The organism is Rathayibacter sp. AY1H2 (assembly GCF_002931985.1).
In the GTDB taxonomy this organism is placed as follows: domain Bacteria; phylum Actinomycetota; class Actinomycetes; order Actinomycetales; family Microbacteriaceae; genus Rathayibacter.
The window spans coordinates 1-57,671 of the sequence record NZ_PSUV01000012.1; the positions used below are offsets into that span (position 1 = coordinate 1).

The following is a 57,671-nucleotide window of genomic DNA, read 5'->3' on the forward strand; positions in this document are numbered from 1 at the left end:
GGGGGGCGGGGGGAGGGGGAACGCGTCATCGCAGGACTTTCTCGAGTGGCCGGCGGGGGCCGGAAGAGGGGGTACTCGATGCTCGCACGGCGGACGCACGAGTGGGACCGGAACGGGGGCCCTCCGTCTGGGGGACGCGCGGGAGCTGAGGTCCTCCGCGGGTCAGAGCGCCGGGAGAGGCCGCCTGAGAGCGTCCAGCCGCTTCCGCCAGGCGTCCAGGCGGCCCGGCTCCGCGGCGAGCGCCGGTCCGTCCGCCCAGGCGGTCGCCAGCCGCAGACCGTGCAGGGCGTTGGCCGTCCAGACCTCACGGCCCTCGAGCGACTCCGGCTCGGCCGGGGCCTCGATCACGTCCACGCCGAGCGCGCCGGCGAGCACCGAGACGGTGCGAGCCGTCACGCTGCGCACGCGGGTGCTCGTCGCCGGAGGGACGACCAGCGCGTCGCCCAGCCACCACAGGATCGCGCTGCTCGCTCCGTCGATGACGGCGCCCTCGGCGTCGAGTAGCACGGCCTCGTCCGCTCCCGCGGCGTGCGCGCGCGTCCGCAGGAGGGCGAGACGTGCGATGTCCGGCCCCTTCCAGGACGGTGTCCGGCGCGGATCCACGGGGCTCGTCCACAGCACCACGGAGCGGGTCGTCGGCGGGGCGGATCGCAGCCGGAGCCGCAGGGCGCCTCCCGAGAGCTCGACGCGGGGGAAGGAGCGGCCCTCGCGGGGCAGGGCGGCGATCGCGGCGTGGAGGAACGGCTCGACGTCCGGGTGCCCGCCCGCCGAAGCGACGGAGGCGGCGAACCGCTCGCGGTGCAGGTCGAGCCCGCGGACGCGTCCCTCGTCCACCAGCCAGGAGTCGGCCGCGTCCAGGGAGGTGCCGGGCGGCTCGGGAACGCTCGTCAGGGCCCGCCCGTCCCACTCCCGAACCTGCTCGCCGTCCACGACCGCCTACGCTAGCCCAGTGGTCTCGGAGGATCGGCACGTCCGCTCGATCGAGCTGCCCTGGGTCGATCCGGAGCTCGCGCACCACGCCCTGTTCGCCACGGCCGAGGCGTCGTTCTGGCTCGACTCGGGCCTCGGAGCGACGAGCGGCCGCTCCTACCTCGGCGCGTGCGCCCGCGGGGACGTGCTCCTCGTCGAGGCCGGCGGCGACGTGGCGGCGGCGCTCGCCGCGGTCGACGACGAGGCCCCCGCGGGCGACCGCGCGCTCGGCCGCTACGGCTGGATCTCCTACGAGGCGGGAGCCGCCTCCGTCTCCCTGCCCTCGGCGCCGACCGGCCCCGCGGATCCGCCGGCCCTCGCCCTGCTCCGGGGCGACCCCGTGCTCGAGTTCGACCACGGCACCCGGACCGTCCGCCTGGTCGCCACGGGAGACGTGCAGGAGCTCACCGCGCGCCTGCTCGAGCTCGTCGGCGCGCCCGCACCCGCGGACCCCGCGGATCCCGAGCCCGCCGGCGACCCGGTCCGCCGCCACTCCGCCGCCGAGTACACGGCGCTGATCGGCCGCTGCCAGGAGGCCATCCGCGCGGGGGACGCCTACCAGCTCTGCCTCACCGACGAGATCGTCGTCGAGGGCCGGTTCGATCCGGTCGAGGCGTACCGTCGCCTCCGCCGCTCCAGCCCGAGCCATCACGGCGGGCTGATCCGCCTCGACCCGCTCGCGCTCGTCAGCGCCTCGCCCGAGCGGTTCCTCACCGGCGGGGCCGACGGACGCGTCGCCACGCATCCCATCAAGGGCACGCGCCCCCGGGGCCGGGACGCCGACGAGGACCGCGCGCTCCGGGACGAGCTCGTGTCGAGCGTGAAGGAGCGGGCCGAGAACGTGATGATCGTGGACCTCGTCCGCAACGACCTCGCCCGGATCGCCGCCCCCGGCTCCGTCGTCGTCGACCGCCTGCTCGAGGTGGAGAGCTACCCGCACGTCCACCAGCTGGTCAGCGAGGTCTCGGCCCGCCGGGCGCCCGGCGTCGGGATCGCCGAGCTGATCGCAGCCCTCTTCCCGGCCGGCTCGATGACGGGAGCGCCCAAGCGCCGGGCCGTGGAGCTGCTGCGGGAGTGGGAGGGCGGTCCCCGCGGCGTCTACTCCGGCGCCTTCGGCCGCCTGGGCTCGGACGGCTCGCTGGACCTCGCGATGACCATCCGCACCCTCGTGCTCGACGGCGAGCGCGCCCGCCTGGGGACCGGCGGCGGCATCACCGCCCTCTCGGTGCCGGAGGAGGAGGTCGAGGAGACGCGGCTGAAGGCGCGGGCGCTCCTCGCGGTGCTGGGCGCCGCCGAGGAGTGAGCGGGCGCCGCGTTCGTCTGCCGTGCGCGCAGGGCCAGTAGGGTTGATGGTCGAACGCAGCCGCCCACGCGTGCGCGTTCTCCCCCTCCTTCAGAAGTGAGAAGCACCTGTGGCAGAAGACACCTCCCGGCAGACCGGCGCGAGCGACGAGGAGCGCTACGACTTCCGAGCGCTCCAGGAGAAGTGGCTCCCGATCTGGGAGGAGACGCGCCCGTTCGCGACGGACGACCCCGACGACAAGCGCCCCCGCAAGTACGTGCTCGACATGTTCCCGTACCCCTCGGGCGACCTGCACATGGGCCACGCCGAGGCGTACGCGCTCGGAGACGTGATCGCGCGCTACTGGCGCCAGCAGGGCTTCAACGTCCTCCACCCGATCGGCTGGGACAGCTTCGGCCTGCCCGCCGAGAACGCCGCGATCAAGCGCGGGCTGAACCCGGTCACCTGGACCTACGACAACATCGAGCAGCAGAAGCGCTCGATGAAGCGCTACGCCGCGTCCTTCGACTGGGACCGCGTGCTGCACACCTCCGACCCCGAGTACTACAAGTGGAACCAGTGGCTGTTCCTCAAGATGTACGAGAAGGGCCTCGCCTACCGCAAGGACAGCTGGGTCAACTGGGACCCGGTGGACCAGACGGTCCTGGCGAACGAGCAGGTCCTGGCGGACGGCACCTCCGAGCGCTCCGGCGCGGTCGTGGTCAAGAAGAAGCTCACGCAGTGGTACTTCAAGATCACCGACTACGCCGACCGGCTGCTCGACGACCTGAACCAGCTCGAGGGCTCCTGGCCGTCGAAGGTCATCGCCATGCAGCGCAACTGGATCGGCCGCTCCATCGGCGCCGACGTCGAGTTCGAGATCGAGGGCCGCGACGAGCGCGTCACCGTCTTCACCACGCGCCCCGACACGCTCTACGGGGCGACCTTCATGGTCGTCGCGCCCGACTCCGACCTCGCCTCCGAGCTGGTCGAGGGCTCCGAGCCCGCGATCCGCGACGCGTTCCGCAGCTACCTCGAGACGGTGCAGAAGTCGAGCGAGATCGAGCGCCTGACCGCCGACCGCCCCAAGACCGGCGTGTTCCTCGGCCGCTACGCGGTGAACCCCGTGAACGGCGAGCGGCTGCCGATCTGGGCCGCCGACTACGTCCTCTCGGACTACGGCCACGGAGCCGTCATGGCCGTGCCCGCGCACGACCAGCGCGACCTCGACTTCGCCCGCGCCTTCGACCTGCCCGTGCGCGTGGTCGTCGACACCAACGCGTCCGTCACCGGGGCGATCCCGGTCATCCCGGAGGACCCGGAGGAGCTGGCCGCGCTCGAGAAGGAGTACTCGCTCGACCCCGCCACGACCGGCGAGGCGCTGACCGGCGACGGCCGCCTGATCAACTCCGGGCCGCTCGACGGGCTCTCCAAGCGCACCGCCATCGAGCGCGTCATCAGGATGCTCGAGGAGCGCGGCCGCGGCCGCTCGGCCAAGAACTACCGCCTGCGCGACTGGCTGATCTCGCGTCAGCGCTACTGGGGCACCCCCATCCCGATCATCCACGGAGCCGACGGCGAGCTCGTGCCGGTTCCCGAGGACCAGCTGCCCGTCGTCCTGCCCTCCACCGACGGTCTCGACCTGCAGCCGAAGGGCTCGTCGCCGCTCGGAGCGGCGGAGGACTGGGTGAACGTGCCGCACCCGGTGGACGGCTCGCCCGCCCGCCGCGACCCGGACACGATGGACACCTTCGTCGACTCCTCGTGGTACTTCCTCCGCTTCCTCTCGCCGAAGGACGACACGCAGGCCTTCGATCCGAAGCTTGCCGAGAAGTGGGCGCCCGTCGACCAGTACGTCGGGGGCGTGACGCACGCGATCCTGCACCTGCTGTACGCGCGCTTCATCACCAAGGTGCTGTTCGACCTGGGCTACGTGTCGTTCACGGAACCCTTCACGGCGCTGCTCAACCAGGGCATGGTGCAGATGGACGGCGCGGCGATGTCCAAGTCGAAGGGCAACATCGTCCGCCTCTCGGACCAGCTGGACGAGTTCGGCGTCGACGCCGTGCGCCTGACGATGGCGTTCGCCGGCCCGCCCGAGGACGACATCGACTGGGCCGACGTCTCGCCCGGCGGCAGCGCGAAGTTCCTCGCCCGCGCCTGGCGCCTGGCGAAGGACGTCACCTCGAGGCCCGACGTCGAGTGGAAGTCGGGCGACGCGGCTCTGCGCCGCCAGACCCACCGCTTCCTCGCGGAGTCCCCGTCGCTGATCGAGGCGTTCAAGTTCAACGTCGTGGTCGCGCGGCTGATGGAGCTCGTCAACGCGACCCGCAAGGTCGTCGACTCGGGCGCCGGGGCCGGGGACCCCGCGGTCCGCGAGGCGGTCGAGGTGGTCGCGATGGCTCTCAACCTGTTCGCGCCGTACACGGCCGAGGACATGTGGCACCGCCTGGGCTACGAGGGCACCGTCGCGCACGCGCTCTGGCGCAAGGCCGACCCGTCGCTGCTGGTCGAGGAGAAGGTCACGGCGATCCTGCAGGTCGACGGCAAGGTCCGCGACCGGCTCGAGGTCTCGCCGAAGATCTCCTCCGACGAGCTCGAGGAGAAGGCGCGGGCCACGGCCGGCGTCGCCCGGGCTCTCGTCGGCCGCGAGGTCGTGAAGGCGATCGTGCGGGCGCCGCGCCTGGTGAACCTGGTGACGAAGGCGGTCTAGCCGCCGATCCGTCACGACGGGGCTCCTCCTCTCGCGGGAGGGGCCCCGTCGTGCGTTCTGCGCCGGTGCTGCCCTCTCCTCCACAGGGAGGCGATCCGGCGGGCTCTCCCCGGATCGGCGTCGGCGGCCGCTCCGGGCGGGGACACGGGTCCTACCGTCGGCGGATGCCAGAGACCAGCGGGACGGACGACGAGCAGCTGACGGCGCTGCTGCGGCCTCGGCGCTCCCGCCCGCGCTGGCGCGTGGGAGTGGGAGCGGCGGTCGTGCTCGTCATCGGCGCCGCGGTGGTCGCGGTGCTGCTCGCGGGAGCACGGTCGAGCGGTCATGAGCGGGTCCTGGAGCCCGCCGTATCGACGAGCGCGCCCGCTGCTGCGGTGGTCGAGTCGCTGTACGTGCACGTGGCCGGGGAGGTCGCCTCTCCCGGGCTGTACGTCCTGTCGCCGGAGGCGCGGGTGGCGGACGCGGTCGCCGCCGCCGGAGGGTTCCAGGAGTCGGCGGAGCGCGCGGCGGTCAACCTGGCCCGGAGGCTCGTGGACGGCGAGCAGATCGTCGTGCCGGCCGTGGGAGCGGCGCCGGCCGCGGCGGGAGCGGCTCCGGGCGGGGCCGCTCCAGCAGGGGCCTCCGCCGCCGGATCCGTGCTGAGCCTGAGCACGGCGACGGCGGCCCAGCTGGAGGAGCTGCCCGAGATCGGCCCGGCGACCGCGAAGAAGATCGTCGCCCACCGGGAGGCGAACGGCCCGTTCTCCTCTGTCGACCAGCTGCTCGAGGTCCCCGGGATCGGCGAGAAGACGCTCGCCGCGTTCCGCGACCAGGTCGCGCCGTGAGGAGCGTGCGGGCGGCGGACCTGCGGCTCCTGCCGGCAGCGGTGGCCGCCTGGACCACCGCGTGGGCGGCCGGGATGCTGCCGGTCGCGGCAGTGCTCGACGGGGGCCTCTCGTGGTGCGCCGCGGGCTGGGTGCTGCTCGGGGCGGCGTGCGTCCTGCTCCGGCGCGGCCTCGGCGGGCGGCTGGTCGGAGCGGTGCTCGTCGGGGGCGCGGGTGCCGCCCTCGCCCTCACCTCCGTCGTCGCCGCGGCGCCCGGTGACCACCCGGCGTCGCTGCGGGAGGCACAGGAGGATCGCGCCCTCACCCCGGTCACCGTGCGCGTCGACACGGGTGCCCGACCGCTCGCGACCGGGGGAGTGTGGTTCGACGCGACGGCGCTGCGGGTGGGAGACGCGTCGACCGCGGCCCCCGTCCGCGTGCTGCTCGCCGATCCCGGCGGTCGGCTGCCGGTGGGCGCCGAGCTCGACCTGGAGGCGCGTGCTGCGGCGCAGGAGGCGCCCGTCGGCGAGGCGACGATGCTGAGGGCGGCGTCCGTTCAGGACCGGCGCGGTCCCGGGGGAGCGGCGGCCGTCGCGGAGGTGCTGCGCTCGCGCTTCCTCGAACGCGCGGCGCTGGTCGGCGGCGACGTGGCGGGGCTGCTGCCGGGCCTCGCGACCGGCGACACGTCCGCGCTCGACGCGGGGCTCGAGGAGGCGATGCGCACCGCGTCGCTCACCCACCTGACCGCCGTCTCGGGCGCCAACTGCGCCGTGGTGGTGGTCGCCGGCTGGACGATCGCGGCGCTCCTCGGCGCCGGGCGCCGCCTCCGGACCGTCGCCGCCCTCGCCCTGCTCGCCGGCTTCGTGGTGCTGGTGACCCCCGAGCCGAGCGTGGTGCGGGCCGCCGTGATGGCGACGGTGGTCCTCCTCGCGCGGCTCGGGCGTCGCTCCGGAGCGGCCGTGCCCGCCCTGCTCGCGACCGTCGTCGTGCTCGTGGCCGCCGACCCCTCGATCGCGGGGAGGCTCGGCTTCGTGCTGTCCGTCCTCGCCACCGCCGGACTCCTGCTGCTCGCCGAGCCGATCGCGGGCGCTCTCGGTCGAGTGCTGCCCCGGCCTCTCGCCCTGCTGCTCGCGGTGCCGACCGCGGCGCAGCTCGCCTGCCAGCCCGTGCTGCTGCTCGTGGACCCGTCGGTGCCGGTGTACGGAGTGCTCGCCAACCTGCTCGCCGAGCCCGCGGCACCCGCCGCGACCGGGCTCGGGCTCATCGGCTGCCTGCTCGCCCCCTGGTGGCCCGGAGCCGCCGACGCTGCGATCCGGCTCGCCGCCGTCCCCGCCTGGTGGATCGCCTCGATCGCCCGCGCCGTCGACTCGTGGCCCGCCCCGAGGATCGCCTGGTGGCCCGGAGTAGGAGGAGCGCTCACGCTCACCGTGCTGACCCTGCTCGCCCTCGTGCTGGTCACGCAGTCGCCGCGGCTCGCGCGGGTGCGCCGGATCGCCGCCGTCGGGCTGGCGTGCGCGATCGCCGCCGCCGGCGGCACCACCGTCGCCACGCCGCTCCTCCGCGCCGCCTCGGTTCCCGAGGACTGGCGTGTCGCGATGTGCGACGTCGGGCAGGGCGACGCGGTCCTCCTCCGCGGAGACGCGGGCGTGCTGCTCGTCGACACGGGGCCCGAGCCCGCACCGCTCGAGGCCTGCCTCCGCCTGATGGGAGTGGACCGGATCCCGCTGCTGGTGCTCACTCACTACGACCTCGACCACGTCGGCGGGCTCCACGCCGTCCTCGGACGGACCGATGCCGCGCTCGTCGGGCCCGCCGCGGGCCGCGACGACGAGCGCGACCGGGCGGCGCTCACCGGCGCCGGGGTCGCCGTGCAGGAGGCGGTCCGCGGCGACAGCGGCGCGCTCGGCTCGCTGCGCTGGCGGGTCGAGTGGCCGGAGCGGCGGAGCGCGCTGCGGGGCAACGAGGCGAGCGTGACCCTCCGGGTCGACATCGGCGCGGACGCCCGCGGCGGCCCGCTCTCCGTCGCACTCCTGGGCGACCTCGGCGAGCAGGAGCAGGGGCGCGTCTCCCGACTGCCGGTCGGCCGGGTCGACGTCGTCAAGGTCGCGCATCACGGCTCCGCCGACCAGTCGCCCGCCCTCTACGACGCGCTCGGCGCGAGCGTCGGGCTGATCTCCGTCGGGGCGGAGAACGACTACGGGCATCCGAATCCGTCGCTCCTCGCTCTGCTGGCCGAGCGCGGGGTCGAGGCGCTGAGGTCGGATGTCGAGGGTACGGTCGTGCTCGCGTCCCGCAGCGACGGGATCGCGGTCTGGGTGAGCGGCGCGACGGCTCCCGCGGCGGCCTCGGGGCGCCGTGAGCGGGCCGTAGGGTGGAGGGCGCTCGGACGGGCGCGGCACGGAAGGACACGGCATGGCAGGCAGGGCCCCGGCGCGCGCGAAGGCAGCGCCCTCGAAGGCGGCGATCCCGCAGCTCGCCTGGAACCAGACCCGGCCGGCGCCGATCGTGCTGATCACCGGCCCGGAGCAGTTCCTCGCCGACCGCGCGCTGCGCTTCCTCCGCGAGTTCCTCCGGGCCGAGGACCCGAGCCTCGAGGTCAGCGACATCGACGCCGGCGGCTACGCGCCGGGGGAGCTGCTGACGCTCGCGAGCCCGTCCCTCTTCGACGAGCCCCGCCTCATCCGCGTCTCGAACGTCGAGAAGTGCACGGACGCGTTCCTCCTCGAGACCCTCGACTACCTCTCGGCGCCCGCGGACGGGGCGACCCTGGTGCTCCGCCACGGCGGCGGCAACCGGGGCAAGAAGCTCCTCGACGCCATCCGCTCGGGCACGGGCGGCGGCATCGAGATCGTCTGCGCCGAGCTCAAGCGCGAGAGCGACAAGGTCGACTTCGCGATCGCCGAGTTCCGCACCGCCGGCCGCACGGCGACCACCGGTGCCGTCCGAGCCCTGGTGTCTGCCTTCTCCGACGACCTCGACGAGCTCGCGTCGGCGTGCCAGCAGCTGCTGTCCGACGTCACCGGCGAGATCACCGAGGCGACCGTCGCGAAGTACTACGGCGGCCGCGTCGAGACCACGGCCTTCACCGTCGCCGACTCCGCGATCGCGGGCCGTCACGGCGAGGCGCTGCTCGGGCTCCGCCACGCCCTCGCCTCCGGTGCCGACCCGGTACCGATCGTCGCCGCGTTCGCGAGCAAGCTGCGGACCATGGCGAAGGTCGCCGGCTCGCGCGAGGGCTCGGGCCAGGTCGCCTCGCGTCTGGGCCTCGCTCCGTGGCAGGTGGACCGGGCCCGGCGCGACCTGCAGGGCTGGACCGGCGAGGGCCTCGGCACCGCGATCCTGATGGTCGCCGACGCCGACGCGAACGTGAAGGGCGCCACCCGCGACCCCGTCTACGCCCTCGAGCGCATGGTCTCCGTCGTCTCCGCCCGGGGCCTCTGACCCGCCCGAAAGGCCCTGCGCCCGCGATCCGCACCGACCTCGTCCTCGGCGGTTCTCGGTACGCCGCTCCGCGGCTGCTCGACCAGCAGCGAAGGGTTCACCTCCGCTCGCAGGCTCGCACCGCGGCCGACGAAGAGTCGGACGACGACCTCGCAGGGTCACCGGCGACCCGCGTGTCAGCGGATCGTCGTACCCGGAACGGAACCCGCTCCTCCCACTGCGACCATGCGCGGAAGCCGACTGCGCGACGGGCGACGAGGCACGAGGAGCCCGTCGAGATCGGTGCGGGTCACCGGCGATCCGCGTGCGAGCGGATCGTCGTACCCGGAACGCAGGACTCTCCTCCCACCGCGACCACCCCTGTAAGCCGACCGCGCGACGGCCGACGAGGAACGAGGAGCCCGTCGAAGACGGCACAGCTCACCGGCGATCCGCGTGTCAGCGGATCGTCGTACCCCGAAACGCTCTCCGCGCCTCCCCCCGCGACCCTCCGCGGTAGCCGACCGGGCCGCAGCCGATCGAGAGCCGGACGATGCCTTCGTAGGGTCACCGGCGATCCGCGTGCGAGCGGATCGTCGTACCCGGAACGAAACCCGCTCCTCCCACCGCAACCAAGCGCGGAAGCCGACTGCGCGACGGGCGACGAGGCACGAGGAGCCCGTCGACCGCGAAGCGGAAACGACGAAGGGCCCGGCCAGAGGCCGGACCCTTCGTCGTTGCAGCTTCGCGCAGTACTACAGCGCGGCGACCTGCTTCGCGATGGCCGACTTGCGGTTCGCGGCCTGGTTCTTGTGGATGACGCCCTTGCTGGCGGCCTTGTCGAGCTTCTTGGCGGCGAAGGCGAGGGCGGTGCCGGCCTTCTCGGTGTCGCCGGCGGCGATGGCGGTGTGGACCGAGCGGATGGCGGTCTTCAGCTCGCTCTTGACGGCCTTGTTGCGCTCGTTCGCCTTCTTGTTGGTGAGGTTGCGCTTGATCTGCGACTTGATGTTTGCCACGTGGATTACCTTCTTCTCGGATGTGCGTGTGTGCAGCCGGCTACTCGACGGAGTGCCCCTTCCGCGGGCGTCTGAACGCCCTGCGGTGCGACTGGAGGTCGCCGGCTTCTGATCACTCCACGCCTGCCGGGTGTCCGGAGGGGGAGCGCAAGCCAACAAGGAACTTTAGCGCACCCGTCGTCACCCTTCAACCGCGCCGCGCCCGCGGGTGCGGCGCCGTCCGGGTCGGGGCCGCCGGCGCGACACGCCAGGGGAGGCGGACCGCCGTGGCGTCTCGCGGTCCGGGCCCGCCGGTAACGTGACGCCGGTGCCCCGTCTCGCCGATCACCTCTCCGCGGTGCCGCCCTCGGGCATCCGCCACCTGTTCGAGATCGCGCTGCGGCTCGACGGAGTCACCCTCCTCGCGGTGGGCGAGCCCGACGTGCCGACCGCGCCGCAGATCATCGAGGCGGCCCGGGCGGCGTGGGCGGCCGACGACACCCGCTACGGGCCCAACGGCGGAGTCCCCGAGCTCCGGCGCGCCCTCGTGGAGAAGCTGGCGCGAGACAACGGCATCGAGGCGGACGTCGAGCAGGTGTGGGTGACCGTCGGCGCCACGCAGGCGCTGCACCAGGCGATGACGCTCCTGCTCGGGCCCGGCGACGAGGTGCTCATCCCCGACCCGGGCTACACCGTCTTCACGACCAACGCGCGGACCATCGGCGCCGTCCCCGTGCCGTACACGCTGCGCGCCGAGAACGCCTTCCTCCCCGATCCCGAGGAGGTCGAGCGCCTGATCACCGACCGGACCCGCGTCCTGATCGTCAACAGCCCGTCCAACCCGCTCGGCGTGGTGTTCCCGAGGGAGGTCCTCGAGCGCCTGCTCGACATCGCCCGGCGCCACGACCTGTGGGTGCTCAGCGACGAGGTCTACGAGTACTTCACCTACGGGCGCCCGCACGTGAGCCTCGCGGCGATCGCGCAGGAGCGCGGGGACGACGCCGATCGCGTCCTCAGCGTCTTCTCCTTCTCGAAGACCTACGCGATGACCGGCGTCCGCGTCGGCTACCTCGTGACGCCTCCCGGCTTCACGTCGATCATGGTCACGGTGCAGGAGGCGGCGATCAGCTGCGTCGCCACTCCGGACCAGCGCGCAGCCCTCGCCGCTCTGACCGGGCCGCAGGACGCGGTGGCCGCCGCCTCCGACCACTACCTCGCCAACCTGCGGCTCGCGACGGGCGTGCTCGACGAGCGGGGGATCGCCTACCGCGAGCCCGAGGGCGCGTTCTACCTGTGGATCGACATGGCGCACGCGACCGGCGGGGACGTCGCCTCCTGGGTCGAGTCGTTCCTCCTCGAGACCCTCGTCGCCGTCGCTCCCGGCAGCGCCTTCGGCCGCACCGGCGAGGGCTGGATCCGCGTCTGCCTCGCCGCTGACCCCGCCGCGCTGGAGCACGGGCTGCGCGCCCTCCCGGCCCCGGTGCGCGGATGAGCGCCGCCGAGGTGCTGGTCCGGCGCGTCCGGGCCCAGGAGTACGACGAGGTCTCGCGCCTGCGGCTCGCCGCCTACGCCCACGACTACGAGCTGGGGGAGGAGTACGCCGCCGACGTCGCCGCGGTCGCCCGGCACGACGTCGAGGGCGAGGTCTGGGTCGCCGTCGAGGGCGACGGGCGGATCCTCGCGACGGTCACCACTGCGCGCCCGGGCGCGAACCTGTACGAGCTCGGCCGCCCCGGCGAGCTGGACTGGCGGCTGCTCGCCGTCGCCCCGGAGGCACGCGGGCGGGGTCTCGGGCGGCTGCTCACCGAGTTCGTCGTGATGCTCGCCGCCGAGCGGGGCCTCCAGCGGGTCGTGATGAACAGCGGCACGCTGATGACCACCGCGCACGCCCTCTACGAGAGCATGGGCTTCGTCCGCCTCGGCGAGCGGGAGAACCCGCCCGGCGTCGAGCCCACCCGCACCTACGGACTCGATCTGTAGCCGCCGGTCCCGGCCTCCGCCGCCGGGCATGGGACACTGGTCCCACGATGTCTCCACGTGCACACTCCGGGCTCGAGCCCGCCGCGACCGATCCGGCGTCCATCCGCAACTTCTGCATCATCGCCCACATCGACCACGGCAAGTCCACCCTCGCCGACCGGATGCTCGGCATCACGGGTGTCGTCGAGGACCGGGCGATGCGCGCGCAGTACCTCGACCGCATGGACATCGAGCGCGAGCGCGGCATCACGATCAAGTCGCAGGCCGTGCGGATGCCGTGGGAGCGCGACGGGCGCACGTTCGCCCTGAACATGATCGACACTCCGGGCCACGTCGACTTCTCCTACGAGGTCAGCCGCTCGCTGGCGGCCTGCGAGGGCGCGATCCTCCTGGTCGACGCGGCGCAGGGCATCGAGGCCCAGACGCTCGCGAACCTCTACCTCGCGCTCGAGAACGACCTCACGATCATCCCTGTCCTGAACAAGATCGACCTGCCGGCCGCGGACCCCGAGAAGTACGCGAAGGAGCTCGCGAGCCTCATCGGCGGCGACCCGGACGACGTCCTCCGCGTCTCCGGCAAGACCGGCATGGGCGTCGAGGCGCTGCTCGACCGCGTCACCGAGCTCATCCCGCCGCCCGTCGGCGACCCCTCCGCCCCTGCGCGCGCCATGATCTTCGACTCCGTGTACGACGCCTACCGCGGGGTCGTCACCTACGTCCGGATGATCGACGGCAAGCTCTCGCCGCGCGAGAAGATCCAGATGATGTCGACCCGCGCCACGCACGAGATCCTCGAGATCGGCGTGTCGAGCCCCGAGCCCGTCGCGACGCAGGGTCTCGCGGTCGGCGAGGTGGGATACCTGATCACCGGTGTGAAGGACGTGCGCCAGTCGAAGGTCGGCGACACCGTCACCACGGCGTCCAAGCCCGCGACGCAGGCGCTGCCCGGCTACACCGAGCCGCTCCCGATGGTCTTCTCGGGCCTGTACCCGATCGACGGCAGCGACTACCCGGACCTGCGCGAGGCCCTCGACAAGCTCAAGCTCTCGGACGCGGCGCTCGTCTACGAGCCCGAGACGTCGGTGGCGCTCGGCTTCGGCTTCCGCTGCGGGTTCCTCGGCCTCCTGCACCTCGAGATCATCACCGAGCGCCTGCAGCGCGAGTTCGGTCTCGACCTCATCACCACGGCGCCCTCGGTCATCTACGAGGTCTCGACGGAGGACAAGAAGACCGTCACCGTCACGAACCCGAGCGAGTTCCCCGTCGGCAAGATCGCCGCCGTCACGGAGCCGATCGTCAAGGCCGCGATCCTCGCGCCGAAGGACTACGTCGGCACGATCATGGAGCTCTGCCAGAGCCGCCGCGGGACCCTGATCGGCATGGAGTACCTGGGCGAGGACCGGGTCGAGATCCGCTACCACATGCCCCTCGGCGAGATCGTCTTCGACTTCTTCGACAACCTCAAGTCCAAGACCGCCGGCTACGCCTCGCTCGACTACGAGCCCGCCGGCTCGCAGGAGGCCGACCTCGTGAAGGTCGACATCCTGCTGCAGGGCGAGCAGGTCGACGCGTTCAGCGCGATCGTGCACCGGGAGAAGGCCTACGCCTACGGCGTGCTGATGACGGGGCGCCTGCGCAAGCTGATCCCGCGTCAGCAGTTCGAGGTGCCGATCCAGGCCGCCATCGGCGCCCGGATCATCGCCCGCGAGTCGATCAGCGCGATGCGCAAGGACGTCCTGGCCAAGTGCTACGGCGGCGACATCACCCGCAAGCGCAAGCTCCTCGAGAAGCAGAAGGAGGGCAAGAAGCGGATGAAGATGGTCGGCCGCGTCGAGGTCCCCCAGGAGGCGTTCATCGCCGCGCTCTCGGGCGACGTCGAGACCAAGGACAAGAAGTAGGACTCCTCCAGCGGAGGCGCACCCCCCGAGAGGGGACCTGCGGTGAGGGGCCATTGCGGCGCCGATCACTTCCCAGGTAGCTTTCGAGCGCTGGACGCGGCTGCGGATCGAGGACGATCCGCTCGGGGGCTGGAGCGTCGACGGTCGGCCCTCTCATCACGATCAAGGGGGAAGCCCGTGGACTCTGCACGCACGAGGAAGCACTGGATCAGATCGGGGGCGGCGCTGCTGGGCGTCGCAGCGGTGACGGCGGGATCGCTCGTCGCCGCCGCACCCGCATCAGCCGCGAGCCGTGAGGTGCAGGCGTCGCCCGCGCCCTTCGTCTGGGAGGACATCGACCAGTTCGGCGTCGCGAAGGGCCTGTCCGTCTCCTCCGACGCGGAGACCATCACCGTCGAGCTCCCGGCCGCGAGCGCGTCCGCCGGGTTCACGGAGTGGTCGCACCCGGGGTACGAGACCGTGGACTGGCGCCTCAGCACCAGCGATGCCGACTTCGTGTCGGGCTCCTCGGCTGTAGACGCCGCCGCCAACACCATCGAGATCCCGCTCGAGCGCACGGTGGGCTCGTTCGAGCAGCCCGCGGTGAGGCTCGACCTCACCGCGGAGGCGCCGCAGGCGGACGACGCCTATGTCCCCCCGGCGCTCGAGTCCACGACGGGCTTCGACCTCAGCGTCACCGCCGGCCTGACCGTCGCTCCGGCGAGCGGCGAGGACGCGGCCGTGGTCGACCTGTCCGCGACCACTCCGAGCTCGACCCGCCACGACGGCGTCTTCTGGGCCGGCGGCGGCAGCCTGACCGACGCGGGCGCCGGCGACGTCGTCGTCGTCGAGACGGGCGTGCCCGGCTTCTTCGGCACCTCCGTCCGGGCCACCGTCGGAACGGACGGCACCCCGGCGCTCACCGCCCCCGCTAAGGTCCTCGACGACGGCTCGTCGGTCGCGGTGAAGCCGAACCAGGACTTCTACGACCGGTACCAGAACTTCGGCGACACTTCGCTCACGGGCGCTCCCTCCATCCGCGTCACGGGAGCCGGCCGCGGTGTCGAGCAGCCGGCGGGCTCCGCCTTCGTCGTCCGGGTGCCCCTCAGGGTCGTCGCGTCGACGACTCCGCCGACCACCGGGCCGACCCCTGGCAACGGTCCGACGGTGACCCGCCTCGCGGGCACCGATCGCCAGGGCACCGCCGTCGAGATCTCGAAGGCGACCTTCGACACCCCCGGCGTCCCCGTCGTCTACATCGCCACCGGCGCGAACTTCCCCGACGCGCTCAGCGCCGGTCCCGCCGCCGCGAAGCAGGGCGGCCCGCTCCTCTTGGTCGACCGCGACTCGGTGAGCCAGGTCGTGCGCGACGAGCTCACCCGTCTCAAGCCCCAGCGGATCGTCGTCGTCGGCTCCGACCTCAGCGTCAGCGACGCCCTCGCGACCGACCTCGGCCAGTACGCGAACGGGAGGGTCTTCCGCCTCGGAGGCACCGACCGCTACGACACGTCGCGGAAGATCATCGAGAGCGCCTTCGGCACCTCGCCGAAGGGGGCTTGGCTCGCGACCGGCGAGAAGTTCCCCGACGCGCTCAGCGCCACCGCCGCCGCGGGCAAGAACTCCGCCCCCGTCGTCCTCGTGAACGGCGGCCTCCCGGCGGCCGACCCGACCACTGTCGGGATCCTGACGCGGCTCCGGCCGCCGGTGCTCACCATCGCGGGATCCGAGCTGTCGGTCAGCGCCGGCATCCAGAACTCCCTCACGGTGCCGGCCGGACCGGTCGTCACCCGCATCGGCGGGGTCGACCGCTACGACACCTCGGAGCAGCTCAACCTGGCGGCCTTCCCCCGCGGGTCGAAGACCGTGTTCCTGGCCACCGGAGAGAACTTCCCCGACGCCCTGGCGGGAGCCGCGGCCGCCGGGGGCACGGGGAGCCCCCTCTTCGCCGTGCCCCCGACCTGCGTGCCGGTCAAGGTGCTGCAGGACATCAAGGCCGGCGGAGCGACGAGCGTCGTCCTCCTCGGCGGCACCGGCACCCTGTCCGACGCCGTCGCGAAGCTGACTCCCTGCAGCTGACCCGACCCGCACCACGACGAGGGCCCTCCTCCCGCTCCGGCGGGGGAGGGCCCTCGGTCGTTCCCGGCTCGGGACGCCGACGGTCGGATACGCTGGGTCGGATGGACAGCACCACCCGGCGCGCGGACTCGACGCGCGCCGCGCTCGAGGAGTCCGGGAAGAAGGTCGGGACGTGAGCATCCGCCGCTCCAACTTCGAGGGCCAGCCGCAGGTCACCTACGCGGCCGTCGGCGGCACTCTGGCACCCGACCTGCTCGAGTACCCGCCGGACGGCTTCACGGCCGAGCGCTTCGAGGCCCGTCTCGGCTCGGGCGACGAGCGCTTCGCCATCACCACCGCCTCCCTGATGACCTGGGGCGTGCAGCGCGGCAGCGGCATCGAGGTGACCGACATCACCAGCGGCAGCGGCGTGCAGTACACCGGCGTCAACTTCGACGCCGCGGGCACCCCGATCGACCTCGTCAGCCGGCCGACGGAGGAGCACTTCGCTCCCGACGGCACCCCCTACATCACCGCCGGCGTGACCGCCGTGCTCCGCGTGACCCTGCTCGGCCGCGTCTTCGACGCCCCGGTCCGCGTGGTCTACGTCGTCGACGAGCCCGACCAGGTCGGCTTCGCCTACGGCACCCTCGAGGGCCACCCCGAGAGCGGCGAGGAGTCCTTCGTCGTCGAGAAGCGCGCGGACGACTCGGTCTGGCTCGTCATCCGGGTCTTCTCGCGACCCTCCACCCGCCTCTACCGCCTGGGCGCGCCGGTGCTGCGCGCCGTGCAGAAGCGCCAGGTCGCCAAGTACCTGCGCGCGCTGCTGCCGGCGCGCGTCAGCTGACGTGGGGAGCGCCCTCCCGATCGCCGATCCTGCTCCGCTCGACGGCGGACTGCCCGCGTCCGTCGTCGACGGCGTGGAGCAGCGCGACCTCGGCCTCTACGTGCACGTGCCGTTCTGCCGGGTCCGCTGCGGGTACTGCGACTTCAACACCTACACGGCGACCGAGCTCCGCGGGGCGAAGCAGCAGGACTACGCCGACGAGGCGATCACCGAGATGGCTCTCGGTGCCGAGGTGCTCGAGCGCGCGGGCCTGCCCCGGCGCCCCGCCCGCACGGTCTTCTTCGGCGGCGGGACGCCCACCCTCCTGCCCGCCGGCGACCTGGTGCGGATGCTGGACGGCCTCCGCACCCACTTCGGGGTCGCGCCCGACGCTGAGATCACCACCGAGGCGAACCCGGACTCCGTCGATGCCGCCTACCTCCGCGCGCTGGCCGAGGCGGGCTTCACCCGCGTCAGCTTCGGGATGCAGTCGGCCGTGCCGCACGTCCTCGCCACGCTCGAGCGCACCCACGACCCGGAGCGGGTCCCGCTCGTGGTCGAGTGGGCGCGGGAGGCCGGCCTGCAGGTCAGCCTCGACCTCATCTACGGCACGCCGGGGGAGTCCCTCGCCGACTGGGAGCGGTCGCTCGACTCCGCGCTCGCCAACCGGCCGGACCACCTCTCGGCCTACGCCCTGATCGTGGAGGACGGCACGAAGCTCGCCCGGCAGATCCGCCGCGGCGAAGTCGCGACCCCCGACGACGACCTCACGGCCGACATGTACGAGCTCGCCGACGCGCGCCTGGCCGCTGCCGGGTACTCCTGGTACGAGGTCAGCAACTGGGCCCGCGACGACGCCCACCGCTCCCGGCACAACCTCTCGTACTGGCTCGGCCACGACTGGTGGGGCGTCGGTCCCGGCGCGCACAGCCACGTCGGAGGCGTGCGCTGGTGGAACGTGAAGCACCCGGCGGCCTACGCCGACCGGCTGAGCACCGGTGCCTCGCCCGCTGCCGGGCGGGAGACGCTCGACGCGGGCACGCGGCGTGTGGAGGACGTGCTGCTGCGCTCGCGCCTGGCGGACGGGCTGCCCATCGACGCGATCGACGCCGATCGGCGCAGCGAGGTGGCGGGGCTCATCGCCGACGGCCTCGTCGACGGCCGGGCGGCGCTCGGCGGCCGGATCGTGCTGACCCTGCGCGGCCGTCTGCTGGCCGACGCGGTCGTGCGCCGCCTCACCGACGGCTGAGGCCGGATCCCGGGGCGGGCGACGCACGGCCGCCCCGGTTCCGCGGCTACTTGAAGAACGGGATGCTGAGCGGGTACGTGTAGTACTCGCCCGCGCTGGCGCGCACCGAGGCGATGATCGCGAAGACGATCACCAGGATCGGCACGACCAGGAACACGATGAAGCCGACGAGCACGAAGGACAGGATCGTCCCGGCGACGTAGGCGATCAGCGTCGTCAGGTGGAAGTTGAGGGCCGTCTTGGCGTGCGCCTCGAGGAACGGTCCGCGCCCCTTGAAGACCAGGAAGACGATCAGCGAGGGCAGGAAGCTGAAGAAGATCCCGGTCACGTGCGTGACGATCGCCCAGGTCTTCTCGTCCGCCGGGTTCAGCGGCGGAGCCGGGGTCCCGTAGACGGGGGGCGGGGGAGGGGTGGCCGACATGATGGTCTCCGTTCCGGCGGCGGCGACGGGCGTCCCCCGTGCGCTCGGCGTCCATCGTGGCATGCGGCGACTCCCTGCGCACCGGGCCGCGCGGGACCTCCTCCTCGGGGATGACGGGGCTCCTCCCCGCGGCCCTGCAGGAGTGCACCCCGGCCGATCCCCGCGCAACCCCGCCGGGCGGTCCGCCTCCCGGTTATGATTGGCACTCAGAGTTGCGGAGTGCCAGGCTCCGCGCGGCGTCAGCGCCGCAGACGGTCGTGCCCGCGGGCACTCGGAGTCCGGCGGGAGGTCGGTCGTATGGTCACGGAGCGCGGTCTCCAGGTCCTGCGCGTGATCGTGCAGGACTACGTGGCGAACCGGGAGCCGGTGGGCTCGAAGTCGATCGTCGAGCGCCACGCGTTCGGCGTGTCGGCCGCCACCATCCGCAACGAGATGGCCCAGCTGGAGGAGGAGGAGCTGATCGCGGCTCCGCACACGTCCTCCGGCCGCGTGCCGACCGACAAGGGCTACCGCCTCTTCGTCGACCAGCTCGCCGACCTCCGCCCGCTCACCTCCGCTCAGCGCCAGGCGATCGAGACGTTCCTCGGGCAGAGCCCGGACCTCGACGAGGTGCTGGTCAAGACCGTCCGCCTGCTCTCGCAGCTCACCAACAGCGTCGCGCTCGTGCAGTACCCGTCGTTCGGAGCCGCGCGGCTGCGCCACGTGGAGCTCGTCGCCCTCGCTCCCCGCCGCCTCCTGTCGGTGCTGATCACCGACACCGGCCGGGTCGACCAGCGCGTGCTCGAGACCCCGGAGGACGTGGACGACGCGCTCCTGGGCGAGATCCGCGCGAAGCTCAACACGGCCGTGCTGGGCCTCGGGCTCCAGCAGGCGGCCGAGACGCTCGGCTCCGTCGCGGAGCGCTTCAGCCCCGAGCGGCGCCACGTGCTGACGCCGATCGTGCAGACCCTGCTCGAGCAGGTCGGCGCCAACCGGCAGGACCGCCTGGTCATGGCCGGCGCCGCGAACCTCGTCCGCACCGAGGAGGACTTCTCGGGCAGCATCTACCCCGTGCTCGAGGCGATCGAGGAGCAGGTGGAGCTGCTGCGCCTCTTCGCCGAGATGACCCCGGACCCCCGGGGCATCTCGGTGCGCATCGGCCGCGAGAACGCGCCGTTCGGGCTGCAGGAGACCTCGGTGCTCACGAGCGGCTACAACACCGCGGGCGGCCAGGTCTCGCGCCTGGGCGTGCTCGGCCCGATCCGGATGGACTACTCCGGCAACATCACCGCGGTGCGCGCCGTCGCCCGCTACCTCTCCCGCCTCCTCGGCGAGGAGTAGGCCCGACCTCCCGGCCCCCGCCGGATCCCCCCGGTGCGCCGTGCCCGGCCCACCGACCCACGAACGAAGGACGAAGCCACCTGTGGCCGATCACTACGAAGTGCTGGGCGTCGACCGCGACGCCTCCGCCGACGAGATCAAGAAGGCGTACCGCCGACTCGCCCGCGAGCTGCACCCCGACGTCAACCCGAGCGCGGACGCCTCCGAGCGCTTCAAGCTCGTCACGCACGCCTACGACGTCCTGAGCGACGCCCAGCAGCGGGCGCAGTACGACCGCGGGCCCCAGGAGGGCTTCGGCGGCGGCGGCCAGGGCTTCGGCGGGTTCGGCGACATCTTCGAGACCTTCTTCGGGCAGGGCGCGCAGGGCTCGTCCCGCGGGCCGCGCTCCCGCCGCGAGCGCGGCCAGGACGCCCTGCTGCGCGTGGAGGTCTCGCTCGACGAGGTCATCTTCGGCACCCACCGCGACCTCGAGGTCGACACGGCGGTGCTCTGCGAGACGTGCCAGGGCTCGTGCTGCCAGCCCGGCACCTCGCCGGTGACCTGCGACATCTGCCACGGCTCCGGCCAGATCCAGCGCACGGTCCGCTCGCTCCTGGGCAACGTGATGACGGCGAGCCCCTGCGGCACCTGCCGCGGCTACGGCACCGTCATCGCGACCCCCTGCTCCACCTGCCAGGGCCAGGGACGCGTCCGCGCCCGCCGCACCATCCCCGTCGACGTCCCCGCGGGAGTCGACACGGGCCTGCGCCTGCAGATGCCCGGCAGCGGCGAGGTCGGCCCGGCCGGCGGCCCCAACGGCGACCTGTACCTCGAGATCAAGGTCAAGCACCACGACGTCTTCAGCCGCAACGGCGACGACCTGCTCTGCACCCTCGAGGTGCAGATGACGGACGCGATCCTCGGCTCCACGGCGTCGCTCAAGGCGCTCGACGGCGACATCGAGATCGAGATCAAGCCGGGCACGCAGAGCACCGAGATCGTCACGATCAAGGGACGCGGAGTCACGCGCCTGCGGGGCAGCGGACGCGGCGACCTCCGCATCGGCATCCAGGTCGTCACCCCGACGAAGCTGGGCCACCGCGAGCGGGAGCTGGTCCAGGAGCTCGCGAAGCACTACAAGCCGCAGAAGCCCGCGCTGACCCACTTCCAGCAGGGCCTCTTCTCGAAGCTCCGCGACCGCTTCCTGGGCTGAGCCCGTGGCGCACCACTACATCGACGAGTCGCTGGACTCCGGCGGCTTCGTCGTCGGGGGCCGGCTCGCGCTCACCGGCGCGGAGGCACGGCACGCCGCGACCGTCAGCCGGATCCGCGCGGGCGAGAGCGTCCGGGTCGGTGACGGGCGCGGACTCGTCGCGACCGCGGTCGTCGAGAGCGCGGAGCCGGCGCGAGTGGTGCTCGTCGTGGAGTCGGTGCAGGAGTCCCCGGTTCCGTCCCCGCGCCTTGTCCTCGTCCAGGCCCTCGCGAAGGGCGACCGCGACGAGCTCGCCGTGCAGGCGGCGACCGAGCTCGGGGTGGACGAGGTCGTCCCGTGGCAGGCCGCGCGGTCGATCTCGCGGTGGTCGGGCCCGAAGGAGGAGAAGGGGCGCGAGCGCTGGCGGGCCATCGTGCGCGAGGCGAGCAAGCAGTCGCTGCGCCCCCGGGTGCCCGAGGTCGCGCCGCTCGAGCAGGTGCGCGGTCTCGTCGCGCGCGCCGCGACGTCCCGCGTGCTGGTCCTCGAGCCCTCGGCGCAGGCGCGGCTCTCCCAGGTGGTCCCGGACGGACGCGACCTGGTGCTCGTCGTCGGGCCCGAGGGCGGCATCGCTCCGGAGGAGCTGCGGCTGCTCGCGGAGGCGGGCGCCGAGGCCGTCGCGCTCGGCGACTCCGTCCTGCGCACCTCGACCGCAGGTCCCGCTGCCATCGCCGTCCTCTCGGCCCGCCTGGGCCGCTGGTGACGCTCCTCCACAGCCGCCTCGGGGCGCCGGAGCAGGGTGCCGTGGGCGAACGCGGCGCCCGTCGCGCACGGGCCCCGTTTAAGATGAGTGCATGAGCGAACCCACCGTCTTCACGCGCATCGTCCAGGGCGAGATCCCGGCCGATGTGGTGTTCGAGAACGAGCGCATCCTCGCGATCACCGACATCGAGCCGAAGGCGCCCGTCCACCTCCTCGTCTTCCCGAAGACCCAGGAGCACGCCACGGTCGCCGCCCTCGCCGCCGCCGATCCCGCCCTGCTCGCCGAGATGGTGCAGGTCGCCCAGTCGCTCGCCGACGCCCACAGCAACGGTCAGTTCCGCCTCGTCTTCAACTCCGGCGAAGAGGCGGGCCAGACCGTGTTCCACGTGCACGCCCACGTCCTGGGCGGCCACCAGACGGAAGGCTCCCTTGCCACCGGTTGAGAACACGGGCGCGAGCCCCGACGAGCGTCCCGCCCCCGGCGCGGACGCGTCCGAGACGACGCGGCGCGTCGTCGCCGTCGACGGAGTCGCGATGGTGCGCCTCCTCGGACCCCAGGACCGCCTCATCCGAGCGGTCGAAGGACGATTCCCCGATGTCCGGGTGCACGTGCGCGGCAACGAGGTGACGCTCGACGGCGAGCGCGAGCCCGTCGCCGCGGCGACGCGCCTGGTGGAAGAACTGGTGCGCATGACCGCGAGCGGGCACGATCTCGACCCGGAGGGCGTGCGAGAGTCCGCCCGCATCCTGCAGAACGGCGGGCCGGTGAGCCCGGCCGAGGCGTTCGGCCAGGCCATCCTCACGGCACGCGGACGGAGCGTGAGGCCCAAGACGCTCGGGCAGCGCGAGTACGTCGACGCGGTCGATCAGAACACCATCGTCTTCGGCATCGGCCCGGCCGGAACCGGCAAGACCTACCTGGCGATGGCGAAGGCCGTGCAGTCGCTGCAGCGCAAGGAGGTCGAGCGGATCATCCTGACCCGCCCGGCGGTCGAGGCGGGGGAGCGGCTGGGCTACCTGCCAGGCTCGCTCACCGACAAGATCGACCCGTACCTGCGCCCGCTCTACGACGCGCTGAACGAGATGATGGACCCCGAGATCGTCCCGAAGCTGCTCGCGGCCGGCACGATCGAGGTCGCACCGCTCGCCTACATGCGCGGGCGCACGCTCAACAACTCGTTCGTCGTGCTCGACGAGGCGCAGAACACGACGCCCGAGCAGATGAAGATGTTCCTCACCCGCCTCGGCTTCGGCTCCAAGATGGTCGTCACCGGCGACATCACCCAGGTCGACCTGCCGACCGGCGCGAGCGGACTCCGCCTCGTGACGCGCGTGCTCGACGGCATCGACGACATCCACTTCTCGCGCCTGACCAGCGAGGACGTGGTGCGCCACAGCCTGGTCGGCCGCATCGTGGACGCGTACACCGAGTACGACCAGCAGAAGCAGGCGCAGCACTTCGAGCGCGAGCAGGCCCGGGAGTTCGCGAACCGCGCCGAGCGCCGCGGCCAGGCCGCCCCCGTGAGCATCGAGATCAACAACGAGTCGAGCGTCCCCGTCGACGAGGCCGCCCTGCTGCGCCTCGCCGGCTACGCGCTCGACTCGCTCCACGTGCACCCCGACGCCGAGCTCGCGATCGTGCTGGTCGACGAGGGCGCGATGGAGCAGCTGCACGTGCAGTGGATGGACGAGCCGGGACCGACCGACGTGCTCAGCTTCCCGATGGACGAGCTGCGTCCCGGGACCGAGGACGAGCAGACCCCCGCGGGGCTCCTCGGTGACATCGTGCTCTGCCCGCAGGTCGCGCAGTCCCAGGCCGAGTCGGCCGGCCACTCCGTGCTCGACGAGCTGCAGCTGCTGACCGCCCACGGGCTCCTTCACCTGCTCGGCTTCGATCACGCCGAGCCGGAGGAGGAGCGCGAGATGTTCGGCATCCAGCGCGACATCCTGGTCGGCTTCCACATCAGCGAGCGACGCCGCTAGAGCGCGCCGTGCCCACTCTCCAGCTCCTCATCGCCGCCCTCGCGCTCGTCGCCGTCGGCGGCTGGTTCGCCGCGACCGACGCCGCACTCGGCGTCCTCTCGCGCAGCGACCTGCTCGACATGGCCCAGCACTCCCGCAGCGCCCGCGCTCTCCGCGCGATCGCGGGCGACATGAGCGCCCACGTCAACGTCGTCAACTTCTCGCGGATCGCGGCCGAGACGACGGCCGCGGTGTTCGTCACCACGGTGCTGGTCGTCGAGGTCCCGCAGCTCTGGCTCGCGCTCCTGCTGGCGGTCCTGATCATGGCGGCGGTCTCGTTCGTCCTGGTCGGCTCCAGCCCCCGCAGCGTCGGGCGCGCGAACGCCCGCGCGGTCCTGTCCACCAGCGCCTCGCTCGTGCACGTGCTCCGGCTCGCGCTGGGCCCGGTCGCGCACGGGCTCGTGGCCCTCGGCAACCGGGTGACGCCGGGGACCGGGCGCTCGGCGGGGTTCTCCTCCGAGGAGCAGCTGCTCAGCATGGTCGACGAGGCGACCGAGCAGGACGTGCTCGAGCAGGACGACCGCGAGCTGATCCACTCGATCTTCGAATTCAACGACACCTTCGTCCGCGAGGTGATGGTGCCCCGCACCGACATGGTGACGATCGAGGCGACCTCCTCCGTCGGCGCCGGCATGGGGCTCCTGCTGAGCCGCGGCATCTCCCGGCTCCCCGTCATCGGCGACGGCGTCGACGACGTCCTCGGCGTGCTCTACCTGCGCGACGTGGCCCGGCACACCTACGAGCGGCCGGACGACGACGACACGGTCGCCGATCTCGCGCGCCCCGCGCTGTTCGTGCCCGAGTCGAAGAAGGCCGACGAGCTGCTCCGCCAGATGCAGCTCGAGTCCAACCACCTCGCGATGGTGGTCGACGAGTACGGCGGCATCGCGGGCCTGGTGACGCTCGAGGACCTGATCGAGGAGCTCGTCGGCGACATCTCCGACGAGTACGACCGCGAGGTCGACCTCTTCGAGGAGACGGCGCCAGGGGTCTACCGCGTCTCGGCGCGCCTGCCGGTGGACGAGCTCGGCGAGCTGTTCGAGCTCGACCTCGAGGACGACGACGTCGACTCGGTCGGCGGACTGCTGACCAAGGCCTACGGGCGCCTCCCCGAGCGCGGCGCGACGGCGCGGATCGGAGGAGTGCTGCTCGAGGCCGAGCAGGCGGACCCGCGCCGTGGGACCATCTCCACGGTGATCGTCCGCCGCGATCCCGATCTGGACACCGCCGGCGAGCCCGGCACCGGCCCCGTCGCGATCATCGCGGACGGCGGCACCACCACCCCCAGCCCGAGCACGGCTCCCACCCGCGGAGCCACGGGCGATCAGCACGAGGACGCACGATGACCGACACCACTCCCGCCGCCGCTCCCTACCGGGCGGGCTTCGTGTCCTTCGTCGGCCGCCCGAACGTGGGCAAGTCGACGCTCACGAACGCCCTCGTCGGCGAGAAGATCGCCATCACGAGCTCGAAGCCCCAGACCACGCGGCGCGCTATCCGCGGAGTGGTGCACCGCACCGACGGCCAGCTGATCGTCGTCGACACCCCCGGCATCCACCGGCCGCGCACGCTCCTCGGCGAGCGGCTGAACTCGCTCGTCACCTCGACCCTCGGCGACGTCGACGTCATCGGGATGCTGTTCCCGGCGGACGAGCCGATCGGCCCCGGAGACCGCTTCATCAACGAGCAGCTCGACTCCTTCCCGCGCGCCCGGAAGGTCGCGATCGTCTCGAAGGTGGACCTCTCCTCGAAGAAGTCCGTGGCGAAGCAGCTGCTCGCCGTCTCGGAGCTGCGCGAGTGGGACACGATCGTGCCGATCTCGGCCGTGACCGAGGAGCAGCTGGACGTCCTGGCCGTCGAGCTCCTGCGCCTGATGCCCGTCTCGCCCGCCCTCTACCCGGAGGAAGCGGTGACCGACGAGGACCTGTCCTCGCGGATCGCCGAGTTCATCCGCGAGGCCGCCCTCGAGGGCGTCTCGGACGAGCTGCCGCACTCCCTCGCCGTGACGCTCGACGACATGGTCGAGCGCGAGGACGGCTCGCTGATCGACATCTACGCCAACGTCTTCGTGGAGCGCGACAGCCAGAAGGGCATCATCATCGGCAAGGGCGGCCAGCGCCTGCGCGAGGTGGGAGCCGTCTCCCGCGAGCAGATCGAGCGCCTGCTGGGCCGTCGCGTGTTCCTCTCCATCCGGGTGAAGGTCGCCAAGGAGTGGCAGCGCGACCCGAAGCTGCTCGGGCGCCTGGGCTTCTGACGCCGGAGGGACGACGGCGGTCACCCTCGCGGACGACGCCCCCGGGCGCGCGGACCCGTAGCGTGGTCCTCATGCGCGCCCTCCTCGACCGACCGGCGGCCCTGCCGATCGCCGGGGCGCTGCTCGCCGCCCTCCACCTGCTGCTCGGGCTCACCGGGGTCACTCCGACCGAGCGGATCGCCGGCGGCCTCGTGCTCGCGCTGGCCCTCGCGGTCGCGGGATTCCTGCCCGCGCTCGCCCCCTCGCTCGTCGCGGTCGGCGCGCTCGCCGACGGAGGCGTCCTGCTCGGCGGCGTCCCCGTCGACGGGGTGCTCGTCGGCCTGGTCGTCCTCTGGCAGACGACCCGCCGGGTGGGCCCCTGGACCCGTGCCCTGGCGCTCGCGGGCGGCCTGATCCTCGCCGGGATCGGCGGCGTCACCGTCGCGCTCGGCCTCTCCGGCCCGCTCGATCCGGCCGGGCTCCCGGCGCGCGTGGAGTTCGTGGTCCTCGCCCTGGTCGCCCTCGCGGTCGCCTCCGTGCTCGGTGCGGCGAAGGTCCTCGTGTACCTCAACGCGCTGCGGGCGCCGGTCCTCGCGGGCGATCGGATCGACGCGCTGCTGACCAGGGTCGCCGGTCCGCAGGACCCCTTCGCGGTGGGGGTCGCCGGTGGTCAGGCGCTGGTGCTCCTCCTCGTCGCCGGCCTCCCGTTCGCCGGGGTGGAGGGCGCGATGCAGCTGCTGGTCGCGGGCGTGCTCGCGGTCGCGCTGGTGCTGCACCGGCGGTCCCCGGTCCTCGCCCTCTCGATCGCCTGGGCCGGTGCCGCCCTGCAGATGAGCGCGAGCCTCGCTCCCGGACCCGCGGATCTGGCCATCCTGGCCGTCCTCTTCGGCGCCGGCGCGTCGGAGTCGCGGCGGATGCGGATCGCGGGAGCGGTGTCGGCCGTCCTCGGCGCCGTGGTCGCCGTCGTCTACCTCGTCCTCGTCTTCGACCTCGTCGCTAGCGCCTACGACGGCCTCCTGTCGGCCGGAGCCACCTTCGGCGGGATCCTCGCGACGCTCGGCCTCTCCTGGACCATCGGACTGCTCTCCCGCTCGGTCCGCCGGGCGCGTGAGGGCCAGACCCTGCGCGCGCAGGCCGAGCAGGAGCGCGCCCGGGCGCAGCGCGAGCTCGACACCGTGGAGGAGCGCAACCGGATCGCCCGCGACATGCACGACGTCGTCGCCCACTCCCTCGCCGTCGTGATCGCGCAGGCGGACGGCGCGCGCTACCTCGGCGCCACCAGCCCCGAGCAGACCGACGCCGCGCTGCTGACCATCTCCTCCGTCGCCCGGGACGCCCTCGGCGACGTGCGCGTGCTCCTCGCCCAGCTGCGGCACTCGCAGAGCGACGGCCCGCAGCCCGGCGCCCGCGACCTGCCGGCCCTCCTCGACAGCGTGGGCGGAGCCGGAGCCCCCGTCCGCGCCGAGCTCGCCGTCGACCTGGAGGCGGTGCCGCGCGCCGTCGGTCTGGCCCTGTACCGGATCGCCCAGGAGGCGACCACGAACGCTCTCCGCCACGGCCGCCCGGGCTCGCCGCTCGACATCGCCCTGCGCCAGGACGGCGGCGAGCTCGCCCTGACCGTGCGCAACGCCCGGTGCGCCGACGTCGAGCGCGACTCCCTGCCGGGCGAGGGCCATGGATTGGTCGGCATGCGCGAGCGCGCCGCGCTCGTCGGGGGAGTGCTCGCCGCCGGCCCGGTCGGGGACGACTTCGTCGTCGACGCGCGCCTGCCCTCCTCCCCGTCCCTCGCCCGCACCGCCCCACCCCTCGCCTCCGGAGGCAGCCCCGCATGACCGACACCATCCGCCTCGTCCTCGTCGACGACCAGGCCCTCTTCCGCGCCGGCATCCGCATGCTGCTCGGCTCGCAGCCCGACCTCGAGGTGGTCGGCGAGGCCTCGGACGGGGCGGAGGGCGCGGAGCTGGTCGCGCGGCTGGCCCCCGACGTCGTGCTGATGGACATCCGGATGCCGGGCGTCGATGGGATCGAGTCGACCCGGCGGATCCTCGCGGACGCGCAGGAGCGGCGGGTCGAGCCTCCGCGCATCCTCGTGCTGACCACCTTCGACCTCGACGAGGCGGCCGCGCGCGCCATCCGGGCGGGCGCGAGCGGCTTCCTCCTGAAGGACACGGAGCCCGGCTTCCTCCTCGCCTCCGTCCGCACCGTGCACGCGGGGACCGCCGTGGTCGCCGCCTCCGCGACCCGCGAGCTCTTCGAGCACTTCGGAGCGGCGGGCAGCGGACGCGTGACCCCGCCCGCCTTCGCGACCCTCACCGACCGCGAGCGCGAGATCTTCCACCTGGCCGCGCGGGGGATGAGCAACACCGAGATCGCCCGCGCCGAGTTCCTGAGCGAGGCGACGGTGAAGACGCACATCAGCCGCACCCTCGGCAAGCTCGGCCTGCGCGACCGCGTGCAGCTGGTGGTCTACGCCTACGAGAACGGCCTGGTCTCCTAGAGCGGGACGCCGGGGTGACGCGCCGCGGGGGCGGTGCTACCCTGACCGGGTGCGCTTCGGACAGCTCCTCCTTCTCCGCCGCGACGAGATCTGATCCTCAGGCCATCCTCGTCGCGGAGTCCGTCGTCGGCTGAACCATCCCTCGCCCGCGAGGTCGATCCGCATCCGGATCCCCGCGAGACCGCCCGACCGGCACCGCCCACCAGCGGAGCCGCATGCGAGCGGGATCGGTCACGAGCGAGAACAGACACGTGCGCACCACTGCGCCGGGAGAGCACCTCATGCTGAACAACCAGAAGCCGTCGCCCATGCCGATCGGCAAGTACCGTCCCTTCCACGAGCTGATCGCCGTGGACCTGCCCGACCGCACCTGGCCGTCGAAGCGCATCACGACCGCGCCCCGCTGGTGCGCCGTGGACCTCCGCGACGGCAACCAGGCGCTCATCGACCCGATGAGCCCCGAGCGCAAGCGCATCATGTTCGATCTGCTGGTCCGGATGGGTTACAAGGAGATCGAGGTCGGGTTCCCGAGCGCGAGCCAGACCGACTTCGACTTCGTGCGCAGCCTCATCGAGGAGGGCGCGATCCCCGAGGACGTCACCATCCAGGTGCTGACCCAGGCCCGCGACCACCTGATCGAGCGCACGTACGAGTCGATCCGCGGCGCGCGCCAGGCGATCGTGCACCTCTACAACTCCACGAGCGTGCTGCAGCGCGAGGTCGTGTTCCGCAAGGACCGTCAGGGCATCATCGACATCGCGCTGGCCGGCGCCCGCAAGTGCCGCGAGATGGAGTCGACCGTCCCCGGCACGGCCGTCTACTACGAGTACTCGCCCGAGAGCTACACCGGCACCGAGCTCGACTTCGCCCGCGAGATCTGCGACCGGGTCGTCGAGGTCTTCGAGCCGACTCCCGAGCGCAAGGTCATCCTGAACCTGCCCGCCACCGTCGAGATGGCCACCCCGAACGTCTACGCGGACTCGATCGAGTGGATGAGCCGCAACCTCGCGCAGCGCGAGAACATCGTACTGTCGCTGCACCCCCACAACGACCGCGGCACGGCCGTGGCGGCGGCCGAGCTGGGCTACCTGGCCGGTGCCGACCGGATCGAGGGCTGCCTCTTCGGCAACGGCGAGCGCACCGGCAACGTCGATCTGGTCGCGTTGGGCGTGAACCTGTTCACCCAGGGGATCGACCCGCAGATCGACTTCAGCGACATGGACGGCATCAAGCGCACCGCCGAGTACTGCAACCAGCTGCCCGTGCCCGAGCGCAGCCCCTGGGCGGGAGACCTGGTCTTCACCGCCTTCAGCGGCTCGCACCAGGACGCCATCAAGAAGGGCTTCGAGGCGATGCAGGCCGAGGCCGAGCGGACCGGCCGCAGCGTCGACGAGCTCACCTGGGCCGTGCCCTACCTGCCGGTCGACCCGAAGGACCTGGGCCGCTCCTACGAGGCGGTCATCCGCGTCAACTCGCAGTCCGGCAAGGGCGGAGTCGCGTACCTGCTGAAGACGGACCACGCGCTCGACCTGCCGCGCCGGCTGCAGATCGAGTTCTCGGGCGTCGTGCAGGCCAAGACCGACGCCGAGGGCGGCGAGGTCACGAGCGAGCAGATCTGGACGGTGTTCCAGGACGAGTACCTGCCCGCGCCCGCCGAGCGCGCCGACGAGAAGTGGGGCCGCTTCGAGCTGCTGCGCACGAACACGTCGAGCGATCTGGGCGGCAGCATCGCGCTGGACGCGGTCCTCCGGGTGGGCGACGAGCGCGTGTCGGCCAGCTCGCGGGGCAACGGCCCGATCAACGCCTTCGAGGCCGTGCTGGAGCAGCAGGGCGTCGAGGTCCGGGTCCTCGACTACGTCGAGCACGCGCTCAGCGCCGGCGGCGACGCGCTGGCCGCCTCGTACGTCGAGTGCACGGTGAACGGCCGCACCCTGTGGGGCGTGGGCGTGGACGCCGACATCTCGACCGCCTCCATCAAGGCCATCGTCTCGGCCGTCAACCGCGCCCTGCGCGAGGAGGTCCCGGTCCGCGAGCTGGCCGGCGCCTCCGCCTGATCGGGCCCGATCCCCGACGGGGGAGCCGTGATGCGTCGCGGCTCCCCCGGCGTTCCCGTGCGCGGACCGCGCGGGACTCCGCTCCCTGCGTCCGGGTCGGCCGCCGCTAGGTCCGGCGGCGCCAGCGCAGGCGCGGCACCCCGCTGAGTGCGCGCTGCTCGGGCAGGCTCCAGCCGTAGCGGACCGCGAGCAGGCGGATGACCGTGGTCACGCCCACCGCGAGCGGCGCGGCGAAGTCGATCGTCACTCCGAAGCGCAGCGCGAGGACCAGGACGCCGGTGCCCACCGAGGCGGCGACCGCGTAGAGCGAGCCGACGTGCATCAGCGCGATCGGCCGGTTCAGCAGGATGTCGCGGACGACGGATCCGCCGACGGCCGAGACGGTGCCGACGAACACGGCCGGCACCTCCGGCACGCCGAGCGACAGGGCTTTCGTGGTGCCGATCGCGCCGAAGAGCCCGAGGGTCAGCGCGTCGAGGGCGGTGATCGTCCCGTCGACCCGGTTCAGCAGGTGCTGGAGCAGCATCCCGAGCAGGGAGGCGGTCACCGCGACGATCAGGTACGCGTCGGTGTGCAGGGCCACCAGGGGCGTCTGGAGCAGCAGATCGCGGAGCACGCCGCCGCCGAGGCCGGTGGCCGTGCCGATGATCGTGACGCCGAGCAGGTCGATCCGGCGGTCGCGGAACTCGCCCGCGAACATCGCGCCCTGGAGGCAGCCGATGGCGATCGCGAGCAGGTCGGCCCAGGCCGGGATCTCGAAGAGGGAGGCTGCCACCCGGACATCGTTCCACGGCGCGGGCCCTGCTCCGGCCGGGCTGCCAGCCGGGTGTCGGGGGTCGGGGGGATAATCGGAGGATGCCCACCTATCGCGACGAAGCCGTGGTGCTCCGCACGCACAAGCTGGGCGAGGCCGACCGCATCGTGACGCTGCTCTCGCGCAGCCACGGCAAGATCCGCGCGGTGGCGAAGGGCGTGCGCAAGACCGGCTCCAAGTTCGGCTCGCGGCTCGAGCCGTTCATGGTCGCCGACCTCCAGCTCTACGAGGGCCGGAGCCTCGACATCGTCACGCAGGCCGAGTCGCTCGGCGCCTACGGTGCGCTGATCGCCGCCGATTACGACAGCTACACGGCGGCGAGCGCGATGGTCGAGACGGCCGACCGCCTCACCGACGCGGACGCCTCCCTGCAGCAGTACCTGCTGCTCGTCGGGGCCCTGCGCTCGCTCTCGAAGCACGAGCACGAGCCGGTGCTGACGCTCGACTCCTACCTCCTGCGGGCGCTCTCGATCGCGGGCTGGGCGCCCAGCTTCGAGGACTGCGCGCGATGCGGCGCCCCCGGGCCCCACGGCGCGGTCGTGGTGCAGCTCGGAGGCGTCGTCTGCGCCGACTGCACGCCGCCCGGCGCACCGCGGGTCGCTCCGGAGGTCGTGGTCCTGCTGGGCGCACTGCTTACAGGAGACTGGGCCCATGCCGAGACCACCGAGCCGACCACGCGGTCGCGGGCGAGCGGAGTGGTCGCCGCCTACACGCAGTTCCATCTCGAACGCGGTCTGAGATCCCTGGAGCACGTCACCCGATGAAGCCCTTCACCCACAAGGACGCCGAGCCGTACCGCCCTCTCGACTGGACCGGGATCCACCCGCCCGCGATCCCGCGGAAGGCCGTTCCGGGGCACGTCGCCATCGTGATGGACGGGAACGGCCGCTGGGCGAACTCCCGCGGCCTGACGAGGATCGAGGGGCACAAGCGCGGCGAGACGGCGCTGATGGACGTCGTGGCCGGAGCGATCCAGATCGGCGTGAAGCACCTCAGCGTCTACGCGTTCTCGACCGAGAACTGGAAGCGCTCGCCCGAGGAGGTGCGCTTCCTGATGGGCTTCAACCGCGATGTGCTGCACCGCCGCCGCGATCAGCTCAACGAGTGGGGCGTGCGCATCCGCTGGGCCGGCCGGAAGCCGCGCCTGTGGGCGTCGGTGATCAACGAGCTGCAGTTCGCCGAGCGGATGACCGCGGACAACGACGTGCTGACGCTCACCATGTGCGTCAACTACGGCGGGCGCACCGAGATCGCCGACGCGGTGCAGCGGCTCGCCGCCGAGGTCCAGGCGGGGCGGCTCAAGCCCTCCGGCATCTCCGAGAAGACGATCGCCAAGGCGCTGTACGTGCCGGAGATGCCGGACGTCGACCTCTTCGTGCGCTCCTCCGGCGAGCAGCGCACCAGCAACTTCCTGCTCTGGCAGAGCGCCTACGCCGAGATGGTGTTCCTCGACCGGCTCTGGCCGGACTTCACGCGGACCGACCTCTGGGACGCGATCGAGCACTACTCCGGCCGCTCCCGCCGCTTCGGCGGCGCGGTCGACGTGCCGGGGGCCTCCTCGTGATCCGGGCCGGAATCGTCGGCTTCGGGCTCGCGGGCAGCGTCTTCCACGGTCCGTTCCTCGCGGCGGATCCCGCTTTCGAGGTCGTCGCCGTCTCCACCCGCGACGCCGGTCGGAGGGCCGCGGCCTCCGCCGCGCATCCCGAGGCCCGGATCGTGCCCGACCTCGACGCGGTGCTCGCCGAGCGGCCGGAGCTGGTCGTGCTCGCCTCGCCGCCGTCGGTGCACCGGGAGCAGGCCGTCCGAGTGCTCGAGGCCGGAGTCGCCGTCGTGATCGACAAGCCCTTCGCACCGAGCACGGCCGACGCGGACGCGGTCATCGCCGCCTCCGAGCGGAGCGGTGCGCCCGTCTTCGTCTTCCAGAACCGGCGCTGGGACGCCGATCTGCTCACCCTCCGCCGCCTCCTGGGCGAAGGGGTCCTCGGCGAGGTCCTCCGCTTCGAGTCGACCTTCGAGCGCTGGAGCGCGCCGAAGACGGGCCGGTGGCAGAGCGAGACGGGTCCGGCCGAGGGTGGCGGGATCCTCTTCGATCTCGGCAGCCACCTGGTCGACCAGGCGCTGCTGCTGTTCGGCCCGGCGGTCGTCACGGCGGCCGAGACCCGGACCGTCCACGAGGGCTCCGCGAGCGAGGACGACGCGTTCGTCTCGCTCCTGCATCACAGCGGCGTCCGCTCCCACCTCACCATGAGCCGCGTCGCCCGGGCGACCGGCCCCCGCTTCCGCGTGCTCGGCACCCGCGCCGCCTTCAGCGTCGACGGTCTCGATCCGCAGGAGACCGCGCTCCGCACCGGCGGCGCCCGACCGGACGACGACGGCTTCGGCGAGGTCGCGCCGGAGGGATGGGGCGTCCTCGTCGACGACTCCGGCGCACACCCCGTGCCGAGTGAGCGGGGACGATACGCCGCGTTCCTCGAGCAGGTCGCGCGGTCCCTCCAGGACGGCGCTCCCTCGCCGGTCGACGTCCGCGAGGCCCGCGAGGTCGTCGCCGTGCTCGAGCAGGCGCACGCCCTCGCCGCCCGCTGACCGGGCCCGCCGCCGGCGCGCCCGGTCGCTCCCCGGTCTTGGCGATCCGGCTCCGGAGCGTCATCCTCGAGAGGTGAGCACCGCACTGCCGAACTCCGCCGACCTGCGCGCGCGCTTCGCCGGTGCCCGCGGCTACCACAACGCCTGCACCCTCGGCCTGCCGCCGCGGGAGACCGTCGAGGCGCTGCGGGCGGACCTCGACGGCTGGTCGTCCGGGGAGAGCACGGCCGCCGCCTACGGCGTTGTCGCCGAGCGCGCGCGTGCCTCGTTCGCCGCGATCGCCGGCGTCCCGGTCGACCGTGTCGCGATCGGCTCGCAGACCTCCGCCATGGCCGCCGTGCTCGCCGCCTCGCTGCCCGACGGGGCCCGCGTGCTCTGCGTGGACGGCGACTTCTCCTCCATCGTGTTCCCCTTCCTCGCCCAGGCGCACCGCGGAGTGACCGTGCGCTCCGTCGCGCTCGAGGCGCTGGCCGACTCCGTCGAGGACGGGGACGACCTCGTCGTCTTCTCCGCCGTGCAGTCCAGCAGCGGAGCGCTCGCCGATCTCGACGCCGTCCTCGAGGCGGCCGCGCGCCACGGAGTGCGGACCGCGTGCGACCTGACGCAGGCGGCCGGCGTCCTGCCGGTCGACGCCTCCCGCTTCGACGCGACCCTCACCCACGCCTACAAGTGGCTGTGCTCGCCGCGCGGAGTGGCGTTCCTCACCGTCTCGCCCGCCTACGCGGCCGAGCTCGTCCCCGTGCAGGCGGGCTGGTACTCGGGGGAGGACGTGTGGTCGTCCTGCTACGGACCGGCCATGCACCTGGCCGAGAACGCCCGCCGCTTCGACGTCTCGCCGGCCTGGCAGGCGTTCGCCGGCGCCGAGGCGTCGCTCGCTCTGTTCCGCTCGCTCGACCTCGACGCGGTCTGGGCGCACGCCTCCGGCCTCGGCGACCTGCTGTGCGAGCGGCTTGACCGGGAGCCTCAGCACCGGGCGCTCGTGTCCTGGCCGGACGAGGGGGGAGCGGACCTGGAGCTGCTGCAGGCCGCGGGTCTGCGCGTCTCGGGCCGCGGCGGCCGGCTCCGCATCGCCTTCCACCTCTGGAACGACGAGTCCGACGTGGACGAGCTCGTCCGCGTGCTGCGGGAATAGCGGGGCGCCCCCTCCGTTGTCCTGGGGGTGAGTGCTGAGCCGAGCCCCCTGTACGTCGACGTCTGGTCCGACATCGCCTGCCCCTGGTGCTACATCGGGAAGCGCCGGTTCGAGCGCGGGCTCGAGGCCTTCCGCGCCGCGCACCCCGAGGCTCCGGAGGTCGTCGTGGAGTACCGCAGCTTCGAGCTCTCGCCGGACACGCCGGAGGACTACCGCGGGGGAGAGGCGGCGTTCCTCGCCGAGCACAAGGGCATCCCGGAGGCGCAGGCGCAGCAGATGCTCGACTCCGTCACGGCGGTCGCGGCGGGCGTCGGCCTCGACTACCACTTCGAGTCGGTGCGCCACGTCAAGACGGTCACCGCCCACCAGGCGCTCCACCACGCCAAGGAGAACGGACTGCAGCTCGAGCTCGTCGAGCGTCTCCTGAGCGCGTACTTCGTCGAGGGCCGCGACCTGGCCGATCCGGAGGTGCTCGCCTCGCTCGCCGGCGAGGTCGGGCTCGACCCGGCGGAGACGCGCCGCGCTCTCGAGGACCGGCGCTACCTCGGGCGGGTGCAGTCCGACATCGCCCAGGCCCGCGAGTACGGGATCTCGGGGGTGCCGTTCTTCGTCCTCGACGGGCGCTTCGGCGTCTCCGGCGCCCAGGAGCCGGCGGCGTTCACCGAGGTCCTCGAGCACGTGCTGGAGCAGCGGGCGGCCGTCGCGTGAGCGGGCCGTTCGAAATGCTGGGCGACTCCGGCGTGCCGCTGTGCGAGGACGGCGTCTGCGCCGTGCCGCCGGCCACGGAAGCGGAACCGCAGGCCGAGGTGCCGCCGATCAGCGCGGAGGCTCCTCCACGGTGATGTCGGCCACGGTCGCGCCGTAGGCGGCCACGAGGGCGTCCGCGTCGACGAAGGCGCTGCGCCCGTCGGCGCCGGCTCCCATCGCCACGCGGCGGCCGAGGATCCGCTCGTCGGCGTAGACCGGCCAGGCCGTCGTGGAGCCGATCGGGGTGATGGTGCCGCGCCGGTAGCCGGTCGCCTCGAGGGCGGCCGTCTCGTCCGGGAGGCGGAGCTTGTTCACTCCGACCACCGCGCGCAGCTTCGGCCACGCGATCTGCCGCCCGCCGGGGACCAGGGCGAACAGGTAGCCGCCGTCGTGGCGCTTCACCACGAGCGACTTCACGATGTCGCCGGGCTCGATGCCGAGCAGCGCGGCCGCCTCGTGCAGGCTGCCGGCAGCGGGCCTCTCCACGATCTCGACCGCAAGGCCGCGGGCGGACGCGTCCGCCTCCAGCCGCTGCGAACCGTCCTCCACAGGTGTGCTCCCGTTCATCTCTCCACCTCTCCGCTCGTCACTCCGCCTTCCCCAACACAGGATCTGGGAGAATCGATACCGATGTCCTCCACTCTCACGGCCGCCCCGCCCGCGCGCACCGCGCCGGCGCTCCGGATCGGCCCCCTCGAACTCGACGCGCCGGTGGTGCTCGCCCCCATGGCGGGCATCACCAACACGGCGTTCCGCCGCCTCTGCCGCGAGTTCGGCAACGGCCTCTACGTGAGCGAGATGATCACCTCCCGCGCGCTCGTCGAGCGCACGCCGGAATCGATGCGCCTCATCCGCCACCACCCCAGCGAGTCGGTGCGCTCGATCCAGCTCTACGGAGTGGACCCGGTCACGGTCGCCGAAGCGGTCACCATGCTCGTCGCCGAGGACCGGGCCGACCACATCGACCTCAACTTCGGCTGCCCCGTGCCCAAGGTCACCCGGAAGGGCGGGGGAGCGGCCCTGCCGTGGAAGCTCCCGCTGTTCCGGCAGATCGTCGAGGGCGCCGTGAAGGCCGCCGGCGACGTCCCGCTCACCGTCAAGATGCGCAAGGGCATCGACCCGGACCACCTCACCTACCTCGAGGCCGCCCGTGCCGCCGAGGGCGCCGGAGTCGCGTCGATCGCGCTGCACGCGCGCACCGCCTCCGAGTTCTACAGCGGGCACGCCGACTGGTCGGCGATCGCCACGCTCAAGGAGACGGTCACGAGCGTGCCCGTGCTGGGCAACGGCGACATCTGGTCGGCCGAGGACGCGCTGCGGATGATGGCCGAGACGGGCTGCGACGGAGTCGTCGTGGGTCGCGGCTGCCTCGGGCGCCCCTGGCTCTTCGGCGACCTCGCCGCCGCGTTCGCCGGCTCCGACGAGCGGTTCCGCCCCTCGCTCGGGCAGGTCGCCGAGGCGTTCCGACGCCACGCGGAGCTGCTCGTCGATTTCTTCGAGAGCGAGGAGCGCGGCTGCCGCGACATCCGCAAGCACGTCGCCTGGTACTTCAAGGGCTACGCCGTCGGCGGCGACCTCCGCGCCCGCCTGGCCACGGTCGAGTCGCTCGCGCAGCTCGACGAGCTCCTGGCGACGCTCGACTGGACGCAGCCCTACCCGGGCGAGGCGGCCGAGGGGCAGCGGGGCCGCGCCGGCTCGCCCAAGGTCCCCTCCCTCCCGGACCGCTGGCTCGAGTCCCGCGAGCTCGACGCCGGGCAGCGCGACGCGGTCTCGGCCGCCGAGATCCACAACAGCGGTGGATGACCGCGCGCTCTGGGGGTACTCGCTCGTCGACACCGAGCGATTCCTGCCGGAGGACCACTCGACCCGCCGCTCCGACTTCGCCCGCGACCGCGCCCGGCTCTTCCACTCCAGCGCGCTCCGCCGCCTGGCCGCGAAGACCCAGGTGCTCAGCCCCACGGCGGGCGTCGACTTCGCGCGCAACCGCCTGACACACTCGCTCGAGGTGGCGCAGATCGGCCGGGAGCTCGCCACGAGCCTCGACCTCGACCCCGACGTCGTCGACACGGCCTGCCTCGCGCACGACATCGGGCATCCGCCGTTCGGGCACAACGGCGAGCGCGCGCTCAACACCTGGGCCGAGGGGATCGGCGGCTTCGAGGGCAACGCGCAGACCTTCCGGCTGCTCACGCGGCTCGAGCCGAAGGTGTTCGGCGACGACGCCCGCCCCTACGGGCTGAACCTCACCCGCGCCAGCATCGACGCGAGCTGCAAGTACCCCTGGCCCGACACGCGCTCGGTCGCCGACCCGTCGGGGCGCGCCAAGTTCGGCTTCTACGCCGACGACGCCCCCGCGTTCGCCTGGATGCGCGAGGGCGCCCCCGAGGGGGTGCGCTGCATCGAGGCCGAGGTGATGGACCTCTCGGACGACATCGCGTACTCCGTGCACGACTTCGAGGACGCGGTGGTCTCCGGCTACATCGACGTCGAAGCACTCGGCTCCCGCGCCGACCACGAGGACCTCGTGCAGTCGATGCACTCCTGGGTCGGCGGGGAGGTCGGACACGACGAGCTCGTCGCCGCCTTCGACCGTCTCGACTCGCTCGACGTGTGGGTCTCCTCCTGGGACGGCTCCCGCCGCGACCAGGCCCGGCTCAAGAACCTCACCAGCCAGCTCATCGGCCGCTTCGCCGCCGCCGCCACCGAGGCCACCCGCGAGGCGTACCAGCACCCCGACCTCGTCCGCTTCGGCGGCCACGTCGTCGTCCCCCGCGAGCAGCAGGCCGAGATCGCCGTGCTCAAGGGGATCGTCGCGACGTTCGTGATGTCGCGGAACACCCGCCAGCCCATCTACGCCCAGCAGCGCGAAGTCCTCACCCGCCTCGCCGACACCCTCCTCGACCGCGGCCCGGGAACCCTCGAGCCCGGCTTCGCCGAGGACTGGCACGCCGCCCCCGACGACGACGCCCGCCGCCGCGTCGTCGTCGACCAGGTCGCCAACCTCACCGACCAGAGCGCCCTCGCCTGGTTCGAGAGGCTGTGCTGATGCGCTGAGCCGGGCGGCGCCCGGCTCAGCTGTGCCGCCGGTCCCTGCTCGGCGTCACCGCGGTCGGCTTGTCGAGGTGGTGCGTTCCAGGGAGCGGGGTGCGTCCGCCTGAGGCGATCCGCTGTTACGCGGATCGTCCGTTCGGCGGTGCCGGTGGCACGCCGGTCTCTGCCCGGCTCGGCGCGGTCGGCGGTGCTCGATTCCACGCCGGTCCCTGCCCGGCGTGGCGCGGTCGGCTTCGCGGGGTGGTGCGTTCCAGGGAGCGGGGTGCGTCCGCCTAGGGCGATCCGCTGGCACGCGGATCGGCCGTTCGGCGGTGCCGGGGGCACGCCGGTCACCGCCGGGCGTCACCGCGGTCGGCTTGTCGGGGTGGTGCGTTTCGTAATGCGGGGTGCGTCCGCCTAGGGCGATCCGCTGGCACGCGGATCGGCCGTTCGGCGGTGCCGGGGGCACGCCCGTCACCGCCAGGCGTCACCGCGGTCGGCTTGTCGGGGTGGTGGGTTCCAGGGAGCCGGGTGCGTCGTCTGAGGCGATGTGCTGGTGTGCGGGTCGGCCGGTCGGCTCGGAGGGCGGGGAGGGCACCGCACCGCGAGGCGCGGAGGGGCGCGGGGCGGCGGGTACGGTGAGGGCGTGGGAGCGGAGCGGACACGGCAGCGGATCCTCGAGGCGGCGACGGAGGAGTTCGCGGCGCACGGGCTGGCGGGAGCGCGGGTCGACCGCATCGCGGCACGGTCGGGGATGAGCAAGCCGATGCTGTACTCGCACCGGCCGACGGCGCGCGAGGCCGTCGCCGCCGTCGTCCGCGTCAGCGCGGAGGGGTACTCCGCGCCCGGCACTCCTGCCGGCTGCTTCGTGCTGAGCGAGCCGCGGCTCGAGGCCCGTCGCCGCGAGATGGAGGCGCTCGTCGCCGCACGAGTCGAGCGCGGGATCGAGGAGGGCGACGTGCCGCCGGAGACGGACGCCGGATCCGTCGCCGCCTTCGTCGTCGCCGTGCTCAGCGGGATGTCGACGCAGGCCCGCGACGGAGCACCGGCGGACCGCATCGCGGTCATCGGCGAGCTCGCACTCGGCGCGCTGCCGGCGGCCACAGGCGTGCGAGCCGCAGGGCGCACGCCGGGAGCTCCCGGATGAGGCCGCGTCGGCCCCGTCTCGGCCTCCTCGCCGTGGTCGTCGCGGGGCTGCTGCTGATCCAGCCCGCCGCGGCCTCGGCGGCACCGCTGCTCCCTCCCGCGAACGGCGTCCTCGACTACCAGCTGGGAGGCGCCTACGCTCCGGCGTCGAGCGTCACCATCGTCGACCGCGACCGCACGGACGCGCCCGCCGCCGGCCGCTACAGCATCTGCTACGTGAACGCCTTCCAGACCCAGCCCGGCGAGAGCGCCGCCTTCGCGAAGCGGCACCTCGAGCTCCTGGTGAGGCGAGCGGACGGGAAGCCCCTCGCCGATCCGGGCTGGCCGGACGAGTACCTCTTCGACGTCTCGACCGCCGCGAAGCGGACCGCTCTGCTCGCGATCGTCGGCGCCTGGATCGACGGCTGCGCCGAGGACGGCTTCGACGCCGTCGAGGCCGACAATCTGGACAGCTACACCCGCTCAGGCGGGAGGTTGACGAAGTCGCAGGCGCTGGCGTTCGCCACCCTCCTGACGGCGCGCGCTCACCGCTCCGGCCTGGCGATCGGCCAGAAGAACGGAGCCGACCTCGCCGCTGCCGGGAAGAGGACGGTCGGCTTCGACTTCGCCGTCGTCGAGGAGTGCCAGGTCTACGACGAGTGCGCGGCGTACACGGACGTCTACGGGCGCCAGGTCTACGAGATCGAGTACACCGACAACGGCCGGTCCGCCTACTCCGAGGCCTGCGCCGCGCAGGGCCGGAGCATCTCGGTCACCCTCCGCGACCGCGACGTCGTCCCCCGTGGCGCAGCGGGCTACGTGAACCGGCACTGCTGACCCCGGGCGGCCGCTACCGCAGGGCTCCCAGCACGACGGCCGCGGCGCGGGCGACCAGCGCGTCGTCGTAGTCCGCCTCGGGGTCGTTGCGCGCCGAGAGGATCGACAGCACGACCGCGTCCCGCCCGGGAGGCGTCACCACGGCGACGTCGTTGCGGATCCCCCCGGCGCCCCCGGACTTGTCCGCGACGCTCCAGCCGGCTGGAGCGCCCGACCGGACGAGAGTGTCGCCGGTCGCGTTGCCGCTCATCCAGTCGAGCAGGAGTGCCCGGTCCTCCGCGGACAGCACGTCACCCGTGGCGACAGCGGCGAGGTCGGCCGTGAACGCGGCCGGGGTGGTGGTGTCCTCGGTGCTGCCGGGCTCGATCGTGTTCAGCGCGGGCTCCTCGTTCACCACCTCGGTGGTGGTGTCGCCGAGAGCCTCCAGTCCTCGGTCGAGGGCGGAGGGTCCGCCGAGGCGCCGGAGCACGAGGTTCAGAGCTGTGTTGTCGCTCCGGCGGACGGTCGCCTCGGCGAGCTGCGACAGCGGCAGGCCGGTGGCGGTGCTCTCCTCCGTGACGGGGGAGTAGCCCGCCGCCTCGACGTCGGCGACGGTCCAGGTGACCACCTCGTCCCGCTCGGCGGCGGGGACTGTGCGCAGGAACTCCGCTGCGGCGAGGGCTTTGAGGCTCGAGGCGAAGCCGAAGCGCTCGTCGGCCCGGTGATGGACCCGGCGGCCCGAGCCGGTGTCGACGGCGCTGACGCCGATCCGGGCGTCGAACTCGTTCTCGAGCGCGGCCAGCTCGGCGGAGACGTCGATCGGAGGAGGGGTGGCGGAGGATACCGACGACGGCACCGAGGCGGACGACGGCGGCGCGACCGGGGTGTCCGCCGTGGTGGTGCACCCTGCGAGGGCCAGGAGGAGGGCGGAACCCGCGAGTGCGCGGAGGGTCAGCGACGACCCTCTCGAACGGTTCACAGCGCGGAGTAGACGACGAAGAAGGCGACGGCGGCCGCCGCGGTGACGCCGAGCGCCGCGAGCGAGACGAGTGCGCGCGGCCTCCTCCGCACGACGGCCAGGACGAGGAAGCCCGCGCCCAGGACGATCTGGAGCCACCAGTACACCGGACTCGTGGTGTCGGCGACCGCGCCCAGCGCCCAGACGCCCTCGCCGATCAGCACGCCCGAGAGCGGCGCGACAGCCAGGACGCGCCACGTCCTCGAGCCGTAGAGGGTGAGTGCGGCGGCGGCGCCCAGGATCGGCCCGGCGGGGACGGCGAGCAGCCAGAAGACGTCCGTGAAGGGAGGCGAGTAGCCGAAGCCGCGCGCCGCGATCACCAGGTCGTAGCCCTCGAGCAGCGCCCAGAAGCTCAGCAGGCCGAGAGCGGTCGCCGCCGCCGGTCGGGCGCCGCCGAGGCGTACGAGCGCGAACACGAGCATGGACCAGCCCCCGGAAGAGTTGGCGAACGAGCTCACCGACGGCGGGAGGGAGCCCTGCAGCAGGCTGGTGAGCCCGCCCAGGACGAGACCGCCGAGCAGGGCGACGAGCAGAGCACGCAGGAGAGGCGGGCGGGAGGCGGCAGGGGGCATGGGTCGATTCTCGGAGACGGCGGGCGGGTGCGGATCAGGGATGACCCTGATCTCGGGGTGCGGGTGGATCACAGGTCTCGGGGTGATCCGCGCCGCCCTGGTGCAGTTCTCCCCACCCCGGCTCGGCGGCCCCGGCGGCCGATACGATGGACCCCATGCCTCGGATCCGACAGTCAGATGTCGAGGAGGTCAAGGCGCGGGTGAACATCGGCGACGTGATCGGCGAGTACGTCACGCTGAAGTCGGCCGGCATCGGCTCGCTGAAGGGCCTCTGCCCCTTCCACGACGAGCGCAGCCCCAGCTTCCACGTCCGCCCGCAGGCCGGCTTCTACCACTGCTTCGGCTGCCAGGAGTCGGGCGACGTCTACAGCTTCATCATGAAGATGGACCACAGCTCGTTCAGCGAGACCGTCGAGCGCCTCGCCGGGCGGATCGGCTTCCCGCTGCAGTACGAGGACGGCGACGGCCGCGCGCCCGAGACCGGCGGGCGAGCGCGCCTCCTCGCCGCGAACGACGCCGCGGAGGAGTACTTCCGCGAGCAGCTCGCGACCCCGGGCGCCGACGTCGGTCGGCGCTTCCTCGGCGAGCGGGGCTTCGACCGCGCCGCCGCCGACCGCTTCGGCGTCGGCTTCGCACCCGACGGCTGGGACGGGCTCACGACCGCGCTCAAGCGCCGCGGCTTCTCGGAAGAGGAGTTGACCACGGCCGGCCTGGTCAGCAGCAACAACCGCGGCGGCGTCTACGACCGCTTCCGCGGCCGCCTCGTCTGGCCGATCCGCGACGTGACCGGCCAGACCGTCGGCTTCGGCGCCCGCCGCCTCCTCGAGGAGGACAAGGGCCCCAAGTACCTCAACACCCCCGAGACGCCCGTCTACCACAAGTCCCAGGTGCTCTACGGGCTCGACCTCGCCAAGCGGGACATCTCCCGCGGGCACCGGGTGGTCGTCGTCGAGGGCTACACGGACGTCATGGCCTGCCACCTCGCCGGCGTCACCACCGCGGTCGCCACCTGCGGCACCTCCTTCGGCGTCGACCACATCAAGGTGCTGCGCCGGGTGCTGGGCGACGACAGCGGCGTCGGCGAGGTCGTCTTCACCTTCGACCCCGACGCGGCGGGCCAGAAGGCGGCGATGCGCGCGTTCCAGGAGGAGCACCGCTTCGCCGCGCAGACCTTCGTCGCCGTCGCGCCCGAGGGCCTGGACCCCTGCGACCTCCGCCTGAACCGCGGAGACGACGCCGTCCGCCGCCTCATCGACGACAAGAAGCCGATGTTCGAGTTCGTCATCCGGCAGCTGCTGGACCGCTACGACCTCGAGACGGTCGAGGGCCGGATCGCGGCCCTGCGCGCGGCCGCCCCGGTCGTCGCCGAGATCCGCGACCCGGCGCTGCGGCCCGGCTACTCCCGCGAGCTCGCCCGGATGCTCGGCCTGGACATGGCCGAGGTCAACTCCGCCGTGCGCTCCGCCGGATCCCGGCCCAGCTCCTCCGGACCCGACGGCCGCGACCAGCAGGGCGGCCGGAGCGGCGGCGGATCACCCGCGGCCGAGGCGCCCCTCGGCGCGCGCATCGCCGACCTCCCCGTCGACGTCGTCACGCGCATCGAGCGCGAGGCGCTGATGGCGATGCTCCAGCTGCCCCAGGCGATGGGTCCGGAGCTCCTGGCCCGGGCGGCGCACGCGGCGGTCACCAACGAGACCCTCCGCGTGGTCCGCGACGCCGTGGTCGCGAACCTCGAGCGGGCGGAGGACCGCGACTGGGTCGAGCACGTCGCCGACGACGTCCCCGGTCCCTTCGCCTCGCTGGTGCGCCAGCTCGCGGTGGCGCCGATCCCGGCCGCCGATGAGGAGGGGCTCGCCCGCTACTCCCGCGACGTGGCGATCTCGCTCATCGAGCGCGACCTGCTCCGCGAGATCGCCGAGCTGCGCGGGGCGCTCCAGCGCGCGTCCGCCGATCCGGTGATGGCGCGCGCGGTGCAGGTGCGACTGGTCGAGCTCGAGCGCGAGAAGCGGGCGCTGCGCTCGGAGTGAGCGTGTTGCGGTCGTGTGAAGAAATCGGCCGCACGCCTGTGCCGGTTCGGAGAGCGCTTCCAACTGTGTTACCCATGAGGAACAGCAATGCGGGCGTCCAGTGTCGTGACGCCACAGCCCACAGGAGATCTGTGTGCCGAGAGTCCGCGCGCCCGGAGCGCGCCCGCATCCCATCCTTGACAGGAAGAGGCAGACGGAGATGAATTCCGCATCCACCCGCGGCACCCGTGCACTGGCCGCCGCCGCAGGCTTCGCCGCGGTCGCGCTCGTGCTGACGGGCTGCGCCGCCGGCGGGAACGACTCGTCCGGCGGCAGCGCCGGAGGGGCCCTGACCATCGGCACCACCGACAAGATCACGACGCTCGACCCCGCGGGCTCCTACGACAACGGCTCGTTCGCCGTGATGAACCAGGTGTTCCCGTTCCTGATGAACACCCCCTACGGCAGCCCGGACGTCGAGCCCGACATCGCCGAGTCGGCGGAGTTCACCGCTCCCACGGAGTACACCGTGAAGCTGAAGGAGGGACTGAAGTGGGCCAACGGCCACGACCTCACCTCCTCCGACGTGAAGTTCTCCTTCGACCGCCAGGTCGGCATCGCGGCCGAGAACGGCCCGTCCTCGCTCCTGGCGAACCTCGACAGCGTCGCGGCTCCGGACGACACGACCGTGGTCTTCACGCTGAAGTCCGAGAACGACCAGACCTTCCCGCAGATCCTCTCGAGCCCCGCCGGTCCGATCGTGGACGAGGAGGTCTTCTCGGCCGACGAGCTGACCGCGGACGCCGACATCGTCTCGGGCGACGCCTTCGCCGGCCAGTACACGATCGCGAACTACGACGTGAACAACCTCATCCAGTACAAGGCCTACCCGGACTACCAGGGCGTTCTCGGCGAGGCGAAGACGGACACCGTCAACGTCAAGTACTACGCGGACTCGTCCAACCTCAAGCTGGACATCCAGGAGGGGAACATCGACGTCGCGTTCCGCAGCCTCTCGGCGACGGACATCGACGACCTCCGCGGCAACGACACGGTCAAGGTCGTGGACGGCCCCGGCGGCGAGATCCGCTACATCGTCTTCAACTTCGACACCCAGCCCTTCGGCGCGACGACCGGTGAGGCCGACAGCGCCAAGGCCCTCGCCGTGCGCCAGGCCGTCGCCGACCTGATCGACCGCGACGAGATCGCCGACCAGGTCTACAAGGGCACCTACACCCCCCTCTACTCCTACGTCCCCGCCGGCCTGACCGGCGCGGTCGAGCCGCTCAAGTCGCTCTACGGCGACGGCAACGGCGCGCCCGACGCCGACAAGGCGAAGGCGACCCTCGAGGCCGCCGGCGTCACCGCTCCGGTCACCCTGAACCTGCAGTACTCGAACGACCACTACGGTCCGTCCTCGGGCGACGAGTACGCGCTGATCAAGGACCAGCTGGAGTCGACCGGCCTCTTCACCGTGAACCTGCAGACCACGGAGTGGGTGCAGTACTCGAAGGACCGCTCGAGCGACGTCTACCCGGCGTACCAGCTCGGCTGGTTCCCCGACTACTCCGACGCCGACAACTACCTCTCGCCGTTCTTCATCAAGGAGAACTTCCTCGCGAACCACTTCGACGACGCCGAGGTGCAGAGCCTGATCGCGCAGCAGGTCTCGACCACCGACGCCGACGCGCGCACCGCGCTGATCGAGCAGATCCAGGAGAAGGTCGCGGCGCAGCTCTCGACCGTCCCCTACCTGCAGGGCTCGCAGGTCGCGGTCGTCGGCAGCACCGTGAGCGGAGCCGAGGACACCCTCGACGCCTCGTTCAAGTTCCGCTACGCGGCACTCAGCAAGGGCTGATCCACCCCCTCGCGGCCGGCGCCTCCCCGACAGGAGGCGCCGGCCGTTCTCCACGAAAGGCATCACGTGACGACAGCCACGACGGCTGCGGCGACGGCGCCCACCCGGCGACCGCGCGGCTCCGGGGGCGGACTCGGGCGCTACCTGCTCGTCCGCTTCCTGCTCATCATCCCCACCGTCTTCATCCTCGTGACGCTGGTGTTCCTCCTCATGCGCTCCACGGGCGACCCGATCACGGCGGCCCTCGGCGGCCGCCTGACCGCGGACCAGCTCGCCGAGCGTGTGGCCGCCGCCGGCTACGACCGGCCGCTGATCGTGCAGTACCTCGAGTACCTCGGCAAGCTGCTGACCGGCGACTTCGGCACCACCCTGAGCGACAACCGCCCCGTCACCGAGGTGCTCCTCACCTACGGCGCTGCGACGGTCGAGCTCGCCTTCTACGCCCTGATCGTGGCGTTCCTGGTCGGCATCCCGCTCGGGATGCTCGCCGCCTACCACCGCGACCGCACCCCCGACGCGGTGCTGCGCATCTTCGCGATCCTCTGCTACGCGACTCCGGTGTTCTTCGCGGGCCTGCTGCTGAAGCTGGTGTTCTCCGTCTGGCTGAAGTGGTTCCCCGTCGCCGGGCGCGCCTCGACGAGCACCGAGCTCTCGCTCCAGTTCCTCGAGAACAAGACCGGCATCTACCTGATCGACGCGATCCAGACCGGCGACCCGGCCGCGATCTCGGACGTGCTCTCGCACGCGGTGCTCCCCGCCGTCGCACTGGGACTGCTCACCGCGGGCATCTTCCTGCGCCTGGTGCGCACCAACGTGATCGGCACGCTCGGCACCGATTACGTGGATGCGGCGCGCTCGCGCGGCGTCAGCGAGTTCCGGCTCGTCCGCACCCACGCCTACCGGCCCGCGCTCATCCCGATCATCACCGTGATCGGCCTGCAGATCGCCCTGCTGCTCGGCGGCGCCGTCCTCACCGAGACCACCTTCGAGTGGAAGGGCCTCGGCTTCCAGCTCGCCGAGTACCTCCAGGCCCGCGACTTCGTGGCCGTGCAGGGCATCGTCGCCCTGCTCGCCGTCATCGTGGCGCTGACCAACTTCATCGTCGACGTCATCGCGGCGCTCATCGACCCGCGAGTGAGGTACTGAGCATGAGCACCACCTCCCCGGCGCGTCCGCGCCGTCGTCTCGTCGACCGTCTGCCGGTCGTCCACCAGCTCCGGCAGAGCGTCGGCCTCCAGCGGGGGATGCTCGTCACCGGCCTGATCATCACCGGCGCGTTCCTGCTGGTGGCCCTGTTCGCGCCCCTCATCGCGCCCTACGGATACTCGCAGCTGCGCTCGGGCGGCGAGTCGTTCGGCGCGCAGGAGCCGCCGAGCGCGGAGCATCTGCTCGGCACCACCGTGGGCGGCTACGACGTCCTCTCGCGAGTGATCTGGGGAGCGCAGACCGCGTTCCTCGTGATCGTCGTCGCCGTGGTCCTGTCGATCTTCCTCGGCGTCTTCCTCGGCCTCGTCTCCGGCTACCTCGGCGGCTGGCTCGACCGCGTGCTCGTCGTGATCTGCGACGCGATCTACGCGTTCCCGACCCTGCTGCTGGCGATCGTGATGTCGATCGTCATCTCCGGCGGGCAGTCGAACCTCTGGGCCGGCATCTTCGCCGCGGCGGTCTCGATCACCGTGGTCTACATTCCGCAGTACTTCCGCGTGATCCGGGCCGAGACCGTGCGGATCAAGGGCGACGCCTTCGTCGAGTCGGCGAAGGTCATCGGAGCGTCGACGCCGCGGATCATGTTCCGCCACGTCCTGCGGAACGCGACGCGCACGCTGCCGCTGATCTTCACGCTGAACTCCTCCGAGGCGATCCTGACCCTCGCGGGCCTGGGCTTCCTCGGCTTCGGCATCGAGCCGACGTCGGCCGCGGAGTGGGGCTACGACCTCAACAAGGCGCTGTCGGACGTCACGAGCGGCATCTGGTGGACCTCGGTCTTCCCGGGCCTGGCGATCGTGCTCGTGGTGCTGGGCATCACCCTCGTGGGCGAGAGCCTGAACGACCTCGCCGACCCGCGCCTGCGCGGTCGGCGCGCGGTGGCCGCCGGTGCCGGCGACGTCGCCGCGACGTCCGTCGTGCCGGGCGGCGTCCTCGCCGCCGACGGCCTGGAGACGCCGGGGCACGACCCCGTCGCCGGAGTGGAGGAGACGCGATGAGCGACCAGCGCATCGTCCGGGACGCCTCAGCGCGTCCGATCGTGGACATCACCGACCTCGAGGTCGCGTTCGCGAGCGACCGCGGCGCCGTCCGCGCCGTCGCCGGGGTGAGCCTGCGCGTCGAGCGCGGCGAGGTCCTGGCGATCGTCGGCGAGTCCGGCAGCGGCAAGACCGTGACCGCGAAGACCATCCTCGGCCTCCTGCCCGAGACGGCCACCGCCTCCGGAGTGGTCCTGCTCTCGAAGAAGGACGGCAGCGCGGCGACCGACGTCGTCTCCGTGCCCAAGGCCCGCCTCCGGGAGCTGCGCGGCACCGACGTCGCCATGGTCTTCCAGGAGCCGGGCACCGCCCTCAACCCGGTCTTCACGGTGGGCTGGCAGATCGCGGAGGGACTGCGCGCTCACGGCTCTGTCTCGAAGAAGGAGGCGCGCAAGCGCGCGGTCGACGTCCTGCGCACCGTCGGCATACCGGAGCCGGAGAAGCGGGTCGACTACTACCCGCACCAGTTCTCGGGCGGCCAGAAGCAGCGCGTCGTCATCGCGATGGCCCTGGTCCTGGATCCCGGCCTGATCGTCGCGGACGAGCCGACCACCGCGCTCGACGTGACCGTGCAGGCCGAGATCCTCGACCTGCTCCGCCGGTGCCGCGACGAGTTCGGCACCTCGATCGTGCTGATCACCCACAACATGGGCGTCGTCGCCGATCTGGCCGACCGCGTCGCCGTGATGTACCAGGGCGAGCTGGTCGAGGAGGCGACGGTCTCCGAGCTGTTCTCGGCGCCGAAGGCCGAGTACACGAGGAAGCTCCTCGCCGCCGTCCCGCACGTGGGCCAGGGCGTCGAGCGCGCCCGCGTCCGCGCCGTCGAGCGCGCCGAGGCCCCCGAGGCCGAGACGCTCGTCGCCGCCGAGGGCCTGCGGATCCAGTACCCCGGCCGGCTCGGCCGTCCCGGCTTCGTCGCGGTCGACGGCGTCTCGCTGCGCATCCGAGCCGGCGAGGTGCTGGGCCTCGTCGGCGAGAGCGGCTCGGGCAAGACCACCATCGGGCGCGCCATCGCGGGCCTGACGCCGGTGACCGGCGGGTCGCTGAAGGTCCTCGGCAAGGAGATGCGCGGCATCCGCGAGCGCGCCTTCCGGCCGGTCCGCGGCGACATCGGCTTCGTGTTCCAGGACCCGGCGTCGAGCTTCAACCCGCTGCTCACCATCGCGGAGTGCGTGGCCGAGCCGCTGATCGTGCACGGGCGGGCCGGCGACGCCGCCGGGGCGCGCTCGCGCGTCGACGAGCTCCTGGAGGCGGTGCAGCTGCCGCGCTCCTACGGCGACCGCTACCCGCACGAGCTCTCCGGCGGCCAGCGCCAGCGCGCCAGCCTCGCCCGGGCCCTCGCCCTCGAGCCGAAGCTGCTGATCGCCGACGAGCCGACCTCGGCGCTCGACGTGTCGGTGCAGGCCCGCGTGCTCGAGCTGTTCGCCGAGCTGCAGCGCGAGTTCGGCTTCGCCTCGCTGTTCATCAGCCACGACCTCGCCGTGGTCGACCTGCTCGCCGACCGCATCGCGGTGCTCTACCGCGGCGAGCTGGTCGAGGAGGGGACGGGGGCCGAGGTGCTCGCCGCGCCGAAGCACCCCTACACGCAGCGCCTGCTCGCCTCCCTGCCCGTGCCCGACCCGGTCGAGCAGGCCTCGAGGCGCGAGCTCCTGCGCAGCATCGTCGAGGCGGAGCGCCGGGCGTGAGCCGGACCGCCGAGGATCAGGCCCCCATCGTCGTCGACGACCTCAGCGTCGAGTACCCGCCGCGCGGCATCAGCCGCCGGTGGACAGCACTGCGGGGAGTGAGCCTCCGCGTGGAGCCGGGGGAGGTGCTCGGGATCCTCGGCGGCAGCGGCTCGGGCAAGTCCACGCTCGCGCGCGTGCTCGGCGGCGACGGCCTGGGGCACGACGGCGGCCGCACGCGCCCGGTGATCATCGGAGGGGACGCGACGGTCGCGGGGCACCGCCTCCGCTCGCTCCCCGCCCGCGAGCTCAAGCGCTTCACCGTCGACGTCGCGCATCTCGCGCAGGACGCCGGAGCGGCCCTCCGCCCCGAGCTGACCGTCTCGGAGCTGATCGCCGAGCCGATCTTCCTCCGCGACCGCCACTACGACCCGAAGGCCGCGGCGGTGCGGGTGGCGACGCTGCTCGACTCCGTGCACCTGCCGCTGTTCCTGCTCGACCGCTACCCCTTCGAGCTCTCCAGCGGCCAGCGCCAGCGCGTGGCCGTGGCCCGCTCGCTCGTGCTCGGGCCGAAGGTGCTGATCGCCGACGAGCCGACCTCGGGCATCGACGCGACGGTGCGCGAGTCGATCGTGGACCTCCTCGCCGACCTGCGGCGCCGGGAGGGCTTCGCCGCCGTCGTGGTCAGCCACGACATCGACGTGCTGAGCCGGGCGACCGACCGGATCGCAGTGCTGGTCGGCGGCGAGGTCGTCGCGTACGGGCCGCTGCTGGAGGTGCTGATCGAGGCCCGGCACCCCTACGTGCGCGAGCTCGGAGCGGCCTTCGCCGAGTACGAGCGCTTCGACGCCTCCCGAGCGCAGCGCGTCGAGGCGGCCGACCAGTGACCGTCCCGCGCGTCGCGGTGCTCCCGCGGCCGAAGCCGGTGTTCGCCGAGGCGGTCGAGTCGGGCGGTGGGGTGGTCGTCGGACTCGACGGGAGTCCGGACGCGCTGCTCTGGCTGTCCTACGGCCGCACGGACGAGCTGGCCGCTGTGCTGGAGGAGCACCCGTCGATCCGCTGGGTGCAGCTGCCCTGGGCCGGCGTCGACGTCTTCGCGCCCGTGCTCGCCGCGTCCCGCGCGGACGTCGTCTGGACCAGCGCCAAGGGCGCCTACGCGGAGCCGGTGGCCGAGCACGCGCTCGCGCTGGTGCTCGCCCTCCTGCGCTCGCTGCCGGAGCGGGCGCGCGCCGTGTCGTGGGGGCCGAAGAAGGCGGTCACGCTGCACCGAGCCTCCGTGGTGATCGTCGGAGCAGGAGGGATCGCTCGCGAGCTCCTGCGGCTGCTCGCCGTCTTCGACTGCCGGGTGACGATCGTCCGCCGCGGAGACGAGCCGGTGGAGGGCGCCGCCCGCACCCTGCCGGCGTCGCGGCTCGCCGAGGCCGCGGCGGACGCCGACGTGCTGGTCCTGGCCGCCGCCGCCACCGCGGGCACGGAGCGGATGGTCGACGCGGGTCTGCTCGCGCGGCTCCCCGCCCACGCCGTGCTCGTCAACGTCGCCCGGGGGAGCCTCGTCGACACGGACGCGCTCGTCGCGGCCCTCGCCGAAGGCCGTCTCGCGGGCGCCGCGCTCGACGTGACGGACCCCGAGCCGCTGCCGGACGGGCATCCGCTCTGGAGCGAGCCCCGGTGCCTGATCACGCCCCACAGCGCGGACACCCCCGAGATCACCGCGCCGCTCCTGGCCGAGCGCGTGCGCGCCAACGTGGCCGCCTGTGCCGCCGGCGGGCCGTTCGTCGGCCGCGTCGACCCGGGCTCCGGCTACTGAGTGCGCGCCCGATTTTGCGTTCGCGGAGAGTTTGCTAAAGTAGTACCGCGCTGATCGCCTCCGGGTGGTCGGATGATCCTCGATAGCTCAATTGGCAGAGCAATCGGCTGTTAACCGGTAGGTTCTTGGTTCGAGTCCAAGTCGGGGAGCGAAGGGTCCGGGACTCCACTCTCGGGCCCTTTTTTCGTGCCCGCGAGCGGTCGCCCTCGAGGGCCCACCCGCTCGGACCGACGATCGGAGGCGCGATGCGCGAGGACGTGCTCGCTCTCCTGTGCCGCCGCCCCGACGTCGAGGCGCCGGATCTCGTCGCCGTCGACGCCAGTGACCGCCTGCTGCTCGACCTCGCCGCCGATCGCGGCCGCCTCGCCGTGATCGGGGACGCCTACGGGGCACTGAGCCTCGGCCTCGCCGCCGACGGCCGTGCCGTACGCGTCGTGCAGGACTCGATCACCGCCGAGCGCGCTCTCTCGCAGAACCTCGAGACGGTGCGGGGGTCGGGCGTCGATCTCGCGCCGATCGAGATCGTCGACTCCGTCGCGGAGGCCGTCCGCGACGCCGACGCGGTGCTCCTGCGCCTGCCGCGCTCGCTCGACGCCCTGGCCGCCGTCGCGGCCGGGACCGCACTCGCGAACCCGGCGGCGACCCTGATCGGCGCCGGCCGCATCAAGCACATGACCCGCACGATGAACGACGTGCTCGCCGTGCGCTACGAGCGGATCGACGTCTCCCTCGCCCGGCAGAAGTCGCGCGCCCTTCTCGCGAGCGGCGCGCTCCCCGACCAGCCGCCCGCGCCAGGGCCCGAGCGGCGCCGTCTGGACGAGCTCGACCTCGAGGTCGTCGCACTGCCGGGAGCCTTCGCAGGTGCACGACTGGACCTCGGCACCCGCGCCCTCCTCGCCGCCCTCGATCTCGACTCCCTCCCCGCGGGCACCGCACTCGACCTCGGCTGCGGAACCGGCGTGCTCGCCGCCGTGGTGGCTAGGGCCCGCCCCGACCTCGCCGTGATCGCGACGGACACCTCGCGTGCCGCGGTCGAGTCCGCCCGGGCGACCGCGGCGGCCAATGGGCTGGCCGTCCGCGTCCTCCGCGACGACAACGCCTCGACTCTGGAGGCGTCCTCCGTCGACGTCGTGCTCTGCAATCCGCCGTTCCACTCCGACGGAGCCGTCACCGACCTCGTCGCCCGGCGCATGCTGCGCGCGGCCGGCCGCGTGCTGCGCCCCGGAGGCGTGCTGTGGACGGTCTTCAACTCCCACCTCGCGCATCCGGCCGAGCTGCGCCGCGCAGTCGGGCCGACCTCGGTGGTGGCGCGCGACCGCCGCTTCACCGTCACCCGCTCCGTGCGCTCCGACGGCTGAGTCCGGCTCCGCAACCCCCTCCGCGGCCTCAGGTCCGCTGTCCGCGGCGCGGGTACGATCTCTCTCCGGCGCTCCTGTGCCGAACCCGTCCCGTCACCCCGGAGGCCGTCGTGCTCGAAGTCGTCCTCGTCCTCGCCCTGATCGCCCTGGTCGCGGTCGTCGTGCTGTGGCGTCGCGCCGTCGGCGCCGAGCGCCGTGCCGCCGAGAGCCGTGCGGAGGAGGCGGCGCGCGTCGTCCGCCTCGAGCTGGCGGTCGGCGAGCAGGAGGCGAGGCTCCGCATCGTCGGCGAGCTCGAGCAGCTCGCGGTCCGCAGCGCCGCGCACGTCGTCGAGGAGGCCGAGAGCGTCCGGCTCACGATCGACCGCGACCCCGCTGCAGCCGCGCGGTCGGCGCAGCGGGCCGTGCGGGCAGCCGAGGCCTCGCTGGCGCAGCTGCGCCGCATCGCGACCGTCGCCTCCGTCGATCCGGGGGAGCTGCCGCGCACCGGCGGCTCCGTCCCCCTGATCGAGGGCGCCCGCGAGCGAGGCCTGAGCGTCCGCGAGGAGTCGTTCGGCGAGCCGTTCCCGCTGCAGGACGGCGCCGAGGTGGCTGTGTTCCGGGTGCTCGAGTACGCCTTCGACTCGGCGCTGGAGACCGGCGGCGCGGGGACCGAGGTCCGCATCAGCTCCCGATGGACGACCACGGGCCTCAGGGTGGAGGTCGACGACGACCGCGAGCAGCACGGCGCGGCGGAGCAGGACGCCAGCGCTCTCGAGGCGGACCTGCGCTCGCTCACCGAGCGCATCGACAGCCCCGAGCTCGCCGAGCTGCGCGAGCGGGCCGCCCTCTTCGGCGGCGACGTGACCGAGAAGCGGACGCCCGGCGTCGGCCGGAGCGTCACCGCCTCGTTCCCCGCGATCCGCCACCACAACGGCGTGCACGGGGTCGACCTGGCCTGAGTCAGTCCTCGAGGTGCTCCACGCCGGGCAGCCACGAGACGCCGGGGCCGCCCCAGCCGCGCTTGCGGGTGATCTTCGCGACCGGCTTGTGGTAGTCGTGCTCGAGGCGGTCGATGTAGAGCACGCCGTCGAGGTGGTCGAACTCGTGCTGGAACACGCGGGCGAACCAACCGTCCGCGACGATCTCGAACGGCTCCTGCTCGAGGTCGACCGCGCGGAGGATCGCGCGCTCGGAGCGGCGGAGCGGGAAGCGCTCGCCGGGGAAGGAGAGGCACCCCTCCGACTCCGTGTCCTCGTCCGCCTCGCCGAGCGGGGTCGGCGTGACGAACAGCTCGGGGTTGATCGCGACGCCGCGGCGGGGGGTGCCGTCGTCGTCGGCGTAGTCGTAGACGAACAGGCGCAGCGGGACGCCGACCTGCGGGCCGGCGAGGCCGACTCCGGGGGCGGTGTCCATCGTCTCGAACATGTCGGCGACGAGGGTGCGCAGCGCATCGTCGAACTCGGTGACGGGGGCGGCGGGGGAGTGCAGGACGGGGTCGCCGGCGATGCGGATGGGGAGGACGGCCATGGGGGACAGGGTACCGCGGGGCCGTCGACCGGGTCCGCGAGGATCATCCGCTGGGCTCAGCCCCTCACCCGTGCGTCGGAGGACTCCCGGAGGCGTTCTGGGTAGGGTCGACCCCATGCCCGCCGATCTCGCCGAACTCCTCAACGACCCGGCGAAGTTCATCGGCATCCCGATCGCTCTCGTGGGCGCGGTGTTCCTCTCCCTCGGCGCGCAGTTCCAGCACCGGGGAGTGGCGAAGGTGGAGCGGTTCTCGAAGCGCTCCGGCTCCTCCGGGCTCAGCGGCGGCCAGCTGGTCGCGCTGCTCTCGCGCCCCTCGTGGGTGATCGGCACCCTGCTCCTGGGTCTCGCGATCGTCTTCCAGCTGACGAGCCTCGGCTTCTCCCCGCTCATCGTGGTGCAGCCGCTCGGAGCGGTGGCGCTCGTGATCACCGCGGTCGTCAACGCGCGGGTCAGCCGGGTGCGACTGAACGCGGCGTCGATCCGGGCGATCGTGCTCTGCGTCGGAGGCGTCGGCACGTTCGTCCTCGTGGCGGCGTTCAACGCGGTCGACAAGTCCATCCAGACGCCCGAGCTCATCACGATCCTCGTGATCCTCGCCGTGGTGCTCACGGTCTTCGTCATCGCCTTCCGCATCTTCCGCCGCGGAGCGAAGGCGATCTTCTACATCGTGGGCGCCGGAGTGGTCTACGGCTTCGTCGCGACTCTCGCGAAGGTCGTGCTCAACCGCATCAAGTACGGCGAGTTCGACCCGCTGACGGTGGTCTGCATCGTGGCGCTCCTGGCCGCGACCGCGCTCGGCGGGTACTTCGTGCAGAACGCCTACTCCTCCGGCCCGCCGGACCTCGTCGTCGCGGGCCTCACCGTCATCGACCCGCTGGTCGCCGTCGCGATCGGCATCGTCGTGCTCGGGGAGGCGCAGTACGCGGCCCCGTGGGCGATCCCGCTCTTCATCGCGGCCGGTGCCGTCGCCATCTACGGCGTCTTCCTCCTCGCCAAGCACCACCCGCAGGCGCGCTGACGGCGCGGGATCCCGAGTGGTGAGGACTCCTCTGCCTACAATGGCTCCGCGCCGAGAGCCACGAAACCGACCGACCTCCGCCGATCGCTCCCTTCTCTCCCCGAGCGGCACGACACCGATAGGACCTCCCGTGTCAGATCCCCGCGACGCGTCCCGACCGGGATCGCCCGACTCCCGACCGCTGACGGTCGTGATCGGCTGCGACACCTTCGCTCCCGACGTGAACGGAGCCGCGAAGTTCGCCGAGCGCCTCGCCGCCGGTCTCGCGCAGCGCGGCCACGAGGTCCACGTCGTCGCCCCCTCGGCCGACGGCTGGAGCGGCACCCGGGTCGAGACGCACGAGGGTCAGCGGATCATCGTGCACCGGCTCTACAGCTGGCGCTGGTACCCGCACGACTGGCTGCGCTTCGCGATGCCGTGGCGCATCCGGCAGAACAGCGCGCGCATCCTCGACGAGGTGAAGCCCGACGTCGTGCACTTCCAGTCGCACATCATCGTCGGCCGCGGCCTCGGGATCGAGGCGGCCAAGCGCGGCATCCGCATCGTCGGCACGAACCACTTCATGCCCGAGAACATGCTCGAGTTCACCCTCCTGCCGAAGGCCGTGCAGGCCAAGGCCGTGGCGATGGCGTGGCGGGCCGCGCGCCGCACCTTCGGCCGGGCGGAGGCGGTCACCACGCCGACCCGCAAGGCCGCGCAGTTCCTCGAGAAGTACACGGGCCTCCGGGGCGTCCACGCCATCTCCTGCGGCATCGACGCCGACAACTACACGCCCGACTTCACGGCGCGCGCCGGCGACTCGATCCTCTTCGTCGGCCGCGTGACCGGCGAGAAGCACATCGACGTCCTGCTCCGCGCCGTCGCCCTGCTCGATCCGGCGCTCGACGCGAAGCTCGAGATCGTCGGCGGCGGCGACCAGATGCGCAACCTCCAGCAGCTCGCCGCGACCCTCGGCATCGCCGACCGCGTGCGCTTCACCGGCTACGTCTCGGACGCCGAGCTCAAGGAGGCGTACACGCGCGCCACCGTGTTCGCCATGCCGTCCATCGCCGAGCTGCAGAGCATCGCGACGATGGAGGCGATGGCCTCGGCCCTCCCCGTCGTCGCCGCCGACGCGATGGCCCTCCCGCACCTCGTCCACGACGGCGAGAACGGCTACCTTTTCGCGCCGGGCAGCGCCGAGGCCCTCGCCGACCGCCTCACCGCCGTGCTCACGGCCGACCAGGAGGACCTCGAGGCGATGAAGCGCGCCTCCCTCCAAATCGTCGCCGCGCACGACATCAACCGCACGATCAGCACCTTCGAGAGCCTGTATCGTGGGGAGCCGGTGGCCGATCCGGCCTCCGACGCAGCGTCCGCACCCGCCGCCACCTGACGGCCGCTCGGACGGCCGCCGCGGGGCGTTAGCTCAGCCGGTCAGAGCAGCGGACTCATAATCCGTCGGTCACGGGTTCAAGTCCCGTACGCCCTACTCCGCTCCACCCGCGGTGGTTCCTCCTCTCCAGCGCCGGGTCGGGCCTCCACCTGATGTCGTTCTCGTCGGAGCGGACGGTCCGGCCCCGTCAGGCCGACGGGCCGTGCCTCAGGACGGCGCCGACGCGGTCCTCGCCGGCACGCCGACCGCGGACGAGTCGGATGCGACGTCGCGGACAACGACGGCGCCGGCTCCGACCCGCACACGGTCGCCGACGGTCACGTCCCCGACGATCGTCGCGCGGGCGCCGATGT

The 57,671-nt window shown here is 72.8% G+C and carries 49 protein-coding genes, 2 tRNA genes and 2 pseudogenes (1 of these 53 running past the window's edge); 44 read left to right on the forward strand and 9 right to left on the reverse strand.

Features of this window, described 5'->3' with window-relative positions; genetic code table 11:
- Positions 1-162: 162 nt before the first annotated feature.
- Entirely contained in the window at positions 163-930 is a 768-nt protein-coding gene (locus C5C29_RS09980) for an aminotransferase class IV (RefSeq protein ID WP_258065417.1), read from the reverse strand.
- A gap of 19 nt (positions 931-949) precedes the next feature.
- Between C5C29_RS09980 and pabB the strand changes: the two genes are divergently transcribed.
- The 5 genes and pseudogenes from pabB to holA all read left to right on the forward strand — a co-directional run bounded on the left by pabB (position 950) and on the right by holA (position 9,208).
- A complete protein-coding gene (gene pabB / locus C5C29_RS09985; RefSeq protein WP_104308338.1) occupies positions 950-2,272 on the forward strand; it encodes an aminodeoxychorismate synthase component I in 1,323 nt (440 codons plus the stop codon).
- Between the two features lie 109 nt (positions 2,273-2,381).
- Positions 2,382-4,964 carry a leucine--tRNA ligase gene (gene leuS / locus C5C29_RS09990; protein ID WP_104225642.1) on the forward strand — a complete coding sequence of 861 codons (2,583 nt, stop codon included), beginning with the start codon at positions 2,382-2,384 and terminating at the stop codon, positions 4,962-4,964.
- A gap of 164 nt (positions 4,965-5,128) precedes the next feature.
- Entirely contained in the window at positions 5,129-5,788 is a 660-nt protein-coding gene (locus C5C29_RS09995; protein WP_104308339.1) for a ComEA family DNA-binding protein, read from the forward strand.
- Between the two features lie 695 nt (positions 5,789-6,483).
- Positions 6,484-7,611, forward strand: a pseudogene (locus tag C5C29_RS17670) (ComEC/Rec2 family competence protein); the annotation flags it as partial.
- 568 nt (positions 7,612-8,179) lie between these two features.
- The gene (gene holA, locus C5C29_RS10015) at positions 8,180-9,208 is read left to right on the forward strand and encodes a DNA polymerase III subunit delta (protein WP_104308340.1); all 1,029 of its coding nucleotides are present in this window, start codon (positions 8,180-8,182) and stop codon (positions 9,206-9,208) included.
- 734 nt (positions 9,209-9,942) lie between these two features.
- On the opposite strand, the gene rpsT is transcribed toward holA, so the two are convergent.
- Positions 9,943-10,203 (reverse strand): 30S ribosomal protein S20, encoded by a 261-nt coding sequence (gene rpsT / locus C5C29_RS10020; RefSeq protein ID WP_097165711.1) that lies wholly within the window; start codon positions 10,201-10,203, stop codon positions 9,943-9,945.
- A gap of 307 nt (positions 10,204-10,510) precedes the next feature.
- Here rpsT and C5C29_RS10025 point away from each other — a divergent pair, with 307 nt between their 5' ends.
- The 6 genes from C5C29_RS10025 to hemW all read left to right on the forward strand — a co-directional run bounded on the left by C5C29_RS10025 (position 10,511) and on the right by hemW (position 18,169).
- The gene (locus C5C29_RS10025) at positions 10,511-11,674 is read left to right on the forward strand and encodes a pyridoxal phosphate-dependent aminotransferase (protein ID WP_104308341.1); all 1,164 of its coding nucleotides are present in this window, start codon (positions 10,511-10,513) and stop codon (positions 11,672-11,674) included.
- Positions 11,671-12,162, forward strand: a complete 492-nt coding sequence (locus tag C5C29_RS10030; protein WP_104223126.1) for a GNAT family N-acetyltransferase — start codon at positions 11,671-11,673, stop codon at positions 12,160-12,162. The genes C5C29_RS10025 and C5C29_RS10030 overlap by 4 nt, the downstream gene beginning before the upstream one ends.
- Before the next feature lie 47 nt (positions 12,163-12,209).
- The gene (lepA, locus tag C5C29_RS10035; protein ID WP_104223127.1) at positions 12,210-14,060 is read left to right on the forward strand and encodes a translation elongation factor 4; all 1,851 of its coding nucleotides are present in this window, start codon (positions 12,210-12,212) and stop codon (positions 14,058-14,060) included.
- A gap of 177 nt (positions 14,061-14,237) precedes the next feature.
- Positions 14,238-16,115: a cell wall-binding repeat-containing protein gene (locus C5C29_RS10040; protein ID WP_146083481.1), complete on the forward strand. Its 1,878-nt coding sequence runs from the start codon at positions 14,238-14,240 to the stop codon at positions 16,113-16,115.
- Positions 16,116-16,287: 172 nt separating this feature from the next.
- Complete coding sequence (locus C5C29_RS10045; RefSeq protein ID WP_244229440.1) at positions 16,288-16,941, forward strand: DUF1990 family protein; 654 nt, start codon at positions 16,288-16,290, stop codon at positions 16,939-16,941.
- A gap of 1 nt (position 16,942) precedes the next feature.
- Complete coding sequence (gene hemW, locus C5C29_RS10050; protein ID WP_104308343.1) at positions 16,943-18,169, forward strand: radical SAM family heme chaperone HemW; 1,227 nt, start codon at positions 16,943-16,945, stop codon at positions 18,167-18,169.
- Positions 18,170-18,215: 46 nt separating this feature from the next.
- Here hemW and C5C29_RS10055 read toward each other — a convergent pair whose 3' ends face one another.
- Entirely contained in the window at positions 18,216-18,653 is a 438-nt protein-coding gene (locus C5C29_RS10055; RefSeq protein ID WP_244229439.1) for a DUF4870 domain-containing protein, read from the reverse strand.
- Positions 18,654-18,887: 234 nt separating this feature from the next.
- On the opposite strand from C5C29_RS10055, the gene hrcA reads away from it, so the two are divergent.
- From hrcA to leuA, 11 genes and pseudogenes are all read left to right on the forward strand, one after another.
- Positions 18,888-19,910, forward strand: coding sequence for a heat-inducible transcriptional repressor HrcA (hrcA, locus tag C5C29_RS10060; protein WP_104223131.1), 1,023 nt, complete (start codon positions 18,888-18,890; stop codon positions 19,908-19,910).
- 82 nt (positions 19,911-19,992) lie between these two features.
- Complete coding sequence (gene dnaJ / locus C5C29_RS10065) at positions 19,993-21,102, forward strand: molecular chaperone DnaJ (RefSeq protein WP_104225203.1); 1,110 nt, start codon at positions 19,993-19,995, stop codon at positions 21,100-21,102.
- Between the two features lie 4 nt (positions 21,103-21,106).
- Positions 21,107-21,841, forward strand: a complete 735-nt coding sequence (locus C5C29_RS10070) for a 16S rRNA (uracil(1498)-N(3))-methyltransferase (RefSeq protein ID WP_104225202.1) — start codon at positions 21,107-21,109, stop codon at positions 21,839-21,841.
- A gap of 91 nt (positions 21,842-21,932) precedes the next feature.
- A complete protein-coding gene (locus C5C29_RS10075; RefSeq protein WP_104225201.1) occupies positions 21,933-22,283 on the forward strand; it encodes an HIT domain-containing protein in 351 nt (116 codons plus the stop codon).
- Between the two features lie 91 nt (positions 22,284-22,374).
- Positions 22,375-23,346 (forward strand): annotated as a pseudogene (locus C5C29_RS17500) (PhoH family protein); the annotation flags it as partial.
- A gap of 15 nt (positions 23,347-23,361) precedes the next feature.
- The gene (gene ybeY / locus C5C29_RS17505; RefSeq protein ID WP_104223424.1) at positions 23,362-23,823 is read left to right on the forward strand and encodes an rRNA maturation RNase YbeY; all 462 of its coding nucleotides are present in this window, start codon (positions 23,362-23,364) and stop codon (positions 23,821-23,823) included.
- Between the two features lie 8 nt (positions 23,824-23,831).
- Complete coding sequence (locus C5C29_RS10085; protein WP_104223425.1) at positions 23,832-25,208, forward strand: hemolysin family protein; 1,377 nt, start codon at positions 23,832-23,834, stop codon at positions 25,206-25,208.
- Positions 25,205-26,116: a GTPase Era gene (gene era, locus C5C29_RS10090; protein WP_104223426.1), complete on the forward strand. Its 912-nt coding sequence runs from the start codon at positions 25,205-25,207 to the stop codon at positions 26,114-26,116. Before C5C29_RS10085 ends, era begins: the two co-directional genes overlap by 4 nt.
- Positions 26,117-26,187: 71 nt before the next feature.
- Positions 26,188-27,927 carry a sensor histidine kinase gene (locus C5C29_RS10095; RefSeq protein ID WP_146082240.1) on the forward strand — a complete coding sequence of 580 codons (1,740 nt, stop codon included), beginning with the start codon at positions 26,188-26,190 and terminating at the stop codon, positions 27,925-27,927.
- Positions 27,924-28,592, forward strand: coding sequence for a response regulator transcription factor (locus C5C29_RS10100; RefSeq protein ID WP_104223428.1), 669 nt, complete (start codon positions 27,924-27,926; stop codon positions 28,590-28,592). The genes C5C29_RS10095 and C5C29_RS10100 overlap by 4 nt, the downstream gene beginning before the upstream one ends.
- A gap of 281 nt (positions 28,593-28,873) precedes the next feature.
- The gene (gene leuA / locus C5C29_RS10105) at positions 28,874-30,646 is read left to right on the forward strand and encodes a 2-isopropylmalate synthase (RefSeq protein WP_104223429.1); all 1,773 of its coding nucleotides are present in this window, start codon (positions 28,874-28,876) and stop codon (positions 30,644-30,646) included.
- 106 nt (positions 30,647-30,752) lie between these two features.
- On the opposite strand, the gene C5C29_RS10110 is transcribed toward leuA, so the two are convergent.
- On the reverse strand, positions 30,753-31,421 hold the full coding sequence (locus C5C29_RS10110; protein ID WP_104223430.1) for a trimeric intracellular cation channel family protein: 669 nt from the start codon (positions 31,419-31,421) through the stop codon (positions 30,753-30,755).
- An 80-nt stretch (positions 31,422-31,501) separates the two neighbouring features.
- Between C5C29_RS10110 and recO the strand changes: the two genes are divergently transcribed.
- From recO to C5C29_RS10135, 5 genes are all read left to right on the forward strand, one after another.
- Complete coding sequence (gene recO / locus C5C29_RS10115; RefSeq protein WP_104223431.1) at positions 31,502-32,224, forward strand: DNA repair protein RecO; 723 nt, start codon at positions 31,502-31,504, stop codon at positions 32,222-32,224.
- On the forward strand, positions 32,221-33,024 hold the full coding sequence (locus tag C5C29_RS10120; protein WP_104308345.1) for an isoprenyl transferase: 804 nt from the start codon (positions 32,221-32,223) through the stop codon (positions 33,022-33,024). Before recO ends, C5C29_RS10120 begins: the two co-directional genes overlap by 4 nt.
- The gene (locus C5C29_RS10125) at positions 33,021-34,043 is read left to right on the forward strand and encodes a Gfo/Idh/MocA family oxidoreductase (protein WP_104223433.1); all 1,023 of its coding nucleotides are present in this window, start codon (positions 33,021-33,023) and stop codon (positions 34,041-34,043) included. The genes C5C29_RS10120 and C5C29_RS10125 overlap by 4 nt, the downstream gene beginning before the upstream one ends.
- Before the next feature lie 73 nt (positions 34,044-34,116).
- Complete coding sequence (locus tag C5C29_RS10130; protein WP_104223434.1) at positions 34,117-35,175, forward strand: aminotransferase class V-fold PLP-dependent enzyme; 1,059 nt, start codon at positions 34,117-34,119, stop codon at positions 35,173-35,175.
- A 27-nt stretch (positions 35,176-35,202) separates the two neighbouring features.
- The gene (locus C5C29_RS10135; protein WP_104223435.1) at positions 35,203-35,883 is read left to right on the forward strand and encodes a DsbA family protein; all 681 of its coding nucleotides are present in this window, start codon (positions 35,203-35,205) and stop codon (positions 35,881-35,883) included.
- Positions 35,884-35,991: 108 nt separating this feature from the next.
- On the opposite strand, the gene C5C29_RS10140 is transcribed toward C5C29_RS10135, so the two are convergent.
- The gene (locus C5C29_RS10140) at positions 35,992-36,489 is read right to left on the reverse strand and encodes an aminoacyl-tRNA deacylase (RefSeq protein WP_104223436.1); all 498 of its coding nucleotides are present in this window, start codon (positions 36,487-36,489) and stop codon (positions 35,992-35,994) included.
- A gap of 63 nt (positions 36,490-36,552) precedes the next feature.
- Here C5C29_RS10140 and dusB point away from each other — a divergent pair, with 63 nt between their 5' ends.
- The 4 genes from dusB (at position 36,553) to C5C29_RS10160 (ending at position 40,914) form a co-directional block, all read left to right on the forward strand.
- Positions 36,553-37,725 carry a tRNA dihydrouridine synthase DusB gene (dusB, locus tag C5C29_RS10145; protein ID WP_104223437.1) on the forward strand — a complete coding sequence of 391 codons (1,173 nt, stop codon included), beginning with the start codon at positions 36,553-36,555 and terminating at the stop codon, positions 37,723-37,725.
- Positions 37,718-38,968 carry a deoxyguanosinetriphosphate triphosphohydrolase gene (locus C5C29_RS10150; RefSeq protein WP_104223438.1) on the forward strand — a complete coding sequence of 417 codons (1,251 nt, stop codon included), beginning with the start codon at positions 37,718-37,720 and terminating at the stop codon, positions 38,966-38,968. The genes dusB and C5C29_RS10150 overlap by 8 nt, the downstream gene beginning before the upstream one ends.
- Positions 38,969-39,598: 630 nt before the next feature.
- Positions 39,599-40,099, forward strand: a complete 501-nt coding sequence (locus tag C5C29_RS17510) for a TetR family transcriptional regulator (protein ID WP_104226690.1) — start codon at positions 39,599-39,601, stop codon at positions 40,097-40,099.
- Positions 40,096-40,914: an endo alpha-1,4 polygalactosaminidase gene (locus C5C29_RS10160; RefSeq protein ID WP_104308346.1), complete on the forward strand. Its 819-nt coding sequence runs from the start codon at positions 40,096-40,098 to the stop codon at positions 40,912-40,914. The genes C5C29_RS17510 and C5C29_RS10160 overlap by 4 nt, the downstream gene beginning before the upstream one ends.
- 13 nt (positions 40,915-40,927) lie before the next feature.
- Here C5C29_RS10160 and bla read toward each other — a convergent pair whose 3' ends face one another.
- Positions 40,928-41,872 (reverse strand): class A beta-lactamase, encoded by a 945-nt coding sequence (gene bla, locus C5C29_RS10165; protein WP_258069486.1) that lies wholly within the window; start codon positions 41,870-41,872, stop codon positions 40,928-40,930.
- The gene (locus C5C29_RS10170) at positions 41,869-42,483 is read right to left on the reverse strand and encodes a DUF6518 family protein (RefSeq protein WP_146083482.1); all 615 of its coding nucleotides are present in this window, start codon (positions 42,481-42,483) and stop codon (positions 41,869-41,871) included. Before C5C29_RS10170 ends, bla begins: the two co-directional genes overlap by 4 nt.
- Positions 42,484-42,638: 155 nt before the next feature.
- Here C5C29_RS10170 and dnaG point away from each other — a divergent pair, with 155 nt between their 5' ends.
- The 10 genes from dnaG (at position 42,639) to C5C29_RS10220 (ending at position 54,357) form a co-directional block, all read left to right on the forward strand.
- Positions 42,639-44,510: a DNA primase gene (dnaG, locus tag C5C29_RS10175; protein WP_104308347.1), complete on the forward strand. Its 1,872-nt coding sequence runs from the start codon at positions 42,639-42,641 to the stop codon at positions 44,508-44,510.
- Positions 44,511-44,709: 199 nt separating this feature from the next.
- Positions 44,710-46,347: an ABC transporter substrate-binding protein gene (locus C5C29_RS10180; RefSeq protein WP_104223443.1), complete on the forward strand. Its 1,638-nt coding sequence runs from the start codon at positions 44,710-44,712 to the stop codon at positions 46,345-46,347.
- Positions 46,348-46,413: 66 nt separating this feature from the next.
- Positions 46,414-47,493 (forward strand): ABC transporter permease, encoded by a 1,080-nt coding sequence (locus C5C29_RS10185; protein ID WP_104223444.1) that lies wholly within the window; start codon positions 46,414-46,416, stop codon positions 47,491-47,493.
- A 2-nt stretch (positions 47,494-47,495) separates the two neighbouring features.
- The gene (locus C5C29_RS10190) at positions 47,496-48,551 is read left to right on the forward strand and encodes an ABC transporter permease (RefSeq protein ID WP_104226685.1); all 1,056 of its coding nucleotides are present in this window, start codon (positions 47,496-47,498) and stop codon (positions 48,549-48,551) included.
- A complete protein-coding gene (locus C5C29_RS10195; RefSeq protein WP_104308348.1) occupies positions 48,548-50,275 on the forward strand; it encodes an ABC transporter ATP-binding protein in 1,728 nt (575 codons plus the stop codon). The genes C5C29_RS10190 and C5C29_RS10195 overlap by 4 nt, the downstream gene beginning before the upstream one ends.
- Positions 50,272-51,141, forward strand: a complete 870-nt coding sequence (locus tag C5C29_RS10200; protein WP_258069487.1) for an ATP-binding cassette domain-containing protein — start codon at positions 50,272-50,274, stop codon at positions 51,139-51,141. Before C5C29_RS10195 ends, C5C29_RS10200 begins: the two co-directional genes overlap by 4 nt.
- Positions 51,138-52,061, forward strand: coding sequence for an NAD(P)-dependent oxidoreductase (locus C5C29_RS10205; RefSeq protein ID WP_258069488.1), 924 nt, complete (start codon positions 51,138-51,140; stop codon positions 52,059-52,061). Before C5C29_RS10200 ends, C5C29_RS10205 begins: the two co-directional genes overlap by 4 nt.
- Positions 52,062-52,137: 76 nt before the next feature.
- Positions 52,138-52,210, forward strand: a tRNA-Asn gene (locus C5C29_RS10210).
- Between the two features lie 96 nt (positions 52,211-52,306).
- Entirely contained in the window at positions 52,307-53,419 is a 1,113-nt protein-coding gene (locus C5C29_RS10215) for a class I SAM-dependent methyltransferase (protein WP_104308349.1), read from the forward strand.
- A gap of 110 nt (positions 53,420-53,529) precedes the next feature.
- Complete coding sequence (locus tag C5C29_RS10220) at positions 53,530-54,357, forward strand: hypothetical protein (protein WP_104308350.1); 828 nt, start codon at positions 53,530-53,532, stop codon at positions 54,355-54,357.
- Between the two features lies 1 nt (position 54,358).
- On the opposite strand, the gene def is transcribed toward C5C29_RS10220, so the two are convergent.
- Positions 54,359-54,925, reverse strand: a complete 567-nt coding sequence (gene def, locus C5C29_RS10225; protein WP_104223450.1) for a peptide deformylase — start codon at positions 54,923-54,925, stop codon at positions 54,359-54,361.
- A 115-nt stretch (positions 54,926-55,040) separates the two neighbouring features.
- Here def and C5C29_RS10230 point away from each other — a divergent pair, with 115 nt between their 5' ends.
- The 3 genes from C5C29_RS10230 to C5C29_RS10240 all read left to right on the forward strand — a co-directional run bounded on the left by C5C29_RS10230 (position 55,041) and on the right by C5C29_RS10240 (position 57,414).
- Positions 55,041-55,943, forward strand: coding sequence for a DMT family transporter (locus C5C29_RS10230; RefSeq protein ID WP_104308351.1), 903 nt, complete (start codon positions 55,041-55,043; stop codon positions 55,941-55,943).
- A 130-nt stretch (positions 55,944-56,073) separates the two neighbouring features.
- Complete coding sequence (locus C5C29_RS10235) at positions 56,074-57,318, forward strand: glycosyltransferase (protein WP_258059440.1); 1,245 nt, start codon at positions 56,074-56,076, stop codon at positions 57,316-57,318.
- 22 nt (positions 57,319-57,340) lie between these two features.
- Positions 57,341-57,414, forward strand: a tRNA-Ile gene (locus C5C29_RS10240).
- 111 nt (positions 57,415-57,525) lie between these two features.
- Here the strand turns inward: C5C29_RS10240 and C5C29_RS10245 are convergent.
- Positions 57,526-57,671, reverse strand: partial view of a DapH/DapD/GlmU-related protein gene (locus C5C29_RS10245; protein WP_104308352.1) — the end only. The gene runs 352 nt beyond the window's last position; the window shows 146 of its 498 coding nt (coding positions 353-498); the start codon falls outside the window, past its right edge; the stop codon is at positions 57,526-57,528.

Bases quoted from the DNA above. Each gene is read 5' to 3' on its own strand.
- hrcA (WP_104223131.1), top strand. From the start codon at position 18,888: ATGGTCACGGAGCGCGGTCTCCAGGTCCTGCGCGTGATCGTGCAGGAC.
- leuA (WP_104223429.1), top strand. From the start codon at position 28,874: ATGCTGAACAACCAGAAGCCGTCGCCCATGCCGATCGGCAAGTACCGT.
- def (WP_104223450.1), bottom strand. From the start codon at position 54,925: ATGGCCGTCCTCCCCATCCGCATCGCCGGCGACCCCGTCCTGCACTCC.
- C5C29_RS10120 (WP_104308345.1), top strand. From the start codon at position 32,221: ATGAAGCCCTTCACCCACAAGGACGCCGAGCCGTACCGCCCTCTCGAC.
- C5C29_RS10140 (WP_104223436.1), bottom strand. From the start codon at position 36,489: ATGAACGGGAGCACACCTGTGGAGGACGGTTCGCAGCGGCTGGAGGCG.
- C5C29_RS10055 (WP_244229439.1), bottom strand. From the start codon at position 18,653: ATGCCACGATGGACGCCGAGCGCACGGGGGACGCCCGTCGCCGCCGCC.
- C5C29_RS10190 (WP_104226685.1), top strand. From the start codon at position 47,496: ATGAGCACCACCTCCCCGGCGCGTCCGCGCCGTCGTCTCGTCGACCGT.
- C5C29_RS10100 (WP_104223428.1), top strand. From the start codon at position 27,924: ATGACCGACACCATCCGCCTCGTCCTCGTCGACGACCAGGCCCTCTTC.
- C5C29_RS10030 (WP_104223126.1), top strand. From the start codon at position 11,671: ATGAGCGCCGCCGAGGTGCTGGTCCGGCGCGTCCGGGCCCAGGAGTAC.
- C5C29_RS10160 (WP_104308346.1), top strand. From the start codon at position 40,096: ATGAGGCCGCGTCGGCCCCGTCTCGGCCTCCTCGCCGTGGTCGTCGCG.
- C5C29_RS10180 (WP_104223443.1), top strand. From the start codon at position 44,710: ATGAATTCCGCATCCACCCGCGGCACCCGTGCACTGGCCGCCGCCGCA.
- C5C29_RS10195 (WP_104308348.1), top strand. From the start codon at position 48,548: ATGAGCGACCAGCGCATCGTCCGGGACGCCTCAGCGCGTCCGATCGTG.
- C5C29_RS10215 (WP_104308349.1), top strand. From the start codon at position 52,307: ATGCGCGAGGACGTGCTCGCTCTCCTGTGCCGCCGCCCCGACGTCGAG.
- C5C29_RS10230 (WP_104308351.1), top strand. From the start codon at position 55,041: ATGCCCGCCGATCTCGCCGAACTCCTCAACGACCCGGCGAAGTTCATC.
- holA (WP_104308340.1), top strand. From the start codon at position 8,180: ATGGCAGGCAGGGCCCCGGCGCGCGCGAAGGCAGCGCCCTCGAAGGCG.
- lepA (WP_104223127.1), top strand. From the start codon at position 12,210: ATGTCTCCACGTGCACACTCCGGGCTCGAGCCCGCCGCGACCGATCCG.
- dusB (WP_104223437.1), top strand. From the start codon at position 36,553: ATGTCCTCCACTCTCACGGCCGCCCCGCCCGCGCGCACCGCGCCGGCG.
- C5C29_RS10170 (WP_146083482.1), bottom strand. From the start codon at position 42,483: ATGCCCCCTGCCGCCTCCCGCCCGCCTCTCCTGCGTGCTCTGCTCGTC.
- C5C29_RS10075 (WP_104225201.1), top strand. From the start codon at position 21,933: ATGAGCGAACCCACCGTCTTCACGCGCATCGTCCAGGGCGAGATCCCG.
- era (WP_104223426.1), top strand. From the start codon at position 25,205: ATGACCGACACCACTCCCGCCGCCGCTCCCTACCGGGCGGGCTTCGTG.
- recO (WP_104223431.1), top strand. From the start codon at position 31,502: ATGCCCACCTATCGCGACGAAGCCGTGGTGCTCCGCACGCACAAGCTG.
- C5C29_RS09995 (WP_104308339.1), top strand. From the start codon at position 5,129: ATGCCAGAGACCAGCGGGACGGACGACGAGCAGCTGACGGCGCTGCTG.
- C5C29_RS10095 (WP_146082240.1), top strand. From the start codon at position 26,188: ATGCGCGCCCTCCTCGACCGACCGGCGGCCCTGCCGATCGCCGGGGCG.
- dnaG (WP_104308347.1), top strand. From the start codon at position 42,639: ATGCCTCGGATCCGACAGTCAGATGTCGAGGAGGTCAAGGCGCGGGTG.